Here is a 57671-nt window from a genome sequence, read left to right on the forward strand (position 1 = left end):
GAAATAAGACAAAACTCTTTTTCTCAGGTTTTTTGCTTTACCTACATAAATTACTTTACCTGAGTGATCGTAAAAGATATATACTCCAGTGCTTTCTGGAAAATTTTCTACTTTTTGTTTAAGGTTTAATATGCTATCATTTTTCATACCATAGATAATTTTAAATCAACTAAAAATAAACCTCAACAAAAAAAGTTGCATTGAATTTTAACATAGGGTATATTATTAAAATAGTTTTTAATAAATAATAAAGCGAGGAATAGAGCATGAGGAAACATATTTATGAGCTCATAAAAAAAGCTGTAAATTCTTTAAAAGAAAAAGAAAATTTTATAGTAGACGATATTGAGATTATTGTAGAAACTCCAAAACAAAAAGAATATGGAGATTACGCAACAGCTGTTGCTCTCCAAATTGCTCAAAAAAATAAAAAACCGCCGAGAGTAGTTGCTGAAAAAATTTCAGAGTACATTAAAAAATCACCCTTTGTAAAAAAAATAGAGATCGCTGGACCAGGTTTTATAAACTTCTTCCTTAATGATGAAGCTTTATGGGAAACTCTCAGATTAATTAGAAAGGATATAGATGATTTTGTAAAAATACCTTCAAAAAAGAAAAAGATACAGATTGAGTTTGGAAGCATCAACCCTACAGGCCCCATGCATATCGCCCATGCAAGAGGAGTAACCATTGGTGATTCTTTAGCAAATCTATTTAAGAGAATAGGTTGGAATACAGAAAAGGAGTTTTATATAAATGATGCTGGGAACCAGATTGATCTTCTTGGCGAATCTCTATATGCAAGATATATGCAGCTCTTAGGTTATGACTATCAAGTTCCCGAAGAAGGTTATCATGGATATTACCTTATAGAGTTAGCAAAAGAGTTATTGAACCAAAAATCCCAGATAGAATCAATGGATGAGACAGAAAAAAAGAAGTTTTTCAAAGAATATGCCCTAAGCAAAATGTTAGAAGACATAAAAACAACACTCCTAAATTTCGGAGTAGAGTACGATGTCTGGTTTAGTGAAAGAACCCTACATGAAAACGGCAAAGTAAAAGAGGTATTAGAAATTTTAAGACAAAATGGGTACACCTATGAGAAAGATGGAGCTCTCTGGTTTTCCTCTACAAAATTTGGAGATGAAAAAGACAGAGTTCTCATAAAAAGTGATGGAAAAGCAACTTACTTTTTAGCTGACATTGCTTATCATTTAAATAAAATTCAAAGAGGTTTCGATTGGATAATCGACGTGTGGGGAGCAGATCATCACGGTCACGTAACTAGGTTAAAAGGAGCAATTCAAGCCTTAGGATATCCTAAGGATATCTTAGAAATAATCTTAGTACAAATGGTAAGACTTATGAGAGGGAATGAAGAAATAAAGATGTCAAAAAGAACAGGAGATTTTATAACCTTAAAGGAGATTCAAGAAGAGGTTGGAAAAGATGCAATAAGATTTTTCTTCTTATTAAGAAGCCCTGAAAGTCAGCTTGACTTTGATATAAATCTTGCTAAAAAGCAATCAGTAGAAAATCCTGTCTATTATGTACAATATGCCCATGCAAGATGTTGTAGTATACTTAAAAATGCAGAAACAAAGGGTTATAATTTGGCAGATCTGGATAAAGCAGATTTATCCCTCCTTAAGGAAGAAAAAGAAAAGGATTTAATATTAAACCTCTTAAGATATCCTGAAAGATTAGAAGATATTACCAGGACCTTAGAGATACATCAGCTTCCTTTTTATCTCTTAAATCTTAGCACTCTCTTTCACGGGTATTACGATTCTTACAAAGTAATAAGTGAAGATAAAGAATTAACCTTAGCAAGACTTGTTCTTGTGGATTGTGTTAGGATTATAATAAAAGATGCCTTAAGTATACTGGGGGTCTCAGCCCCTGAAAAAATGTAAGGGGGTGTGATTATGAAAATAAGATGGTATGGACATGCATGCTTCCTCTTCACAAATTCAGAAGGTAAAAAGATTCTTACAGATCCTTTTGACTCTTCTGTTGGATATCCTCTACCTGACGTGGAACCTAACATAGTTACCGTAAGTCATGAGCATTTTGACCATAATGCGGTCCATCTTTTAAAAGGAAATCCTATATTAGTACAGGGAGAAGGTGAAACTCAAATAAATAGCGTAAAGATAAAAGGTCTCAATACCTTTCATGACGAAGAAAGAGGTAAGAAGAGAGGAACAAATACCATTTATTTAATTGAAACTGATGGAATTAAAATATTACATTTAGGAGATTTAGGACATATTTTAACGGATGAATATAAAGAAAAAATCGGAGAAGTAAATATACTTTGCATCCCTGTAGGAGGAACCTTTACCATTGATGCTAATGGGGCAGTGAAGGTGGTAGAGCTCTTAAAACCCAACGTGGTAATACCAATGCACTATAAAACTCCCCATTTAAAATTTGACCTTGCTAAAGTAGAAGACTTTATCAACAAAGTTAATTATCCTGTAAAAAAATTTGAGGAAAAAGAGATAGAAATAAATAAAGATACCCTTCCTCCTTCTACCGAAGTTTGGATCCTATCCTACTAATCTCAAACTCCATAAAATTCATAGGAGGCTAATTATGAATAGAGACGAAGCCTTAGACAAAGTTAAAAAGTACGTAAAAAATAAAAATTTAATAAAGCACATGCTGGCTACAGAAGCCATTATGAGGGCTCTTGCTAAAAGATTTAATGAAGACGAAGAAAAATGGGGACTTACTGGACTTTTACATGATATTGATTACGAAATTACAGAGAAGGAACCTGAAAAACACAGTCTTCTTGCAGAAGAATTACTTAAAGACGAAAATCTGTCTAAAGATGTTATCGATGCTATAAAAGCCCACAATGAAATACATAATCTACCAAGAGAAACCCTTCTTGCAAAGGCACTATATGCGGTAGATCCTCTAACAGGACTCATTGTTGCTGCAGCATTAATACACCCTGAAAAAAAGTTGGCTCCTTTAGACGTGAATTTTATCCTCAACAGATTTAAAGAAAAAAGTTTTGCAAGAGGAGCAAATAGAGATCAAATTAAAACCTGCGAAGATTTAGGACTAAGTTTAGAAGAGTTTATAGCGATAGGTTTGGAGGCTATGAAATCAATCTCTGATGAATTAGGATTATAAGGAGGAACTCTTATGAGATCTAAAAAGGTTGCGAAAATAGCATTGTATGCTGCTTCTTATTCAGTACTTACTGTAATTTTAAGTCCCATAAGCTATGGTCCTATTCAAGTAAGAATATCAGAATTCATGACCTTATTTCCATTTATAGACAAGTTAGCCATACCAGGACTTTTTATAGGCTGTGCAATAGCTAATCTATTTAGTCCAGCTGGTTGGATAGATGTGATTTTTGGGAGTTTATTCACTTTAATTGCAGCCTATTTGACCAGAAAAATGCCCAATGTTTATCTTTCCCCTATTCCTCCAATACTTATAAATGCTTTCGGGGTTAGTTTGTATCTTCACCTCTTTTTTAAGCTACCTTATTTGTTAAATGTGCTCTACATAGGAGTAGGCGAAACTATTGCTACATACATTATTGGGCTTCCTATTCTTCTTTACATATTCAGGAATGAAAATTTAAAGAAATTCTTTACCGAGGAGTAGACAGAGATGAGAAAACTAAGTATTGAGGAAGAATTAGAGATATTAAAATCTAATGTGGTAGAAATAATTCCTGAAGATGGCTTATATGAAAAACTAAAAAAAGCACGAGAAGAAGGAAGGCCTTTAAGAGTAAAATTAGGAGCAGATCCTTCTGCTCCTGATCTACATTTAGGACATGCTGTGGTGTTGAGAAAATTAAAACAATTTCAAGATCTTGGACATCAAGTAGTATTTATTATTGGAGATTTTACTGCAAGAATAGGAGATCCCTCAGGGAGGAGCGAAACCAGAAAACCTCTAACTCCAGATCAGGTTAAAAGAAATGCTTTAACCTACCAAGAACAGGTAGGAAAGATTCTTGATGTCACAAAGGCAGAAATAAGGTATCAAGAAGAATGGTTTGGAAAAATGAAATTAGAAGATGTTTTGGTTTTAACTTCCAAATATACCATTGCAAGAATGTTAGAAAGAGACGATTTTGCTCAAAGATTCAAAGAACAAAAACCAATTTTTATACACGAGATCATGTATCCCCTGCTTCAAGCCTATGATTCTGTAGCTATAAAAGCAGATATAGAACTTGGAGGAACTGATCAAAAATTTAACCTTATCGTGGGAAGAGAAATTCAAAGAGAGTATGGTTTGGAACCTCAAGTAGCAATGCTGATGCCAATTTTAGAAGGACTTGATGGGAAACAAAAAATGAGTAAGAGCCTTGGAAATTACATAGGACTTACCGAGCCCCCTAATGAAATGTATGGAAAAGTAATGTCAATTCCTGACGAATTAATCATTAGATACTATGAGCTTGCAACAGAACTTACCAAAGAAGAGATTAGAAAAATAGAACAGGAAATGAAAGAAGGAAAGCTTAATCCCAGAGATGCAAAGGCAAGATTAGCAAGAGAAATTGTGAAAATATATCATGGAGAAGAAGCAAGTTTAAAAGCAGAGGAAGAATTTAACAGAATATTTAGAAATAAAGAACTTCCTGAAAATGTACCTGAAGTGGAAATATCTGAACCTAAAATATGGGTTGTAAAACTGCTAACTCAGGTGGGTGCAGCAAAAAGTAATAGCGAAGCCAAAAGACTAATCTCTCAAGGTGCTGTAGAAATAGATGGTACAAGAATAGAAGACATAAATTTAGATATTACTATTGATAAGCCCTTCATATTAAGGGTGGGAAAACACTTTTTTAGGAGGATTAAAAAAGGATGAAAAAAACAAAGAAAAGAATTATAAGTGTTACTGTATTTTTTGGAAGTTTAGTCATAATAGCTTCTGCTAAAATTATAGAAACTAATTTATGGAGAAATTTTACCCATTTAAGACCTATAAAAGAGGTCATCATAGTGGATGGAAATAAGAGACCTATAAAAGTTAAAACCAATGCTGGCTTTGTTTGGGAAGTACTCGAAGAAAAGAAGATAAAAGTATCTAAATTTGATATTGTCAGTCCTCCAGCAAGAACTCCACTAACAGAAAGAATAAAAGAGATAAGAATTACAAGAGTGAATGAGACTACTATTAAAAAAATAAACATTATTGAACCTAAGATCATCCTGAAAGTAACCTATGCAAAAACTTATACAGAGAAGATAAAGGACTATGGAAGGTTTGGTAAGATCGAAGAAATTTACAAAAGAAGAACAATCAATGGAAAACCAGAAAAAGAAGTCCTAATCTCTAAGAAAGAGCTTCAAAAGATGTCCCCTAAAATTATAGAAATTACAACCCCCATCCTTAAATACCTCAAATTAGATTCCGCTACTTTTGAAGTGGTAAAACCCATAAAAGTAACTGCAACCGCCTATGAACCCTGGACTGGAGGCGATGGAAACAACATCACTGCTATAGGCTGGAGAGCTATGAAAGGAATAATAGCTGTAGATCCAAGATACATTCCCCTAAAAAGTGCTTTTTATATTCCTAATTATGGCTTTGCTTTAGCGGGAGATACTGGGGGACTCATAAAAGGATGGAAAGTAGATTTGTGTTTTTCTACCTTAAGAGAAGTAAAATATTTTGGTAGACGAAAAATCACTATTTATCTTCTTAAAAGAATAGCTTAAAATGGATTTAACAAGCAAATCAAAGCTTATAGAAATTCTTCGAAGGAATAATATATTTCTAAAAAAAAGCTTAGGACAAAACTTTTTAATTGATAAAAATATTTTAAAAAAAATTATTGATGCTTTAGAGATTTCAAAAGAAGACAATATATTAGAGGTGGGGTGCGGAGTTGGAACTTTAACCCTTGAGCTTGCAAAAAAAGCTAAAAAAGTTATTGGAGTAGAGATTGATAAAAGATTCAAATCCATCCTTGAGGAACTATTAAAAGACTATAACAATGTGGAGATACTCTTTGAGGATGTTCTAAAATTAGATCTTTCAAGAATCATAAATTTACCTTATAAACTGGTAGGGAATTTGCCCTATTATATATCTGGTAGTTTCTTGGGAGAATACTTTCAAAAAGGTCCCTATGCCCATCTTATGGTTATAATGCTTCAAAAGGAGATGGCTGAAAGACTAACTTCCTCACCTGGAAGCAAAAAATACAGCCCTCTTTCTATCTTGCTTCACATCACTTATTCTTATGAAATTATCTCAAAAGTTTCCCCTTCTTGCTTTTTTCCTGCACCTGAAGTAGAATCAGTTGTACTAAAATTAAAATTTAACCCTAAACTTGACAAAATCTATAACAAAGAATTCTTCTTCAAACTCATAAAGGAAAGTTTTAATCAAAGAAGAAAATTTCTCCTAAATAACTTGGAAAGAGCTTTTCCTTCTATAGATTGGAAATACGTATTCACCGAACTTAATATTGATGGTAAAATAAGAGCAGAAGAGCTATCGCCTGAAGGATATATTACCTTATCAAATAAGGCTTTTAATTTATGGAAAAGTTAAACATATATACTTTTGGTAAAATTACCCTTTTTCTTGATGTAATAAACAAAAGAGAAGATGGATATCATAATGTAAAAATACTTCTTCACAATGTAGATTTTTGGGACTTTATGCAGATTTCCCTACTTCCTTATCCTCACTTTATATTGGAATCAAATCTCCCCATCCCCTCAGAAGAAAATCTTGTCTACAAAGCTTATAAAAAATTTATTGAAATCACAGGAGAAAAAGTAGGTGCCAAGGTATTCCTTTTCAAGAAAATACCAACTCAGGCAGGACTTGGTGGAGGAAGCTCAAATGCTGCAGGAACAATTTGGGGATTAAATCTTCTTACCAACTTAAATCTCCCTTTGAGAGATATGGCAAAAATAGGAGAGACCTTAGGTTCAGATATTCCCTTCTTCTTTTATGGTGGCTCTGCTATAGCAGAGGGAAAAGGAGAAATTATCAAAAAAATAACCCATCAAAATTTTAAATTTATTCTTATCTTTCCTCCGTATGGTATAAGTACAAAGGAGATCTATTCCAAAATAAAAAAAGAAGATTTAAATATACATATTGACTTTGAAAATATTCTCTTAAATTTTGAGAGAGGAATTTTATTAGAACCATACAATTTTTTTGAATATATAGTTTTTAAGAGATATCCAGAATTAAAAAAAATAAAAGAGTCAATATCCCCCATCACTTATGTGGCTTTAACAGGAACAGGTTCTACCATGTTTGTGGTAATTAAAAATGATTCTGAAATAAAAGAAATCATCAAAAAGCTTGAAGAATACTTAGAAAAGGGTTATAAAATAAAACTTGTTAAATCAAGTCCTTTTGGAATTAAAATTCTTAAGATAAAAGGAGTGTTTTAAAATGATAAGTCTAAAAGATATAGAATCCTCAAGGGAGAGGATTTCACCTTTTATCCACAAAACTCCTATATCCTTTTCCCAAACTTTTAGTGATATGACAAGAAAAGAAGTATTTTTGAAATTTGAAAACTTACAAAAAACAGGTGCATTTAAAATCCGAGGAGCCATAAATTATATATCTCAACTTAAAAAAATTAAAGGAGTTATAACTGCTTCAGCTGGAAATCATGCTCAAGGAGTAGCATACGCAAGTAAAATCTTTGGCATATCTTCTACCATAGTAATGCCCGAAAACACACCATTGATAAAGATTCTATCTACTAAAAACTATGGGGCAAAAATAATCCTTCATGGAAAAGTATATGACGACGCCTTCTATTATGCAAAAGAATTAGCAAAAGAAGAAAATCTTGAATTTGTACCTGCTTTTGATGATGAAAAGATCATTGCTGGCCAAGGAACAATAGGGCTTGAAATCCTTGAAGATCTAAAAGAAATAGAAGCTCTAATTGTCCCAATTGGTGGAGGGGGTCTTGCTTCAGGTATTTTGATTGCATTAAAGGAAACAAATCCAAAAATAAAAGTTTATGGTGTGCAATCTAACGCCTTCCCATATATGTACGAAAAAATAAAAAAAGTAGAGATACCTCAAAAGCCAGAGCAAACCATAGCCGAAGGTATAGCCGTTAAAAAGCCAGGAGAAATTACATCCTCCATAATTGAGACATATATTGATGATATATTTGTTGTAGAAGAAGAAAAAATTGCAGAAGCGGTACTTTTACTTTTAGAAAGAGCTAAAACTCTGGTGGAGGGAGCAGGTGCTTCAACCCTTGCTGCCCTCCTAAAGTATTATACAGAGATACCCGAAGAGAAAATAGTACTTATCTTGAGTGGCGGTAATATCGACGTAAGTCTATTAACAAAAATCATTGAATTTGGCCTTATGGAAGCAGGGAGGATTGTCCACATGAAAGTAAAACTTCCTGATCTTCCTGGACATTTATCTGAGGTAATTGACGTTATATCCAAAGAAAAGGCAAATATTATTACCATCCATCAAGATCCGTCCTTACCTTTCTTCCCTAAGATAGAAAGTAATGTAGAATTTACCCTTGAAACCAAAAATCCCGACCAAATTAGGAGAATTTTTGATAAAATAAAAGAGAAAGGCTATGAAATTGAAATTTTAGAAAAAGGAGGAATTGTTAAATAATGAGTGATCTATTAAATATGCTCAAAGAAATCACAGAAGCTCCTGGAGTATCAGGATATGAGAAAGGGATAAGAGAAGTCTTAAAAAAATATCTATCTGAAATTGCAGTATTAGAAGAGGATCGTCTTGGAAGCTTGATATTTAAAAAACAAGGCTCTAAAGAAACTCCAAAAGTAATGCTAGCAGCTCATATGGATGAAATTGGATTCATGGTAAAAAGCATAACTTCCAACGGCTTTATAAAATTCCTACCTCTTGGAGGCTGGTGGGATCAGGTTCTTTTATCTCAAAGGGTAATTATACATACCCAAAATGGTCCCATCGTAGGAGTAATAGGTTCTAAACCCCCTCATATATTATCAGAAGAGGAAAGAAAAAAAGTAGTAGAAAAGAAAGATATGTATATTGATATTGGAGCAAATAGCGAGGAAGAAGCCTTAAATTGGGGAGTAAGACCTGGAGACCCTATAACCCCTTATAGTGAATTCCAAGTAATGCATAACCCTGATTTTCTCTTAGCTAAGGCATGGGATGATAGGGTGGGATGTGCCCTTCTTGTGGAAATAATAAAAGAACTGAAAAATATAGATCATCCTAACACCATATATGGAGCTGCTACAGTCCAAGAGGAAATAGGACTAAGAGGAGCAACCACATCCTCTTTTGTAGTTAATCCTGATGTCGCCATTATATTAGAATCTGATATCGCTACAGATGTACCAGGCATAAACGAAGAAAAGAGGATCTATTTAGGAAAAGGTCCTTCTATAATAATTTACGATGCTACCATGATTCCTAACTCCAACTTAAGAAGAATATTTATAGAAACTGCTGAAAAACTAAATATACCAATACAATATTCTGCTCTTGAAAGAGGAGGAACCGATGGGGGAAGAATTCACATTCATGCTAAAGGTGTACCTTCAATAGTAGTTGGCGTGCCTGCAAGATATATCCATTCTCATACCAGTATTATTAATGTGAAAGATTTCTTAAATGCCAAAAAACTGATAGTGGAAGTTATCAAGAGTCTTAATAAGGAAATAGTAGAGAGTCTATGAAAAAAGCAAGAGCTATATCATTAATTTCAGGAGGTCTTGATAGTATCCTTGCTACATGGCTTATCCTACAACAAAACATAGATGTAATAGGAATAACTTTTTCTACTCCCTTTTTTAATTTAGAACGGGCTAAAAGGGCATGTGAATTTCTAAATATACCTTTACATATAGTAGACATAACCGAAGAATATATGGATATCTTAAAAAACCCAAGATTTGGTTACGGCAAAAATATGAACCCTTGCATTGATTGCCATGCTTTTATGGTTAAAAAGGCTAAAGAACTTCTAAAAGAATTTAATGCAGAATTTATCATCACTGGAGAGGTTTTAGGAGAAAGACCCATGTCTCAGAATAAACAATCCCTCAAACTTGTTGAAAAATACTCTGGAACCGAAGATATTCTCCTAAGACCTCTCTCTGCAAAACTTCTCCCCCCTACAAAACCAGAAAGAGAAGGATTAGTAGATAGAGAAAAACTCTTAGATATAAAAGGAAGATCAAGAAAAGTACAGTTAGAGCTTGCTAAAAAAATAGGTCTAAAAGAAATCCCTACCCCAGCTGGAGGATGCCTTTTAACAGAGCCTAATTTTTCCCGTAGATTAAAAGACTTATTAGAACACAACAAAAATATGAATAGAAGAGATTTAGAACTTTTAAAAATAGGTCGACACTTTAGATTAGACAATAATACAAAAGTAATTGTAGGAAGAAATAAAGAAGAAAATGAAGAACTAATGTATCTTGCCACGGAAGAAGACACTATCCTTAAAGCAGAAGAGCCATCTCCTATAGTTATAGTTCCCAATAAAATTGTGGAAAACGAAAAAGAGCTTCAAGAAATTGGAAAAATCACTGCTTATTACAGTGATCATAGAGAAGAGCCAAGAGTTAAGGTGAAAGTCAAATTAGGAAACAGAGAAAAAGAAATAGAAGTAGTTCCCTATAACAAAGAAAATTTTCCTTATAAGCCTATATAACCATGGAAAAAGTGCCTATAATCCTAACCCATACTTATCTTGATTTTGATGCTCTCTCATCTCTCTATGCTGCAAAAAAACTTTATCCTAAAGCTATAGCTTACACAAGCAAGAGCATGGAGAGAAAAGTCTATGAATTTTACCTACTTTATAAAGATATATTAAGATTTGTAGAAAATCCTGAGATAAACGTAGAGATAGAAAAAATAATTCTTGTTGACAATCATTGGTTAAATCGAATAGAAAAAAAATTCCATGACTTTATCAAAGAAAAAAAAGTACCCATAGAAATTTATGATCATCATGAAACAGGAGATATAAAAGGAGATATAGAATTTATTGAAAAAACCGGATCAACTACAACTATTCTTGTGGAAAAACTTATAGAAAAGAGAATTCCTATAGATCCTATTGAAGCTACCATTTTTCTTTTAGGTATATATCAAGATACGGGAAATTTTGTATTTTTAAATACTACTCCTAAGGACCTAAGAATAGCAAGCTATTTACTTGAAAGAGGCGCAGATTTAAATATTATCAATAGATACATTTATGAGAAATTGACCGATGAGCAAAAAGAATTACTAAATGATCTCTTACAAATATCAAAAGAGATATCCATAAGTGGCTACAAAATAGTTATAGCCAAAATAGAAAGAGAAAAATATGTGGAAGGACTATCTATAATTGCGCATAGAGTTCTTGACGAAAAAGAAGCAGATATTCTATTCATTATTCTCCAGGTAAAAGATAAAATTTTTGTCATGGGCAGATCAAAGACTCAAAACATTGATCTCAGAGAAGTATTAAAAGATTTTAATCCAGGTGGACATAAAACTGCCACCACCATCGTTCTTAATTCTCAAGAAACTGACCCTAATTCTGCAGAAAATTTAATAATAGAAAGGCTAAAAAAACATCTTCCGAGGGATTTTTTAGCAAAGGATATCATGTCCTATCCTGTAGTTACGATCTCTCCTGATATATCTGTAAAAGAAGCCTTTAAAATCATGATGAAACACGGATACGGAGGATTATGTGTTGAGGAAAATGGAAAACTTGTGGGAATTATAAGTAGAAGAGATATTGAAAAAGCTATAAACCTTAAACTAACAAAGAAAAAAGTGAAATCCTTTATGTCCAAACCAGTAATAACAGTAACTCCAGAAACACCAATTTGGGAGATAGAGAAAATTCTTGTAGAGAAGAATATTGGTAGAGTTCCAGTAGTGGATAGGGACAAAATTGTAGGTATAATAACAAGACAAGATATTCTAAGATTTAGATTTTTACGTTCTACTATCTACTCACCCCTTGGCAGCATCTTCCAAATAAGTGAGGAAAAAATTAAATCATCTCCATGGAAAGAAATCTTAGAAGAACTTAAAAATCTTACTTCTCAATACAATATATCTATCTATGCTATAGGAGGATTTGTAAGAGATCTATTATTAGGACAGTCTAACTATGATCTTGATATAGTTGTAGAAGGGGATATTCAACTTGTGATCTCAAAAATTATAGATAAATGGCAGAGCAAAGTTATAACTCATCCTCAGTTTGGTACCTCGGAAATACTACTGAATGATAGAAAAAGAATAGACATTGCTACCGCAAGAATAGAATACTATGAGGAACCTGGAAGTCTCCCCAAAGTAGAAAGAAGCTCTCTATGGTTAGATCTTAAAAGAAGAGACTTCACTATAAATGCTTTGGCTATGAGTCTAAACGAAGAAAACTTTGGAGAGATCATTGATCTTTATGGAGGATTAGAAGACCTTACTAGAAAAGAGTTAAGAGTACTTCATAATTTAAGTTTTATAGAAGATCCTACCAGAATATTAAGGGGTGTAAGATTAGAAGTCAGACTTGGATTTAATTTTGAAGAAAAAACCTTCAAACTTCTTAAAGAAGCCATAGAAAACGGCTTTCTAAATAAAATTGCTAAGGAGAGATTAAAAGATGAAATTTTTCTCATACTTCAAGAACCCCAACCTGAAAAGGTGTTAAAACGACTTGAAGAATTAAACGCCCTTTCTTATATACTTCCCGTTAAAAGACTTCCTAAAAATTTTGAAAAGAAAAATCAAATATTAAGAAGAGAATTTCCAGAAAAACTTGAGCTTCATATACTTAATATCATCTCTGAAGCCGATACAGAAGAAGGAAAAAAATGGTTACAAGACTTGAAATTTCCTAAAAAAGTGCTTTATCAATTTATTCTCCTTAAAAAGTATGAAAATACCAATACCCTATCCGAAAAAGATATAAAAAGCCTTTTAGATCTTCCAAATGATTTATTACTTCTTCTTTCTTTAACTGCAAAAAAAATTGGAAAAAACATTCTAAGAATAAAGCTACTCAAAGAGAAAGGAGTACCTTATCTTAAAGGAGAAGATCTTATAAACATGGGTTTTAAAGGGAAAATAATAGGAGATTTATTAAAGAAATTATTTCTAAAGCACTACTATGGAGAAGTAAAATCTAAAGAGGATGAAGAAAAAATAATAAAAGAGTTTATAAATTCAACTCAGTTATAGGATCATTCAATACCTTTCCTTGAAACTTATATATACTTTTAAGCCTTTTTGCAGACCCAAAACCTGTTAGAATCTCGTAAGGAATAGTATTAGATAAAATTGCAAGTTCCTGAGCATCAACCATTTTTTCATTCTCTCTACCCATTACTGTCACTAAGTCTCCTCTTTTTACCTCTTTATCTGTTATATCAATAGTAAATTGATCCATTGATACTCTACCAATGATCTTACAATATTCTCCATTAACAATAACCCTTCCTTTATTAGAAAGATCCCTCCTATATCCATCAGCATAACCTAAGGGAACAATAGCAATCTTAGTACTTTTCTCAGTCATAAATGTATGCCCATATCCCACACCCCATCCTTCAGGAAGCTCCTTTACAAGCGTAATTCTTGCTTTAATCTCCATAACAGGTTTCAGTAATTTATCACCATATCCATATAAAGATATTCCTGGTCTTACTGCATTAAAATGAAACTCTGGAAAATTAAAAATACCCCCTGTATTGGAAAAGTGGAAAACCAAATCTTCATCTTTGAATTGATTATATATGTCATAGAATAGCTTCTTTTGAAAAATATTATAGGGATCTTTTTTGTTTTCAGGATTAGATAGGTGAGAAGAAATCCCTTCAAGGATTAAGTTAGGATATCTCCTTAGGAGTTTTAATATTTCTTCGGATTCGGAGGGAAGAAAACCCTCTCTACCCATTCCTGTATCAAAAATTAGATGAACTTTTAGTTTCTTATCTTTATTATTAGAATATTTCCCTAACTCATCCAGAAATTCTATGTCAGAAATAACTGGAGTAAGTTCATATTCAAAATAATAAGGAATAGAAGATTTCAACTGGGGGGAAAGCACTAATATTTTCTTATTAACACCTATTTTTCTTAAGAAGATACCCTCATCTATATGAGCTACAGCAAAAGTATTAATATTAGCATATTTTTGCAAAAATAAAGATATAACTTTAGCCCCATGACCATAGGCATCAGCCTTAACCACTGCTATTACATCAACCTTTCCCCCAACTTTTTCTTTTATAACTTTTAAATTATCTAAAAGAAAAGAAAGATTAATCTCTCTCCAAGCCAATATCTCTTTCATTAAGATTCCTTCAATCTCAAAAGTCTGAAAAAGTTACTTCTCTCAAGTTCCTCCAATTTAACAGTGATAAGTTTTATGGTCTCCTCTATTTGGGGTATAAGTTTGTACTCAAGGGCATTTACCCTTCTCTTAGTCCTTTCAATCTCCTCAGCAAGAGAAATCAAATATCTTTCTTTATTTGCAAGAGCTATTATATTTTCGAGTAATTTACTCCATCTCTCAACCAATTCGTCCATCATAGAAGGAGTCTCAAGATAACTATAAAAAGGAATATAAAGATTTCCTACAGAGATTTCCTTTACAGGTATGTTCATCTTCTTTGCTAATTTTGAGAAAACTGTAGTTTTACCATCGTTGACTTGAAGCAAAGTCTCCCAAAGAGGACCAGAAAGTCTTATATATACCATGCCTCCCACAGAGAGAAATTCAAGAAATTCTTTTTCTATTAGTTCTCTTAATGTCCTATAGTTTTGAACCTCTTCCATGAACCTTTGAATTAAACCTTCCAACTTATCCTGGAGCAATTTGTGCCCTCTTTTTGCAATAGCAAGCCTTTTTCTTAATCTTAAAAGCTCCATTCTATTGGGATTTACTTTAAGAGGCATCTTCCTTCCCCCAAAATTCATCAAGATATTCAGGTCTAATTCTCTTAAGACTTGCTCTTGGAAGCCTTCTTAATAGTTTCCACCCTAAATTTAATGTCTCAAATATACTTCTATTCTCATATTCTCCCTGCTTAATAAACTCCATTTCAAAAGCTTCAGCAAACTCTAAGAACTGAACATCCTCTTCTGTAAGAGCAGCCTCACCTAAAACCACAGCAAGTTCTTTTGCTTCAAGACCCCGTGAATAAGCAGCATACAACTGATTAGATAAATCTCCATGATCTTTTCTTGTTCTTCCTTCTCCTATGCCACCTCTCATTAATCTTGAGAGTGACTGCAATACATCAATAGGGGGATATATACCACGTCTGTGGAGCTCTCTACTTAAAAATATCTGTCCTTCAGTGATATATCCAGTCAAGTCAGGAATAGGATGAGTTCTATCATCCTCAGGCATAGTCAATATAGGCAAAAGGGTTATTGAACCTTTTTTCCCCTTGATTCTTCCTGCCCTCTCATAAAGAGTAGCAAGGTCTGTATAAAGATATCCAGGATATCCACGTCTTCCTGGAACCTCTTTTCTTGAAGCCGAAACTTCTCTCAAAGCTTCGGCATAATTGGTCATATCACTTAATATTACCAGAACATGCATGTCCAAATCAAAGGCAAGATATTCTGCTGCTGTTAACGCAAATCTTGGGGTTGCTATTCTCTCAATTACAGGATCATTGGCAAGGTTTATAAACAAAACAGTTCTTTCTAAAGCACCTGTACTCCTAAAATTCTCTATAAAGAAGTTTGCCTCTTCAAAAGTTATTCCCATAGCTCCAAAAACTACGGCAAACTTTTCCTCCTCGTTAAGAAGTCTTGCCTGTCTTGCTATCTGAGCAGCAAGAGTAGCATGAGGAAGTCCTGCCCCTGAAAATATAGGAATCTTTTGTCCCCTTACAATGGTGTTCATACCATCTATAGCAGAAATTCCAGTCTGTATGAATTCTTGAGGATATGCTCTTGAATAGGGGTTTATAGGACTTCCATTTATATCCATTCTTTTCTGAGGAATAATTTCAGGACCACCATCTCTTGGTCTACCAAGACCATCAAAGGTCCTTCCAAGAATTTCTGGAGATAAATTTATCTCAAGGACATGTCCCAAAAATTTTATTCGCATTCCTTTCAAAGATAAATCCTGAGTACTAGCAAACATCTGTACTAAAGCAGCCCCTTCTTGAGCCTCAAGAACTTGTCCTTGTCTTATTTCCCCATTTGCAAGCTTTACTTCTACCACTTCTCCATATTTTACATTTTCAATATTCTCCACAAGAACCAAAGGTCCGCTTATCTTCGAAACCGAGGTATATTCCTTAGGCATATTCCCTTGTTCCCTCCTTTATTCCCTCAAGCCTTTTTTTGATCTCCATAAGCAAAGCCTCAAGCTCGTTTATACGATCCTCAGGAACAAATTTCATCCTTGCTATCTTTTCTCTTTCAGGAAGTCTCAAAATATCTTCTAAAGGATATCCCTCTTCTATTAAACTCTGTGCTATGCTATGAAAAGTCATAATATTTTTTAACATCAAATATTGCTTGTAAGGAGAGGTATAAGTATCTACTTCATGAAGAGCATTCTGATGCAAGAAATCCTCTCTTATAGAACGAGCAGTTTCAAGAGTCAGCCTATCTTGAGGGGATAGAGCTTCCATACCCACAAGCCTTACTATATCTTGAAGTTCTGCTTCTCTTTGAAGAATAGCCATTGCTTCTTGTCTCAAATCATAAAAATCTTCTGCCACATTTTCTTTCCAATATCTACTTACAGGTTCCAAATATAGAGAATAACTTACAAGCCAATCAACGGCAGGGAAATGTCTACTAAAAGCTAAACGAGCATCAAGTCCCCAAAATACTTTCGTGACCCTTAAGGTTGCTTGAACCACAGGATCTGATAGGTCTCCTCCGGGAGGTGATACAGCACCTATTATGCTTACAGATCCAATCTTATTCTCTTTCCCAAGACACTTTACTAAACCTGCCCTTTCATAGAAACTGGCAACTCTCGAAGCCAGGTATGCAGGATATCCTTCCTCACCAGGCATTTCTCCAAGTCTTCCTGATATTTCCCTCATAGCCTCTGCCCAACGAGATGTAGAATCAGCCATAAGAGCCACATGGTATCCCATATCTCTAAAGTATTCAGCAATGGTTATCCCCGTAAATACTGAAGCTTCCCTTGCAGCCACAGGCATATTAGATGTATTAGCTATCAAAATAGTTCTTTCCATCAAAGGCTTCCCTGTTCTTGGATCTTTCAATTCTGGAAATTCTATAAGAACTTCTGTCATTTCATTTCCTCTTTCCCCACAACCTATATAAACCACAACTTCCGTATCAGCCCATTTAGCAAGCTGATGTTGAATTATAGTCTTACCACTTCCGAAAGGTCCAGGAACACAAGCAGTACCACCTTTTACAAGAGGAAAGAAAGTATCAAGAACCCTTTGGCCAGTTATAAGAGGAATTTGAGGAGGAAGTTTCTCTTTAACAGGTCTTTGATATCTTACAGGCCATTTATGCATTAACTTTAATTCATGTCTATTACCGTTCTCATCTTCTAAAATTCCTATAACTTCATCCACTGTATAAGATCCACTTTTAATCTCCAAAAGTTTTCCTTTTAGATAAGGAGGAACAAGAATTCTATGTTCCAAAGCCGAAGTTTCCTGCACAACTCCAAGGATATCTCCACCTTCCACATAATCTCCTGACTTGACTCTTGCCTCAAAATTCCATTTTTTTTCTCTATCAAGGGCTGGAAAAGATAGACCTCTACTTAGAAAATCTCCGCTTATCTCAGCAAGTTTATTTAATGGTCTTTGAATACCGTCATAAATTTGACTTACAATTCCAGGACCAAGCTCTACCGAAAGAGGCTCACCTAAAGCATAAACAGGTTCACCAGGTCCTATACCCTGAGTTTCCTCGTACACCTGAATATATACCAATTCATTATCAAGCCCTATGACTTCACCAAAAAGTTCAAGCTCCCCTACCCTAACCATCTCATACATCTTTACATTGGGAAGCCCTTTTGCTACCACAAGAGGACCTGCTACTCTAACTATTTTTCCTTCCATAATATCCCTCTCCTTCAGAAATAATATCAATTCCCAAGGCTTTCTCAGCTATATCTCTCAAAATCTCTTCCCCTAATTTCTTATTAGAAAAGGTATCGGGTAAAATGAGGGGAATCTTCTCTCTTCCTTTCAAATTCTCAACAATTTTTCCAGCCACGCTTTCAAGAACAATAATAAGAGAATATTCTCTCTCAGAGAGACTTTTATAAACCTCGTAAGCCTCGTCAGAATTTTTGACAGGATAAATATCAATACCAAAAACTTTAAAAATCTCAACAAGAATATCCAGTCCTATCACTGCAATTTTACTTTCATTCATTTACTCTCAACAACCCTCTTTCCCAATATTCCTTAGGAATTCTCATCTTTTTATTTTCAAGAAGGAATAAAAGATCCTCCATCTCCCACATCTTAGCATAAAAATAGTAAAAAACCACTTCAGGACCACTTACTACATTTTTAAAGTTCTTACTCATATAGGAATATAGATATTTCTTAATAAGAATATCAGGATCATAAATTTTTGAATCCTCTAGAAATTTTTGCCTTAATTCCTCATCTTCATAGAGTATTTTATAAGAAGTCAGATCCAAATTAATTTTTCTTAAGAATTCTAATGCATAAGGAGTCTTTTCAATTCTTGTCTCTATCTTCATAAAGTTAAGCTTATTCTTTAGAATTACAAAATCTCTTACCTTAGTATTTTCTACATCCTTTAATAAATCCTTTGAAGCCTCCAAAATTCCAAAATCTATTATAATATTCAACCAACCCACATCGCTGACCTGCTGAGAAATTTTCTGGATCTTAGAGGACAACTTGATTTTTAACTCCTTATATGTCTTCCCATAAAGGAAATTAAAAGAAATTTCCATTTTTTCTTTTTCCAATTGCAGAATCTCATTTCTTACATCGTGAGTCAAAAACTCAAAAAGCATTAAATCCCAATAGGGATACTTCACAGTATTTGATATTACTTTTAAATCCTCATACAAAACTTTCAAAAATCCAGAATATCCCTCCAAAAGAGGAGCATAAATAGTCTCTTTAAGAAGACTATAAATATCACCTAAATCAGAACTCAAAATAACTTCCCACTGGCGCTTATCAAGAAGTTTGGGTAGTTTAGCTTTTAAATTTGTAGAAAGAAATAAATATTCTGTATACATATCTACTTTTCTCCACGCAAAATTTGAGCTATCTCAAGTATGTTTTTATTTACCAGTTCTTCTACAATAGTATCAATAGTAAGATCGATTACCAAATTGTCTTTCTGAATTACAAAACCACCCTTACCCTCAACCCTATCTTTTCCTAAGACCAGACCATATTTTTTACAAAAGTGATCCACATCAATCTTATCTTCACCTTTTGCTAAAATTATCTCCCCACCTTTTACTGACTCTTTTTCTACAAAACCATCCCAAATACCATTATAAAGTTCATTAGAGAGAGATTTGATTTTCTCTAATAGCAAAAGCTTAACTCTGTTTACTGTTTCTGCTTCTATGCGTGCCTTTTCAGTATTATATTTAAGTCTCAATTGAGATAAAAGAGTACTCTCTTCCCTATTAAGGCTTTCCTTTAAATTTTTTCGTTGTTGTTCCTTCCACTCTTCTAATTCTTTTTCCTTCTTAGCTACAAAATCCTCATATTCCTTCTCTCTTTTCTTTCTGAGCTCTTCAATCTTTACTTTCTTTTCATTCTCAAGTTTTTCAATTATTTTCTCCAAAGCCATTATAGCTTCACTCCAAAGAATAAGAGAATTATAGAAGTAATAAGAGAAAGAATAGCATAAGTCTCTACAAGAGCCGGAATAATTATAGCTTGACCAGAAGTTTGAGGCTTTTGAGCTACCATTTGAAGGGCAGCAGCACTTGCTCTACCCTGCCATATAGCACTCACATACTCTCCAATCATAAGGGGAATACCCACTGCAAAAACCATTAGTCCTTGTTCTAAAGTGAGATTTGGCACATTACCTCCAAGAAGTCCTAATCTCATAAGTATAAGAAAGGCTCCTATAAATCCGTAAAAACCTTGCGTACCAGGAAGAGCTTGAAGAATTAGTACTGTACCAAAAAGATCTGGCTTTTCGGCAAGAACCCCTGCTGCAGCCTCTCCTGCTATTCCCACTCCCTTACCAGATCCCGCTGCTGCAAAACCCGCACCTAAAGCAGCCCCAATAAGAGCAATTGCCAGACCAAGCATACTAACTACCTCCCATCATAATTTTTCTTTATCCTAAAGAATTTACCTTCTATTTTGTAAGGGAAAAATTTTCTTCCGCCATCTACAAAGAACCTTCCATAAAGCTCTAAAAATTGCAATCTTGTAGAGTGAACAAAAGCAGAAAGTGTGCTAAGGACAAAATTCAAAACTTGTCCGCCTACCCATATTAAAACTAAAAAGATCCAGCCTAAAACAGGTATTCCCTTCACCATATTAGCAAGTTGAGTTATTACAAAACCAAAAATAGAGCCCACAAGATTTAATGCAAAAAGTCTTGAATAGGAAAGTACATCTCCCACAAAAGAAGTCAAACCATACCCTCCCATTATACCGTAAAGACTAATCAGTCCCACTAAAATACGAGCAATTCCTTTTTTATCCCTTCCTTGCGTCAATACGAGTCCTACAAGACTAAAAATCAGAATATATTTAAATATTTCAACACCACTGAATTTTATTCCTAAAACCTTAGAACCAAAATAAACCAGAAGCGAACCCAAGAACAATATCCATAAGCCTGCATCATACAAAGCACCCTCATAATCCTTAATTTTAAGACAAGAGATAAAGCGAAGTATTAAAGCATAGAATTGAGAAGCTACACCTATAAACAAGGATATACCAAGAGCCGTAATTAAATCTTGCGAAGGATTTATAAGAGGAAAAACCTTTAAAAATTTTCCATCAGGTCCCAACAAGGGCTGATTTCCAAAGAAACTCCATGTTAACGTTCCTACTATAATAGATGGAATACTAAGTACTGTCAAAAGATCTAAAAGCTGTTTAGTATCATCTTCAGGTTTATATCTATTTTTTATCCACAAAGAACTTATGAGAAGTAAAAGTCCATAACCTATATCTCCTAAACAGATGCCAAAAAATAGCATATAAAAGGGAGCCATAAATGGAGTTGGATCAATAAATCCGTAAGGAGGAAGTCCATAGAGCCTTGTCAAAAATTCAAAGGGTTTAATTATCTTAGGATTATCAAGGATTACAGGGGGATCATCATCTTTATCCGGATCCTTACTCTCAAAGACAAAATCAGAAATATTTTCCCTTAACATTGATAAAAATTTTTCTTTATCCTTCTTAGGTATCCACCCTGAAAATATAGCAAAGTAATTACTACGATAGGCAAGATTCTTAGCTCCTGTTTCTTTTATCTTAGTTATATAATAATCATACCATGCAAAAATGTTCTTCTTTTTATCTAATAATTCTTTAGCTTTACAATATAAGTTCTTAAGGTCTTCATCTACTTTGTTCAAACTTTTTTGAATTCTTTCCAGACTTTTTTGGGGAGAGTCCTTCAAATAAGGAATACGTTTATGAATAAAATTATGTTTTTGAAGAAGATTTTCAAAAACTTCAGAAAACTGTTTTGGTATAATGAATATGACTTTTACATTTTTATTATTAACGAAGGTCCTATACCAGCTTTCTTCAAGGATGTCTTTACTTTCTTCTAAAAAATTACTCCATTCATCCCTTGAAAAGGTTCCTGAATACAAAATAAATCTTTTAAAAACTCTTGGGAAATTAAGATCTTCATTAATATCTAACCAGTAAGCTGTCTCTTCGTATAACTCAGATAATCTTTTCTTTTTATCTTCTATTACATTTAGCGCTCTTTCTAAGTTCTTTGCTTCTTTATATAAGCTATCAATAGAAACCTCGGTTCTTAATTTCTCAAATTCTTCCTCTGTTATTTCCTCTCTTCCTGAAAAAAACGCTTCTAAAAAACCTTTCCCTTCTGGATAAAAGATCCTTAATATTTTAAAGATCTCATCAAGCTTGGTAACGTAAGAATCATAAGGAGAAGACTTTTCTGTATTTTCCTCTCCTGTCAATTTTTCCCAGTGTACATTCTCAAAATTTTTAAAAGTGTCAACTACTTTTTCTTCTTTTTCCTTAGGAAGAATCAACCAAAACTTTTCAACTTTTAAAATAGCCATATACTTTCATCCTTACCTTTGAATTAATTTACTTAAAAGGAAGTCTACGATATAAGATATTCTGTTTTCCACGTCTTTTCTGTATTTGTTTATTTCATCAATATACTCCTGTTCCATTTTTTCTAACTTTAGTTTTAAAGCCTTACGACAACTTTCTTCTTCGCCCCTTAAATCATTTAAAAATCTTTGTTTTTCTTCTTCCATCTTTATAGAGTATTCTTGAACCTTCCAATAATATTCTTCCTCCAATTCTTTTTTTGCTTTCTCAACTTCAATCTCTACTTCTTTCTCTTTCGCACTTATAAAAGATACTATATCTTTAACCTTCTCTTCCATCATAATCTTACACTACCTTTTGTACTTTTCCAGCCTTCAAACAACGAGTACATACTTTAATAGTTTTAACTTTTCCGTTAACAAGAGCACGAACTTTGTGGAGATTTGGAAGCCATCTGGTCTTTGTCCTACGATGAGAATGGGAAACCTGTAAGCCTGTCCATGGGCCTTTTCCGCAGATTTCACATCTTCTTGACATTTGTTTAACCTCCTTTCTTTATAGATTTTAAGAAATTATCTTTAAACTAATGTTAAAACCTCAACAAATTTTAAGCAAAATCGGTTATAATTATATCATATGAAGAGAAGATTACCATCGGTAGCAGGGTATTTTTATCCTGCAAGAGAAAAAGAATTATTAAATATGCTTTCTCAATTTATAAAAGAGGTACCCCAAAAGACACCTCTTTTAGGCTGTGTAGTTCCTCATGCCGGATATATTTACTCAGGAAAAGTTGCTGGGTTAATATACTCAATTATGGAAGTTCCAGAAGTAGCAATAATAATAGGTCCAAACCATAATGGACTTGGTTATCCTTCTGCTATTTATAGTGAGGGGGTTTGGGCCACACCTCTTGGAGATGTTGAAATAGATTCAATTCTTTCTCGAAAAATTATTAATAATTCTAAATATCTAAAAGAAGATTTTGTAGCCCATCATCCAGAGCATTCTTTAGAAGTTCAAGTACCTTTTCTCCAATACCTCAACTTTAACATAAAAATAGTTCCTATAACAGTAGTAGATTACAGCTATGAAGTGCTTAAAGATCTGGGATATGCTATAGGAAAATCCCTCCTGGATTACGAAAAAAATACTGTAATAATTGCAAGTTCAGATTTTTCTCATTATGAACCCTACGAGATTGCAAAGCAAAAGGATTTTTATGCTATTGAGGCAATTCTTAATTTAGACGAAAAAGAGTTTATAAAAAGAGTAGTAGAGAAAGATATTTCCATATGTGGTGTAGGTCCCATAGTTATTACTATAATAGCAGTAAAATTATTAGGGGGTAGGAAAGCACAACTTGTTGCTTACCAAACCTCAGGAGATATAACAAAAGATATTGATCAAGTAGTAGGATATGCTGGTATAATATTCCCAAAATAAAAAAGTGGAAAGGTTAGGAATAATAGGACTCGGAAATCCAGGATACGAGTATGCTAACACCCGCCATAATGTGGGATTTATGGTAGTTGATTACTTGCAAAATTTTTATAAATTTCCATCCTACCAGAAAACAAATTTTAACTTGCTTACTTTTGGAAAAATATCAAATACTAAAGTCTACTTAGTAAAACCTCAGACTTATATGAATCTAAGTGGTATAGGAGTCAAAGAGTTCATAGAGAAATTTGCTTTTGCTCCAGAAGAGCTCCTTGTGATTCACGATGATCTTGATCTTCCCATAGGAACTATAAGAATTAAATTTAATGGAAAAGATGGAGGACATAACGGAATAAAATCTATTATAAAAGAAATTAATACCTCTAATTTTTACAGATTAAGGATAGGAATTGGAAAACCTCAAGATAAAAATCAAATCGTAGAATATGTATTAGGAAAATTTAATGAAGATGAACTTAAAACAATAGAAAAAATTTTACAAAGCTCACACCAAATAATAGAGACCATAATAAAAGAAGGATGGGATAAGGCACAAAACCTATATAATAGAAAATGTCTATTCTGTTAGAAAAGATCATAAAAAGTAGCGAATTCAATACTCTTGAGAAAGTAATTAACTCTAAAAATCGTCTCAAAATTTTCGGAATATACAAGGGTATTTATCCTCTATTTCTTTTATACCTAAAAAGATATGAAAAACCCGTTTTATGGATAACCAATAACGAAGAAGATCTGAATATATGGGAAGATTTACAGGAAGATTTAGAAATAAGTATATTACCCTCTTATGTGCATCTTCCTTATGAGCGACCTTTAAGATCTCCTCAGATTCAAGGAAAAAGATTGAGAGCTATCTCAAATATAATTTACGATAAAAATTTTTCCATTATTGCTTCTTTAAAATCCTTAATTTATCCAATTATCCCCAAGGATGTCTTAAAAGAGAGAATCATAAAAATAAGAATCGGAGAAGAAATAGCTCGAGAAAAAATAGAAAAATACCTGGCAGAAAATTTTTATCAAAGATTACCTCAAGTAGAAAAAATTGGAGACTATAGCATAAGGGGTGGAATTCTAGATATATTCTCTCCTATATATGAGAATCCTATAAGAATAGAATTTTTTGGAGATGAGATTACTTCTATAAGATTTTTTAATTTGGAAGACAAAAGATCTATAGAAACAACAAAAGAAGTATTTATAACTCCCATTTCAGAGCTTATTGCAAATAAAGATGAAGAGAAATACTTTTTAAAAAATAAAGAGCTTAAAAAGTATATCTTTTCATATCTTCCCCCAAATACCATCTTAATCTTTGAAAATTACGATGAAAGCCTTGCTCTAATCCAAAAATGGACGGAAAAAGGATTAGCAAATCTTGAAAAAAGAAGGACTAAAGAAAATCTTCCAGAAGATTTATATCTTACTAATTCTTTATTAGAAAGTTATACTTCCCATTACCAAGTATTAGATCTGAATAGTAAAGATGCAGACATTGCATTTTCCATATATTCACCTCCCTCTTACCAAGGTACCAATGAGTTTTTTGAAAAAAACATAAAATCCTTCGTTTATGATGGATGGGAAGTATACATTTCATCGGAACATCAAGATATCGTAAGGACAAGGCTTAAGAATTTAAATGTGAAATACTTGGTTGGAGAAAAGATAAGAGAGGGTTTTTTATGGGAAAAGGAAAAAATTCTTGTAATTACTGATTATGAGATCTTTGGGAAAAAAAGGAAAAGAAAAGTTATAAGATATGAAAAAGGACTAAAACCCAAGGACTTATACCTTTTAAAAGATGGCGATTATGTGGTTCATGTAAACTACGGTATAGGAATATTTAGAGGACTAAAAAAACTTAAAGTAGACGAACTAGAAAAAGAATTTATATACATTGAATATGCTAACAATAGCTTTCTATATGTTCCATTAGAAGAAATGCATCTTATCCAAAGATATGTATCCTCCTCTCCCGACCCACCACAGATAAGTAGATTAGAATCTCGCCAATGGGAAGAAACAAAACGAAAAGTAAAAGAATCAGCGAAAGAGATCGCTGAAGAATTACTAAAAATCTATGCTCAAAGGGAAATCACTAAGGGCTTTGCTTTTTCTCCTGATAGCCCACTTCAAGAAGAACTTGAAGCAAGCTTCCCTTATATAGAGACAGAAGACCAAATAAAAGCTCTTAGAGAGATAAAAAAGGATATGGAATCTACAAAACCTATGGAAAGAGTGCTTATTGGAGATGTAGGTTTTGGCAAAACAGAGCTCGCCTTAAGGGCAAGTTTTAAGGCAGTGCTTGATGGAAAACAAGTAGCAATTCTTGTACCAACCACAATTCTTGCTTATCAACATTGGAAGGTATTCAAAGAAAGGTTAGAAGTTTTTCCTGTAAATGTAGAAATCTTGAGCAGGTTAAAACCTAAATCGGAGCAAAAAAGAATAATAGAGAAGATAAGAAAGGGAGAAATAGACATAATAATTGGAACCCACAGAATTCTACAAAAAGATGTGGAATTTAAAGATTTGGGCCTAATAATTGTAGATGAAGAACATAGATTTGGAGTACTACAAAAAGAAGCCTTTAAAAAGAAATATCCCCATGTAGATATTCTTTATCTCTCAGCAACGCCTATTCCAAGAACTTTATCCATGGTTCTTTCTGGAATAAGACAATTTTCAGTACTTGAAACTCCACCTGAAAATCGCTTACCTATTCAAACCTTTGTAGTGGAATATAATCCTGAAATTATTCAAGAAGGAATAAGGAGAGAATTAGAAAGAGGAGGACAGGTATATTATGTGTGTAATGACATAGAAAGATTAGAAAAAATAAGAGAAGAACTATCAAAACTCGTTCCAGAGGCAACTTATGCTATAGCCCATGGCAAAATGGACGATGAAAAATTAACAGAAGTTATGAGTAATTTTTATGATGGAAAAATAGACGTTCTGGTTGCCACTACCATAATAGAATCAGGCATAGATGTCCCTAATGCAAATACACTGTTTGTGGAAAATGCAGAACATATGGGACTTGCTCAGCTATATCAACTTCGTGGAAGAATTGGAAGATCCTATAAACAAGCTTATGCCTATTTTTTGCATGCCCCTCTAAAGAAATTATCCCTTGAAAGTATAAAAAGACTTGAAGCTTTAAAAGAATTCTCAAGCCTTGGATCTGGTTTGAGACTTGCCTTAAGAGATCTTGAAATAAGAGGTGCAGGAAAGATCCTTGGAAAAGAACAACACGGACATATAAACTCTGTTGGGTTTTATTTATATCTTCAACTCTTAGAAGAGGCAATCAATGAATTAAAAAGCAATAAAGAAGGAAGTGAAAAAAATAAAATAAATTGCCATATTATACATCCATTTCCAGCAATTATACCCGAATACTATATAAGTCAAAGCAGTGATCGTATATACTACTATCAAAAGTTGGCTCATCTTGAAGATATTAATGATATAGAAAAAATAAAAAAGGAAATGGAAGATATTTACGGACCTATTCCAGATTCTGTTGAGAATTTATGTCTTCTCTCTCAGATTAAATTTTTTGCTGAAAAAATAGGAATAGAAAAAATTGAAATATCTGAAAACCAGGTAAAACTAACATATTCAAAGGGTATTGAAAGAACCTTAAATTTACCTAAAGGGGATTATAGAAAAAAAGCCCAATTTCTACTCCAATTTCTCAAAGATATCTCCAATATTAAGTAAAATTGTGTTATAATCGCAATCAGGTTTTATTTCAAAAACTGTAAAACATGAGGTGAGATGAGATGAAGAAACACAGTATTTTCAAGATTTTGTTCATTGTCTTTGTTGCAATCTTTATTCTTGGAGGAGCCTTTGTAGCTCTCGTGTATCATCAGATGAAGAATTACCCTGTATTAAAAATCAATGGTATGCCTGTGAGTAGACAAGAGTATAAAGACCGATTAAACTTTATGAAAACCCAATACTCTATTATGTTCAACGTAGACTTTACCACTACCGAAGGACAAAAATTACTCCCCAAGGTAAAAGATGAGACCATCAAAGATCTTGCCCGTTGGAAAATAGTACAAACAGAAGCAAAAAAAAGAGGAATTTCAATTTCAGAAAAAGAAGTTGACACACGATTAAAAGAAATAGAAAAAGAATTTCCAAGCGTCTTACAATTTGAGATGACCCTTGCCCAATACGGTTATGATAGAAATACCTTCAAAGAAGAACTTAGAAAAAATCTTCTTATGAGAAAACTTATAGATGAGATTGGAAAAGATGAAAAAGTAACAGAAGACGAGATTAAAAAATATTATAATGAAAATATTAAGCTCTTTGAGCATCCTAAGGAATATAAGGTTTACTCCATACTTATAAAAGATGAGAAAAGGGCAAAAGAGGTTTATAATGAGCTCACCTCTAATAAAATAACCTTTACCGATGCCGCCAAGAAATATTCTGAAGACACAACTACAAAAGATAAGGGTGGAGAATTAGGATTTATAACCCAAGGGACTCTCCCAGAAGAGGTCGAAAAAATAACCTTCACTTTACCTCTCAACCAAATAAGCAAACCCATAAAAACCAATGAAGGATATTACATAACAAAGGTCACCGAGGTAAAAGAAGCTTATACTACTCCATATTTCCAAGCCAAAGCAGAAATAGAAGATAAGCTACTTTATGACAAAAGGGCAAAGGTTTTCAATAAATGGCTTGAAGATCAGGTAAGCAAAGCAAAAATAGAAAGAGACTTTTCAGACAAGGATATATGGATGAGGATTTGGAGAAAACTTATTGAAATTCAACAGATCTTTTATAGAAAAGAGGCAAAGACACCACTACCAAAAACTGATGAATAAAAAATTTTTGCAATTTCTCAAATAAGGTTTAGTCTTATTTTGTTGAGTTCATTTTTCAAAATATAGCATAGAGGCTTGCTTTTTATAAAGTAAGTGCTATAATTTTAGTGAAATTCATATTTTTAAAGATAAAGAGAAAACCATATGGACGAAAAAGAAAAAATATGTAAAGAGTTTATAGATCTTTACTTAGTAGTAAAGAGAGTCAGGGAGGAATGCCCATGGGATCAAAAACAAACCTCCCAGACTCTTATTCCATATTTTCTTGAAGAATCTTATGAGCTTATAGATGCCTTGGAAAAAGACGATTCAGAGATGATAAAAGAAGAACTTGGGGATATTCTCTTGCATATTCTTATGCAAAGTATAATGGCAGAAGAAAAAAATAGATTTAATTTTGAAGAGGTATGTAAAAATTTAAAAATAAAGTTAATAACAAGACATCCTCATGTATTTGGAGAAATCAGGGTAGAAGGAGTAGAGGATGTTCTAACAAATTGGGAAAATATAAAGAGCAAAGAAAAAGAAGAAAAGGGAATTTTAAGTGGTATTCCTAAGAATATGCCAGCTCTTCTTACTGCTTTTAGAATACAGGAAAAAGCTTCTCATGTGGGGTTTGATTGGAAAAACAGCAAAGAGATATTACCAAAATTGTATGAGGAGATAAAAGAATTAGAAAAAGCAATTCAGGAAGATAACAAAGAAAAAGTAGAGGAAGAAATTGGAGATTTGTTGTTCACTGTAGTGAATATATCAAGGCATTTAGGAATTGATCCAGAATCTTCTCTAAGAAAAACTAATAATAAGTTTACTGAAAGATTTAATTATATAGAAAGAAAAGTAAAAGAATCCGGAAAAGATTGGAAAGATTATAGTTTAGAAGAATTAGACGAACTTTGGGAGGCTTCGAAAACTTTATAAAAGTTTTTATAAAAACCCATATCAGAAAGGGGGTGAATAAGAAATGAAGAAAGCAGAATTTATCGCAAAAGTAGCAGAGAAAGCAAAAATCACTAAGAAAGAAGCAACAAAAGTAGTAAACGCTGTATTAGAAACCATTACCGAAGCTCTCTCTAAGGGGGATACTGTTCAATTTGTAGGCTTTGGAACCTTCTCTGTAAGAAAGAGAGCTGCAAGAGAAGGGAGAAATCCACGTACACAGCAACCAATTAAGATTCCTGCTACAAAAGTTCCAGTATTCCGTCCAGGAAAAGAGCTTCGTGAAGCAGTAAAGAAGTAAAAAACATCTCCGGGCTGGGGAATCCCAGCCCGGAAGCATTTTTTAAAGGAGTGGAAAAATGGCAAAGAGGCTATTTCTCGAAGATGAGCATTTAAAATATGGGGCAAAATTTTTTGAATTTGCGGGTTGGTGGATGCCTCTTGAGTACTCGGGCACCATTAATGAACACCTTACTGTAAGAAAACACGTTGGAATTTTTGATATATCCCACATGGGAAGAATCCTCCTCAAAGGTCAAAAAGTAAAAAACTTTGTTCAATATGTTACTACTAATGATGTGAATAATCTCTATCCTGGGAAAGCTCAATATTCTCTAATATTAAATTACGACGGAACCATTAAGGATGATATTATTGTTTATGAAATAAGTGAAGAGGAATTCTTGTTGGTAGTAAATGCAATAAATACTCAAAAAATTTTAGATTGGCTAAATTTAAATAATAAATTTGAAGTAAATATTTTAGATCTCACAAATACTACAACCCTATTAGCTATTCAGGGACCAGACTCAGAAAAAGTTCTTGAAGAATACTTCAACCTAAATCTTTCAAACATCAAATATTATCACTTTAAAAAGAATCATATGATTATTTCGAGAACAGGCTATACAGGCGAAGATGGATTTGAAATAGTCTCAGATCCTGAAATAGGGAGAAAAATATTCAGGGATTTGGTAGAAAAGAAAAAAGCTACTCCATGTGGTTTAGGCGCAAGGAATACTTTAAGAATAGAAATGGGATATGCCCTCTACGGTCACGAAATAGATGAAAATACGACACCTTGGGAAGCCAATTTAGGTTGGGTTGTAAAACTTAATAAAGGAGATTTTATAGGCAAAGACTCTTTGGTAGAGAGAAAAACAAAAAAAGAAAAGATCCTCAAAGGATTTGTCATGTTAGAAAATGGAATACCAAGAGATGGATACGAGGTGTATTTAGATAAAGAGAGAATCGGATACATTACAAGTGGAACCTTTTCTCCCATGTTGAAAATGGGTATTGGTATGTTATATACTACCAAAGACATAAACCATGAGATACTTATTAAAATAAGAGAAAAATTTTATAAAGCCAAAATTGAAAAACCACCTTTTGTTAAAAATACTTCAATAAAGAAAGGAGAGAGATAAAAATGTATCCAGAAGATAGAAAGTATTCAAAAGATCATGAGTGGGCAAAAATAGAAGGTAATGTAGCAATTATTGGAATCACTTATCATGCTCAAGAGGAACTTGGAGACATTGTACATGTAGATCTTCCAGAAGTGGGGAAAGAGGTAAAACAAAATGAAGTTCTTGCAGTAATTGAATCAGTCAAATCTGCATCCGATGTTTACTCTCCTCTGTCTGGAAAAGTCATTGAAATCAATGAAAGTCTAAAAGGAAAACCAGAACTTATAAACGAGGATCCCTATAATGCAGGATGGCTTGTTAAATTAGAAGTCTCAGATCCAAAAGAATATGAGGGTTTACTTTCTGCAGAGGAGTATAAGAAACTTATTGGAGAATAATTAAATGGCGTATTTTCCTCACACCCCTCAAGAAATTAGGGAGATGCTGAATACCATAGGAGTAGACTCCATAGAGGAGCTATTTTCAGAGATTCCTGAAGAAATAAGGCAAAAAGCAAAAGAAAATTTTAAGCTTTCAGCGTCTCCCTCAGAAATTGATCTTTTAGAAGAAATAAAACAGATATCAAAGAAAAATATAGGGAAAGACTATATTTCTTTTCTTGGTGGTGGAGCATATAGACATTATATTCCATCTTTTGTAAAATTAGTAAGCCTATTTCCTACATTTTACACTTCTTATACCCCATATCAACCTGAAATAAGTCAAGGAGTACTTCAATCTATTTTTGAATATCAAAGTCTTATTTGTGATCTTACAGGTATGGAGGTAGCAAATGCATCTTTATATGAGGCAGGGTCAGGAATAGCAGAAGCAGCCCTTATGTCTGTTAGGATCACAGGCAAAAAAGAGGTTATTGTCTCCTCTGGGTTAAATCCCGAATATATCTCAGTACTTAAAACCTACCTCCAAGTCCAGAACATTGACTTAAAAATTTTACCTTTAGATGAAAATGGCGAAACCGATATTACTGCTCTTGAAAGGACCATATCCCCCAGCACTTCTGGGGTTATATTACAGAATCCTAATTTTTTTGGAGTTATAGAAACAAAACTCAAAGAGATGGAAACTCTAATTCACAAGAACAATGCATTATTCATTCTCTCTATATATCCCATCTCCCTTGGTATCCTCAAACCTCCTTCTGAATATAATGTAGACATTGTGGTAGGAGAAGGACAATCCTTGGGAATTCCATTGGGATTTGGGGGGCCTTATTTAGGAATTCTCGCTACAAAAAAAGAATTCATAAGACAAATTCCAGGAAGAATCGTTGGAGAAACCATAGACCTTGAGGGAGAAAGAGGCTTTGTAAACACTTTACAAACTCGTGAGCAACACATAAGAAGAGCAAAAGCCACATCTAACATATGTACCAATGAGGCATTATCCGCTATATCTGCTGCTGTATACATGGCTCTTCTGGGTAAGAAGGGGATTAAAAAGATTGCAGAAGTATGTTTTTCAAGAGCTCACTACTTAAAGGATAGACTTCAAAAAAAATTAGGAATAGATTTTATATATCCTAATTCCTACTTTTTTAATGAGTTTGTGATTAAAACTCCTGAAAACAGTAAGGTTTTTCTTAAAAAATTAGAAGAAAGGAAGATTCTTGGAGGAATTCCTCTTTCTAAATTCTATAAAGAAAGAGAAAAAGAAATTCTTATAGCTGTGACAGAAAGAAATTCTATAGAAGAGATTGATTATTATGTAAAATCCCTTAAGGAGGTTCTTAAAAAAGATTGAAGAAGAAAATACCTTTGATAAAAGAATTAAGTAATGATGATAGACCTAATATTCATCTTCCAGAGCCATTAGAGGAGTTCTCACCTGAAAAATTATTGCCCAAAGAATTATTAAGAGAAGATCTTCCCTTACCTCAACTAAGTGAAATTGAGGTGGTAAGACATTTTACCAATTTATCTTCTTTAGGATATGGTGTAGATCTTGGCTTCTATCCTCTTGGTTCGTGTACCATGAAATATAATCCAAAAATAAACGAGGAAATTGCAAACAATGAGTATTTTACTGATCTTCATCCCCATACTCCTGAAGATCTCTCTCAAGGAGCTCTTGAAATAATTTACAAACTTGGAGAGGCACTTTCTAAAATAACAGGAATGGATAAGTTCACTTTTCAACCTTCTGCCGGAGCCCATGGAGAGTTAACAGCCCTTCTTATGATAAAAGCATACTTAAAAGATAAGGGTGAAGATAGAAATATTGTTCTTGTACCCGACTCTGCTCATGGTACAAACCCAGCAAGTGCCTCAATGGCTGGATTTGAAACCATAGAAATACCCTCTGACGAAAGGGGACTCATAAATCCTAATATTCTTGCAAAATATTTAAATAAAAACGTGGCTGTACTAATGCTAACAAATCCTAACACCCTTGGACTTTTTGAAAGAGATATTCTTAAAATAGCTAAAATGGTACACGAAGAGGGTGCTCTTTTATATTACGATGGTGCTAATTTAAATGGAATTATGGGATATGCTCGTCCTGGAGATATGGGATTTGATGCAGTACATATAAACCTACATAAAACCTTTTCAACTCCCCATGGAGGTGGAGGACCTGGTGCAGGACCTGTAGGTGTGAAGGACTTCTTAAAAGATTACTTGCCTATTCCAACGGTAGAATTTAATGGAGAAAAATATTATCTAAATTATGATATTCCTAAAACTATAGGACGAGTAAGAACCTTTTATGGAAATTTCTTAGTTATGGTAAAGGCTTACGCTTATATTAGGCTGCTGGGAGACGAGGGACTAAAAAGAACCACCGAGATGGCAGTATTAAATGCAAATTATTTAAAAGAGAAGCTAAAAGAATATTTTAACCTTCCCTATCCATCTATATGCAAGCACGAATTTGTATTATCAGGTAAAAGACTAAAAGAAAAAGGTGTAAAAGTATTTGACATAGCAAAAAGACTATTAGATTATGGTATTCATCCTCCTACCATTTACTTCCCCCTTATAGTCGAAGAGGCATTAATGATAGAACCTACTGAAACAGAGACTAAATATACCTTGGAGGAATTTGTAGATATCATAAAAACAATCCTAAAAGAGATTGATGAAAATCCAGAAATAGTCAAAAATGCCCCCCATAATACTCCTGTAAAAAGACTAAATGAAGCCTATGCAGCAAAAATGTTAAAGGTAAATTGGAGATGACCATAAAAGTAACCCCTATAAGTACTCTGCCCATAAGTATCACAGGAGATTATTGCGCCTTACAATGTGATCACTGCAAAGCACATTTTCTCAAAAACATGACTCCTTTATACCTTTCGGAAAATAAGCTTAAAAAGGATAACAATTATAAAAGTATTCTTATAAGTGGGGGCTATAATAAAGAAGGAGTGCTACCTATAACCGATGTCCATTTAACATACCTTAAAAGATTTAAATCCATGGGATATAAATTAAACTTCCACTTAGGACTTATTAATGAAGAGGATGCTAAAAAACTTAATGGTATTCCTGACATGGTATCCTTTGATCTCATATTTGACAACTTTGTCATAAAAGAAGTATTTCACTTGAAAAGCAAAAATAAAGAAAATTTCAAAGAGTCATTTTTACTTCTCAATGAACACTTCCCAGTAAGCCCTCACATCTTGATAGGAGCAAATTATGGAAAAATAAGTAAGGAGTATGAAGAGATAGAATTTTTAGAAAAAATAAACCCAAAAAAGCTTATATTCATCGTAATCACCCCATTAAAAAATACACCTTTTGAAAAGATAGACCTTCCTCCTATTAAGGAGATAGAAGACCTTTGGAAATTTGCAAAGAAAAAACTTCCCAATACAGATCTATACCTAGGATGCGTAAGACCCAAAGGAGATTATAGATATGAATTAGATTCTCTTGCCTTAGAATTTGAATTTAAAGCAATAGTAAATCCTTATCATGATGTAATGAAGAATTTAGACGATAACAAATTTGATCAATGCTGTGCTCTACTATGAAGATTGGAGTTTCTTCTGGAAGTCTTGAAGTATTAAAAAGAAAAATATTTAAAAAAGACTCTCCCACCACTCTTTATCTTTTAATTGGAAGCAAATGTCTAAATAATTGTGCCTTTTGTATTCAAGCAAGAAACGTAAGAAAAGAAACTATTATGCTGTCAAGAATCTCATGGCCTCCTATAGATTTAGAAGAGCTTGAAACACTCCTATCAGAGTTTAATCCCTTCAAAAGAATATGCCTTCAAGTTACAAACCATTTAGGTTGGAAGGCTAATATTGTAAAGCTTACAAACGCCTTTAAAAAATATAATCTTCCTATCTCTATATCTGCACCCGTGGAGGATTTAGAAGATGTTAACTTCCTTTTTAAGAATGGAGTAGATAGGATAAACATCTCTATAGATGCGGCAGAAAAAGAACTCTATGAAAAAATTAAAGGGAAAAACTGGAAAGAGAAAATAGATCTTATAAGAGAAGCAAGCAAAATATTTCCCAAGAAAATAACAACTCATATCATTGTAGGTTTAGGAGAAAAAGAAAAATCTTTAGTAGAACTTATAAAAGACCTTTCCTGTTGGGAAGTAAAGGTTGCCCTTTTTGCCTTTACCCCATTACCAGGTACACCTCTTGAAAACCTATCCCAACCCTCCTACTTAAAATACAGAAAGATACAAATAGTTACCTATTTATTGCAAAATCATCTTATTGATTCTGAGGATTTAACCTTTGATAAAGACGAGCTTATACTAACTAAAAAGATCTTAGAAAAAGCTTATCTATATTTTCATGAAATATTTAAAACCTCTGGTTGTCCTTACTGCAACAGACCATATTATAACGAAAGTCCAAGAATTATACCCTATAATTACCCCAGAGACCTCACAAAAGAAGAGATAGAAGAGATAAAGTTGACTTTAGAAGATGGATAAAGAGTTATATAAGATACTCTATGTAGTAAGGGAATATGCAAAAGTATATAATATCACTCCCTATATTGTAGGAGGATTTATCAGAGATTACCTATTAGGGAAAAATCCAAGGGATATAGATTTCCTAATTCATCCTTTCAATGTAGATTTCATAGATCATATCGTAAAAATATTAAACGGTAGGCTCGTAATTTTAGATGAAGAGAGAAAATATTTCCGAATAGTAATAAAAAATAAAGAAAAGACTTTTGTCCTTGACTTTACTCCTATATATCAGCAAAATCTTCTCTTTGAGATTATAAGAAGAGATTTTACTATAAATTCCATAGTATTAAATCTTAAGAATTTTAAAATATTTGACCCATTAAGAGGCTTAGAGGATTTAGAAAGAAACGTGATAAAGCTTTCATCTCCCAATTCTCTAAGAGAGGACCCCTTGAGGATATTAAGAGTTTTTAGGTTTGGAGCTTCAGGCTTTAAGATAGATAAAAATGTTCTTGAAAACATAGAAAAGAATAGCCAAAACCTTTCTAAAATAAAACCTGAAAGGATTCATGAAGAGATTTATAAGATATTAAAAAATCCTTTTACCTCTCACTTTTGGAAAGAAATGGAAGAATACGGAGTATTAAAAGAGATATTTCCAGAACTTTCCAAGATAAAGTATATTCCGTGGAGTAAACCCCATCACGAAAATCCCCTTGATCACTCTATAACTACCTTATATGTTCTAGAAGACCTATTCTATAATATGGATTTTCTTTTTCCATCTATCAAAAAAGATCTGGAAAATTATTTTAGCAAAAATTTATTTTCAGAATTTACAAAAAAAGAAACCTTAAAACTTACAAGTTTGCTCCATGACATCGGAAAGAGTAAAACTTATAGTATAGATGAAGAGAATCTTGTTCATTACTATGGACATTCAAAAGTAGGGGCAGAAATGATAAAAGAAATTGCTGAAAGGTTAAAATTAAGCAACAAGGAGTTAACATTTATACAAAAACTTATAAGAAATCACATGTATCTCATTGATCTTATAAAAAACCCAGAGATAAAAACAATCCATAAACTAATCTCAAGGGTAAATGAAGATGTACCATCCCTGGTATTTCTTTTTATATCTGACCAGATAGCCATAAAAGGAAATTTTGAAAATAAAGACTACTTTGAAAAGTTGTTAGAAGAATTCTTTAAACTTAAAAATATCCCCAAACCTTTATTAAGTGGACATGAAATTATGCAATTATTTAATTTAAATCCCTCTCCAATTGTGGGTACATTAAAAGAGAAACTTATAGAAGCCCAAATAGAAGAAAGGGTAAAGACAAAAGAAGAAGCAATAAAATTTTTAAGGGAGATCTTAGAAAATGAAAGATATTCCTCAGGAAATAATTCATAAAGTGATGAGAGACTTATTAGAAAGAATATACTTACCCTTTTCATGGGGTAAGGAAACTCTTTTTTATTTTTATCATTTCCAAAAGGGAGAAGAGGAAAAGCTAATAAAATCCTTTAATTACTTTAAAGATTTTCAAAATTGGATGATCAAAAACAAATCTAAATTTAACAAGCTAATAAGAAGGCTTAATGAGATAAAAGATTTGAGGGGAGAAATTTTAGTTACATTAAGAACTACTGAAAATTTAAATAATATCAGTCTTATAATTGATGACATCAAAAATTTAATATGCCAAGAAAATATAATATTGCCTGAAGATATTTTAATCCCAGATATGAAATACTTATCCTACGAGAATTTCCTTTGGGAAGTCTTATCCTTTTATCTGAAGATGACAAAATTTATAACCTTTGCTATAAATTTTGATAAATTTCCCAAGTTATCAGAAAGATTCAAAGGAAAAAAACTCTACAAATATAATACTCCATATAAAATGGAAGAAGAAAAAAGCTTTTTACAAAACTTAATTCTTGCCATATGTGGAGTTCCAGGATTCGAGGAGATAGAGTTTTCACTATTAAACTCTATCTCCCCCAAGAGAAATTCTTTACCTGAAACCTTAGAAATAAAAGATGATATTTTTATTTTTCATAAATAGAAATTTCTATCTTCTTAAGCCAAAATTCTCCACTAGCATCCTTATCCAATCTTATCTCTACGATATTTGTCTGCCCATTAAGCCAATACTTGGAAATATTAAAAGAAGGTGTAATGTAATAATCGCTTCCAAAATCAAAACCACTAACAAGCTCCTTAGAATTTACTAAAATTACTATTGGTGCCCATGTCTCTTGAGATAAAAGAGATGAAGATATACCAGTAAGCTTAAGTATGACTCTTTTGGGAGATTCTAAGGATGAGACAGGGGTATATATTTTTAAACTACTTCCACCCTTTAAAAATGCCAAATGATACTCTCCATCTTCTTTTTCCAAATCAACTCCTTTACTAATCTCGTAACTTAAATTACCTTTTGGTGGATTTTTAGTAAAATCTAAAACAAAACTTTGTTTTGCAAGACCAATATTTAACATTAATAAGAGCATCACTCCAAGTACAACATATCTTTTCATATAATTATTCCTCCCTTTCTTTTTTGATAGCTCTTGGATGAGATACAGTATAAGTTCTTCTTATTTGGTCAGTAGTTAAATGAGTATAAATTTGAGTAGTAGAAATTCTTACGTGTCCCAAGAGCTCTTGCACGTACCTCAAGTCTGCTCCTCCTTCAAGAAGGTGGGTAGCAAAAGTATGTCTCAAAGTATGAGGAGAAATCTTTTTATTAAATTCTTTGGTATATTTTTTAATGATCATTCTTACTCCTCTATCAGAGATTCTTCCACCTTTTGCATTAAGAAAGAAGGCTTTTTCAGGTTTCTTTAGAAGTTTAGGTCTTACATAATCTTTATAAAGCTGTAATATTTTAAGAGTTTCTTCACCTACTATTACCACCCTCTCTTTAGCCCTTTTCCCAAAAACCCTAATCTCTCCATAATTCCAATTAATATCCTCCTCATTTATGCCCACAAGCTCACTTACCCTAATCCCCGTAGCATAAAGAGTTTCTATTATAGCCCTATCCCGAATGCCAATAAGATTATCTAAAGAAGGAGAATTCAAAAGTTTCCTTACTTCATCTATGGATAAAAATTGAGGAAGTTTCTTCTCAATCTTCGGTGTTGGAATAAACACGGTAAGGTCCTCTTTAATTTTTTCAAAAGTCAATAAATACTCAAAAAAGCTCCTTAAACTTATTACTTTCCTTACAAAGGTACTATTTTTATAACCTTTTTGGGCTATAAATTGAATATAACTTCTAATATTCCTTTTATTAGTAAAATCCAGATCTTTTTCTTTGCAATACTTATAAAAATCCAAAAGATCTCTAAGATAACTCCTTAAGGTATTAGGAGAATAATTTCTTTCAAATCTTAGATAATTTATATAATTCTCTATTTCTCTCTTTAGATCCAAATTCATACGTTGATCGCAAATCTCCTTATTACATCCTCAAGATCTCTAAGTGCTCTTTCAGCAAGGAGTCTGTTCCTAAGCTTTTTATCTTTTATAGGCTTATCAAGAGGTAATAATATACCCCAATTGGCATTCATAGGCTGATAATATCTCACCGGCACCTTTGTAGTAACATAAGAGATAAGAGCTCCAATCATAGTAGTTGGAGGTAAAATAATCAAAGGCTTTCCCTTATACAAACGTGCTGCATTTATTCCTGCCACAATTCCCATAGCAGCTGACTCCATATAACCTTCTACTCCTATTAGTTGCCCTGCAAAAAACACCCTTTCATCTTTTATAAACTGGAGAGTGGCTTTCAAGAACTTCGGAGCATAAAAATAGGTATTTCTATGCATTACTCCATACCTTGCAAATTCTGCATTCTCAAGTCCAGGTATCATTCTAAAGATTCTTCTCTGTTCTTGAAATTTCAATCTTGTTTGAAATCCTACCATGCTATAAAGGGTTTTCTGAATATTTTCAGGTCTGAGCTGAACTACTGCATAAGGTTCCTTTCCTGTTTTAGGATCTATTAGCCCAATAGGTTTCATAGGTCCATATCTTAAGGTATCAATACCTCTTTTAGCAAGGACCTCTATAGGGAGACATCCTTCAAAAAACTTTTCTTCTCCAGGATAATGGGATTCAACAGTCTCGGCATTAATAAGCTCTTCTACAAACCTTTCATATTCCTCCTTAGTCATGGGACAGTTAAGATAAGTTTCTTCTCCTTTTCCATAACGGGAGGCACTAAAGACCTTTTCATAATTAATGCTATCAGCGTAGATTATAGGTGATACCGCATCATAAAAATACAAAGAGTCAGTATCAAGAACCTCCATTAAATGTTCCGCAAAATCTGAAGAGGTTAAAGGGCCTGTGGCAACTATTACTATACCTTCCTTAGGTAGCTTTTTGACTTCTTCTCTTATTACGGTAACATAAGGACTCTCAAGTAATATTTCTTGAACTCTTTTTGAAAAAAGTTCCCTATCTACAGCTAAAGCAACTCCTGCAGGAACCCTTGTTTCCTCTGCTACCCTTAAAAGTAGAGAGTCTAGTTTCCTCATCTCTTCTTTTAAAAGACCTGATGCATTGGTTATCTCTGTAGATTTAAAGGAATTGCTACAAACAAGTTCTGCAAGGTATTCTGTCTTATGCACTGGAGTTGTAACTATAGGTCTCATCTCATATATCTCAACAGGAATCTTCCTTTTAGCAAGCTGCCATGCTGCCTCTGATCCAGCAAGTCCTCCACCTATTATTTTGACTTTTTCCATCTCTTTCTCCTCCCTGTCCATACAATATAATTACAATCTTTATTACTGCATTTCTTAAATCCGTTCCCCTTAAGCATGGTGCTTCCACACTGAGGGCATTTTTCATTTAATGGTTCATAAGGGGATGCAAAGCTACACTCAGGATAATTTATACAACCCCAAAAAGTCTTTTTTGTCTTTTTTGCTTTTTTCTTTACCACAACCCCACCACATAGTGGACATCTACCTTGAGCCTCTTCATATATAGGTTTTGTGTATTTACACTCAGGATATCGTGAACAAGCATAATACTTTCCATTTTTATTCTCTCTTATAACCAACTTACTACCACAAAGAGGACAAATCTCATCAGTTTTTTCTATCACTTGAATTTTTCCAATATTTTTTGATACTTTTTCAAGCTCTTCTTTAAAAGCTGGATAAAACTTTTTCAACACTTCAATTGCCTTTACCTTCCCACTTTCTATCTTATCTAAATCCTCCTCCATCCTTGCAGTAAATTTTACATCAATAAGGTGAGGAAATTGCTTTGTCAAAAAGTCATTTACCACCTTTCCAAGGGTTGTTGGAACAAGAGTTCTATCTTTAACCTCTACGTATTTTCGTTCTTTTAAAGTCTCAATTATTGTAGCATAGGTACTTGGCCGTCCAACACCATATTTTTCAAGAGTCCTAACAAGAGTTGCTTCAGTATATCTTGGAGGAGGTTCTGTAAAAAATTGCCTTGGGATAAGAGTTGTCAGTTTTACGTTCTTTCCCTCCTCAGGTACATAATCTATATTAACTTCATCTTTTTCCTCTCCATTCTCTTCTTTCTCCATGTAAAGAGACATAAATCCTGCAAATTTCAGCTTCTTACCCTTAGAAAGAAATACATAATCTCCACCTTTTATGTAGATCTCCACCACCTCAAATATTGCATGATTCATCTGGCTTGCTATAAATCTTTCCCATATGAGCTTGTATATCTTAAATTGCTCATCAGTTAAATATTTCCTAATTTTTTCAGGATCCCTAAATACAGAAGTAGGTCTTATGGCTTCATGAGCATCCTGTACCCCTAATTTTTTCTTTTCCTTATGCTCCTTACCCACATATTCTTTTCCAAAGCCCGATTCAATATATTGAACAGCTTCCTCTCTTGCCTCAGGAGCAATTCTTGTAGAATCAGTCCTCATATAGGTTATAAGCCCGATTCTCTCATTCCCTATATCAACTCCCTCATAAAGAGATTGGGCTATCTTCATAGTCTTTCCTACAGGAAAACCAAACCTCTTTGAAGCCTCTTGTTGAAGAGTACTGGTTATGAAAGGAGGCGGTGGTGTTCTTTTCTCTTCTTTTATTACAACTTTGTCAATTCTATAATCAAGACAATTTAATATTCTAATGATCTTATTTACTTCCTGTTCATTTTTAACATTTACCTCTTCATCTTTATATAAAATAAGCTTTCCATATAGCACTTTTTCTTCATCTCTAAATTCTCCATATATATACCAATACTCTTCAGGAATAAATTTTTCAATTTCTTCTTCTCTCTCACATATAAACCTAAGAGCCACCGATTGAACTCTGCCAGCAGAAAGTCCTTTTCTTACTTTTTCCCAAAGTAGTGGACTCAACTCGTACCCCACAAGCCTATCAAGAATTCTTCTCGCTTGCTGAGCCTCAACTCTATCTAGATCTATTTCTCTTGGATTCTTTATTGCTTCAAGAATTGCCCTTGGAGTTATTTCATGAAACTCTATTCGTGTAAATTTTTCCTTCGGAAGCTTTAATTCTTCTACTAAATGCCAAGCAATAGCTTCCCCTTCTCTATCAGGATCTGTAGCGAGATACAACTTTTCTGCCTTTTTTGACAAATCCTTAATAGTATCAATAATTTTCTTTCGAGAAGGTAAAAGCACATACTTGGGTTTAAAATTATTCTCTATATCAACTCCAAGTTCCTTTTCTGGTAGATCCCTTATATGTCCATAAGAAGCCAAAACCTTAAACTCTTTTCCAAGAATCTTCTCTATAGTCTTAGCCTTTGCAGGTGATTCTACAATGATTAATTTTTCGTTATCCATCAATAATAACACTCCTTTTTTTAGCATATCTTAGTCCGGGATATTCTTCTACAAAGCCCTTTCCTTGCAAGGATATTATTATAAACATCAATCTGGATAAATCAATATTTAAATTCTTCATTAAATCCTCGATAAAAATAGGCTCTAAACCCAAAAAATTAAGTACTAATTTTTCTTCTTCGGTCAATTCAAAGTCTTTTTCTTTTCTCACCTCATAAGGAATGTTATATTCCTCAAGAATATCTCCTATATCAATCACCATTTTAGCCCCATCCTTTATAAGTTTATTGGTGCCAATACTCTTCTCATCGGTTAACCTACCTGGAATAGCAAAAACATCCCTTCCTTCATTTGCTGCAAAACCTGCAGTAATCAAGGCCCCACTTTTCTCTCCTGCCTCAACCACCAATATGCCTTGACATATACCACTTATTATTCTATTTCTTTGAGGAAAAGTATAACGCGCAGGTCTTGTTCCAAGAGGATATTCGCTAATAATAGCTCCACTTTCCATGATCTTCTCCGCAAGCTTTAAATTCCCTGATGGATATATATGATCTAAAGAGCTTCCAAGAACAGCAAAAGTTTTTCCTCCACCTTCAATAGCTCCCTTATGGGCATAAGTATCAATACCATATGCAAGTCCGCTTACCACCACAAAGCCATACTTTACTAACTCTCTTGCAAAACTTTCTGCCATCTTAACTCCATAAGCTGAAGGTCTTCTTGTTCCAACAATACCTATAAATTTTTCTCCCTCTATACTTCCCTTATATAAGAGGAGGGGTGGTGAATTCTTAATTTCTTTTAGTAAAGGAGGAAAGTCTTCTTCCCATAACGTGACCATCTTTATACAATGCTTTTCAAGCTTTTCCCACTCTTTCTCCCAATTAAACCTACGCTTAAAAACAATAAACTCTTGAATTAGAGAGGATCCTGAAAATAAATTAATTAACTCACTTTCAGAAAGAAAAAACAACTCTTTTGGACTTATAATATCAATCCATTCTCTCCATCTTCTAAATAAAGGGGAGAAGAAGCTTAAAGCATATATAAAAGGTTTATCTTCAACTCTAAATTGATACATTCCGAATTATTTTACCAAAATTTGGTAAAAAATCAAAAAGGGGAGGAAAAGATCTCTCCTCCCCTCTTAATTCTTAGAAAGCGAAGTAAAGAATAAAGAGTATAGAGAGGATTATTAGAACAGGATTGAGATCCTTAAATTTTCCAGTAAGAATTTTCAATAACACATAACTTAGAATGCCAAGAATTAAACCATTGGCAACAGAATAAGTAAAGGGCATTGCAATAATTGTTACAAAAGCAGGAAGAGCCTCAGCAATGTCCTTAAAATTAATTTTTAGTATAGGCTCCATCATAAGAAATCCAACTATCACAAGAGCTGGAGCAGTAGCTGCCGATGGTATTATACCTGCAAGAGGCCAAAGGATGATAGAAAGAAGAAACAAAAGACCTGTAACTAATGATACTGCTCCTGTCTTTCCTCCCTCAGCAATTCCAGCAGCAGATTCAATATAGGTAGTAATAGTAGAGGTACCACAGAGGGCTCCAGCGATAGTTCCAACAGCATCACTTACAAGAGCCCTTTCTGCTCCCTCAAAACTTCCATCCTCTTTTAAAATATTTAACTTAGAAGCAAGTCCTGATATTGTCCCTACTGTATCAAACATATCCACAAAAGTGAAGGTAAAAATTATAGAAAAGAATCCCCACTTTAAAGCACCTAATATATCAAGAGATAAAAAGGTCTTTGAAAATTCACCCCAATTGGGTAGAGCTATAATATTACCAGTAAAATGGGTAATATATTCTCCATTTGATCCTTTAACAAAAGCTCCCACAATTGTGGTGATGATAATACCAAGAAGAATATTTCCTTTAACATTTAAAGCCATAAGAAGGGCTATGACTATTATTCCAAAAATAGAAAGAAGGGTTTCTGGAGTCTTTAAAGATCCAAGGGTAACCAGGGTAGCATCACTTTTCACTACAATTCCTGCAGACCTTAAACCAATAAGCGCTATAAACAATCCAATACCTACTGACGTGGCAAGCTTTATATTAAGGGGAATTGATTGTATGATCCACTTTCTCACAGGTAATATGGATAATATAAGGAAGATTATTCCATCAATAAAAACTGCTCCTAAAGCTACTTGCCATGGAAGTCCAAATCCGTGACATACTGAGTAGGCAAAATAGGCATTCAAGCCCATTCCTGGAGCAAGAGCAAAGGGAAGCTTCGCATAAAGTCCCATAGTAAGAGTAGCTATACCAGCTCCAATAGCTGTTGCCATTAACACTGCGGACTTTGGCATACCCGCATCGCCTAATATATTTGGATTCACAAATAAAATGTATGCCATGGTAACAAAAGTAGTAAGTCCTGCTATGATCTCGTTAGACCAAGATGTACCCTTTTCTCTAAATCCAAAATATTTAGCTAATGCTCCAAACAAATAAAATACCCCCTTTCAACAAAAAAAATTACAAATTTGAAATGAAATCCTCAAGCCCTCTGTAAGATAAAGCCTCAGCTAAATGCTCTATTCTAATATACTCATTTTTCTCTAAGTCTGCAATAGTTCTTGCCACCTTTATTATCCTATCTACCGCACGCATTGATAAATTCTTTCCATCCACTGCATCCAATAGAAACCTTTGAACATCTTTGGAAAGGACACCATATTTCTTAAGAGTCTTTGGAGTTAATTGAGAATTTAATTGAAATTTTTCTTTTTTATATCTCTCTTTTTGTATCTCTCTAGCTTCGATTACTCTCTTCCTTATCTCTTCTGAACTTTCTTCCTCAGTATCGCTAAATATCTTCTCTTTTTCAATCCTTCCTACATATACTCTAATATCTATTCTATCCAAAAGAGGACCAGAAACTTTTGACCAATATTTTTTTACCTCAAAAGGAGAACAAGTACATTCCTTTTCCTTATCTCCAAAATGTCCACACTTACATGGATTCATACCTGCAAGTAGAATAAACTGAGCAGGATAAACCACAGTATATTTAGACCTTGAAATAACAATCCTACCTTCCTCAAGAGGTTGTCTTAATGCCTCTAAAACATCCCTTCTAAATTCAGGAAGTTCATCTAAGAATAAAACTCCTCGATGAGCGAGGGTTATTTCTCCAATCTGAGGATTAGAGCCTCCTCCCAGAAGACCTGCATAAGATATGGTATGATGAGGGTTTCTAAACGGCCTTTCCAATACTAAAGATTCCTTATCTAAAAGACCAGCAGCACTATAAATCTGAGTCACCTCAAAAGCTTCTTCATAAGTAAGAGGAGGCAATATAGAAGGAAAGGTTCTTGCAAGGAGAGTCTTACCTGTTCCAGGAGGTCCCACTAATAGAACATTATGTCCTCCTGCTGCAGATATTTCCAAAGCTCTTTTAGCATAAGCTTGCCCCTTTATAAAGGAAAAATCTTCACTAAACGTAGGTATATAATCTGGAAAACTATATTTCAAAGGCTTAATCTTGATCTCTCCTGTCAAAAATTTAACTAGCTCTGAAATATGAGATATAGGATAAATCTCAACTTCATCCACTAAAGCACACTCAAATTCATTTTCTTTTGGCACAAAAAACCTTTTATAGCCTTTATTTTTTAATCCATAAACTAAAGAAAGTAAGCCTTTGCCTTTTCTTATTTTACCTTCAAAGGAAAGCTCGCCAAAGAAAGCTGATTCTTCGGGATTAAAATCAAAGTTCATATAATTAGAAAGAATACCTATAGCAATAGGCAAATCGAATAAAGGACTGTTCTTTTTTAGATCTGCAGGAGCAAGATTAATAGTTATTCTCTTTAAAGGAAATTCATACCCTGAATTTTTAAGTGCAGACCTTACCCTCTCCTTAGATTCCTGAATCTCTTGTTCTGCAAGTCCTACTATATTAAAGCTTGGTACACCACTAGAAATGTCAATCTCAATCTCTACTTCATGACAATTTAGCCCTAAAAGAGTTGCTGACCTTATTTTAGAAAGCATTAGGTAAATACTCCCAGTTTAAAACTTCCCCCTTGGGAGAAAGGATTATACTCATAATATCAAATCTTATCTCTTTAAATCTAAGTTGTTTATTCTTTACATATATTTCTGCTATCTTTTTAATTCTATTTTGTTTTTCAAAGCTTACCGATTCTACAGGCATACCAAAATCTAAATTTCGCCTCGTTTTTACCTCTACAAAAATTAAAATATCTCCCTTCCTTGCAATAATATCAATTTCTCCAAAAGAGACCTTATAATTCCTCTCAAGCACAATAAAACCTCTACTACTCAAAAACTCTACTGTAAAGTCCTCCCCCAACTTACCTATCTCTTTATTATTCATAAAAGTTTAAAACCCTTTCTATGAATTAAAAGACTACCCAAGCTTTTTATCTTTTCTCTATGCTCCTTCGTAGCATATCCTTTATGCCTACTAAAACCATATCCTGGATACTCCTTATCAAGCTCCTTCATGTACCTATCTCTCAAAACCTTTGCCACAATAGATGCTGAAGCAATACTCAAACACTTCCGATCCCCCTTTACAATGGTTTCTTGGGGTATATCCATGTTAGGAATAGGAATGTTTCCATCTACAAGTAAATACTCAGGTTTAATTTCTAATTTTTCTATGGCTCTTCTCATAGCCAAAAGGGTAGCTTTTAAGATACCTAATTCTTCTATTTCTTCCACTGTGGCATAACCAAAGCTCCAACATAGAGCTTCTTTCTTAATTATCTCAAAAAGTTCTTCTCTCTCCTTAGGAGATAACAATTTGGAGTCATTTACAGGAATAGAAGATAGGGGAGGAAGAATAACTGCTCCTGCATAAACAGGGCCGGCCAGTGCTCCTCTCCCTGCCTCATCTACACCTGCAATATATCTAAAATAATACCAGAGCTCCCTCTCTCTTTCTCCTAATGTACGAGGCCTATTCTTTGGGGAGGCCATAAGAGGAGCACCGCTTTTCCTACAAGGTTTTTCTTTGGAACAAATCCCCAATATCTACTATCTACACTTACAGGTCTATTATCACCAAGGACAAAATAACTATCCTTAGGTACCTTTACCGGTCCATAGTTATCATAGCTTTTATTCTTAACATAAGGTTCGTCTAATGCTTTTCCATTAATATAAACTACTCCATTTTTTAATTCCACTATATCTCCAGGAATTCCTATTAATCTCTTTACGTACTCTTTTGTTGGATCCTCGGGATATTTGAAAACAATAATCTCCCCTCTTTTTGGCTCTCTAAAATAGTAGGGTATTCTCACTACGAGAACCGCTTCCCTTTCATTTAAAGTTGGTATCATAGAACCAGTAGGAATATAGGAAATCTGCAATATAAAGCTTTTTATTATGAAAGCTAATATAAATGCTAATACAATAGTTTCAAGAAGATCATACCATTCATGCTGTTTTAATTCCTGCCTCTTAGAAAGTATTTTGCTTACAATCTCCAAAATTTTATCCTTCATTTTCTTCCCTCTCAGCTATTTTTGCACTCTTGCCTTTTCTCTCCCTTAAATAATAGAGTTTAGCTCTTCTTACCCTACCTCTTCTTACCACTTCAATTTTTTCTACTAAAGGAGAATGTAAGGGAAAGATTCTCTCAACACCAACCCCTTGAACTACCTTCCTTACAGTTATAGTCTCTCTAATACCTCCATGCTTTTTTGCAATCACTACACCCTCATAAACTTGTATTCTCTCTTTATCACCTTCCACTATACGATAGTGTACCCTTACAGTATCTCCTGGCCATATTTCGGGAATATCCTTTTTCATATATTCCTTCTCTAAATTTTGAATTATAAGATCCATTTTTCTATACCTCCTCTCTTAGCTCTTTTTTTATTTCTTCTAAAAGTTCAAGATCTTCTTGGGTCAAGCTAGTTTTCTCAAGAAGATCAGGTCTTTTTAAGAAAGTTTTCTTTAAAGCTTCCTTTCTCCTCCATCTTCTAATTCTTTCATGATTTCCAGAAAGTAAAATATCAGGAACCTTCATACCCTCAAAATCTCTTGGATGGGTATACTGAGGATATTCCAATATACCCCACTGAAAGGATTCCTCCCTCAAGGAATCAGGATCTCCCAAAACCCCGGGCACAAGCCTAACCACGGCATCTACTATTACCATTGCAGGTATTTCTCCTCCAGTTAAAACATAGTCACCTATAGAGATTTCCCTCGTTATTATACTCTTCACCCTCTCGTCTACTCCTTCATATCTACCACATATCAGTATTAGATGATTTTTCTTAGATAATTCTTCCGCAATTTTCTGATTAAATAAATCTCCACTTGGTGAAAGTAAAATTACCTCACTATCCTCTTTTTTCAAACTTCTCACAGCCTTAAATATTGGCTCGGGCTTCATCACCATCCCCGAACCCCCGCCATAGGGATAATCATCAACGGTCCTATGTTTATCTTCTGTAAAATCTCTCAGATTATATACCTTAATTTCTACCAAACCTTTATCTTGAGCCTTCTTTAAAATACTTACATCAAAAGGACCTTTAAACATTTCAGGGAAAATTGTTACTATGTCTATCCTTAACATCTTCAATACTCTTCCATTTTCCTTATAATAATTTTTCCTTCGTCCAAATTTATCTCAACTATTACATCTTTTATAGCAGGAATATATATATCTTCATCTTCTCCCTCAACTATATATACATCATTACTTCCAGTTTCAAGTATCTCTTTAACTTTCCCCAAATATTCACCACTTTCCTCGTATACCGAGAGCCCCATTATCTGATACGTGTAATACTGCCCCTCAGGAAGTTTTGGTAGATCCTCCTCCTCTATTAAAAGCCAATTCCCTCTAATCTTTTCTGCATCTTCTCTTGTCTCTATTTCAGAAAAATAAATAACATAACCTTTATTATGTTCTCTTATATTCTCCAAGGAGAGTTCTCTTCTCACTAAAAGAGTATCTCCCCAAGACAAATAGATCTTCTGTCCCTTCTTTAAAGTATCAATCAAGTCAAAGAAGGGCCAAATCTTAATACCACCTTTTATACCAAAGGGTTCACCCAATTTAGCAATTCTTACCAAACGAGACCTCATTCTCTATTGTAGTACTTCAATTACAACCTTCTTTCCCTTCTTAAGTCCAGCAACCCTCACTATAGTCTGCAATGCCTTAACAGTTTGTCCTTGTTTCCCTATTACCCTGCCCCTATCTTCTGGAGCAACTTTTACCTCAAGAATTACAGACTTAGTCCCTTCTACTTCTCTTACTTCGACCTCCTCGGGCTTTTGTACAATCGCCTTAATAATATACTCCAAAAGCTCTTTCATTAACCAAAGCCCCCTTTACGCAGAACTCTTTGCACTTTTCTTCATAGCTAAAAACTTATCCCACACACCATATCTCTTTAGAATACTAAGAACAGTATCTGTAGGCTGAGCACCTTGACTAAGCCAGTAGAGGATTCTTTCTTCCTTTAGTTGAATCGTAGCTGGATCTGTTTTAGGATCATAAAAACCCAAAATCTCTAAATGTTTTCCGTCCCTTGGCTCTCTACTATCCATAGCAACTATTCTGTAAGCTGGCTTATTTTTTGCCCCAACCCTTGTAAGACGAATTTTTACCAACTAAAATCACCTCCTTTTTTAATTTATTTTATCTAAAAAATGGGAACATAGATTTTTTACCTTTATTAATCTGCTTTATTAACTCAAGGGTCTGAAAATATTGTTTTAATAATCTATTCACATCCTGTACCGAAGTACCACTTCCTCTTGCAATCCTTTGCCTCCTACTACCATTAATTATGGAAGGATTTCTTCTTTCCTCAGGTGTCATTGATTCTATTATAGCAAGAAATTTTTTGATCTCCTTCTCACTTAATTCCACATTTATTTTATTTTTAGGAACATAAGGAAGCATATCAAGGATCTGCTCAAAAGTTCCCACTTTTTTAAGTTCCTTTAATTGAATATAAAAATCTTCAAGATCAAACTTAGATTTCTTTAGCTTTTCTTCCAATTTTGCCATTTTCTCTAATTCTATATTCTTTTCTATCTTCTCCACAAGGGATGCGAGATCGCCCATTCCAAGGATTCTTGAAGCTAGTCTATCAGGATAGAAATACTCTAAATCCTCAATCTTTTCTCCAACCCCTATAAACTTAATAGGTTTACCAGTGATAGCCTTAACTGAAAGTGCTGCTCCACCCCGAGCATCACCATCCATCTTGGTTAAAATCACTCCTGTTAAAGGCAACTTCTCGTTAAACTTCTCAGCAATATTTACCGCATCTTGCCCTGTCATTCCATCTACCACAAGCAATATCTCCGAGGGATGGTATCTTTTGTTTAATTCACTTAACTCGTTCATCATTTCTTCATCAATATGAAGTCTACCAGTAGTATCCACAATCATAACATCAGAAAACTTTTCTCTTGCTACTTTTAATGCTCCATCAATTATCTCAAAAGGATTACTTCCATCAATATACACAGGAACTTTAATCTTCTCCCCGAGAATCTGAAGCTGCTTTCCTGCTGCAGGCCTAAAAGTATCCGCTCCTACTAAAAGAACTCTCCTTTGTTCTTGAGAAAGTCTATATGCAAGTTTTGCACAAGTAGTAGTTTTTCCTGAACCCTGAAGTCCTACTACTAAAATTATTCCTGGTTTTTTATCTCCAAGATTTAGATCTACTTTTTCACCACCAAGAATATTTAAAAGTTCATAGTATAGTATTCTTATTATCTGTTCTGCAGGAGTTACACTCTTTAAAACATCTTCTTGTAAGGCTTTCGTCTTTACATTATTCAAAAGTTCCTTGACCACCTTATAATGAGCATCAGCCTCCAAGAGAGCTTGCCTTACCTCTCTTAGAGCTTCTTCAATGTCCTTTTCGGTAAGTTTTCCCTTTCCTCTTAATTTTCTAAATATCTCTTGGAGCCTACTTGTAAGATTCTCAAACATATCTTTTCCTTTTTAATTTTTTTATAGAATTTTATGACACATAGCATACTATAGAAAATATACGATACGTTGTCAATAATTCTATTTTTTCCAAAAATTAGGTATTTTATTCCACCTTTCTCTTAAAAAATGAGCCACCATTTTGGGTTGTCTATTTCTCGTAAAAACCCCCTTCCTATTTCCCACCACCCTTGTTATATGTTGCTTTGTCATAAAATCAGCAAAATTCCACACATGTTCTCCCACTACAAAATCGAGTTTATCAAGAACTTCTACAAACTTTTTAATCATCTCCTGTTGATACTCTTCTGTAAACATTAAAGGAGGATCAGAATGAAATCCAGAAATAGTATCTGCTCCAAACTCAGAGAGAATCAATGGCTTCTTATATATTTCAAACCATTCTTTAAGCTCTTTTTCAAGCTGATATTCAATTATACTTAGATCTCCACAATCAGTATACCAAGAATAATATCTATTTACACATATCACATCCACATACTTACTAACCTTTGTTTCCTTAGGTGCTACATTTTCTACTATAGTTATAGGCCTTGTAGGATCAAGCTTTCTTGTCTCCTCTATAACTTTCTTAAAATACTCCTCTGCTCCATCCTCATAAGTTGCTGCCTCATTAGCCACACTCCACATAACTACACTAGGATGATTTCTATCTCTATAGATAAGATCTCTCATTACCTCTAAATGATGTTCTAACGTCTTTTCATCAACTCTTCCTTTGGTAAAAACTTTTTCATCACGATTCCACAGATTTAAACCTACAGCTGGAGCCTCTTCAATAACAGCTATCCCGTATTTATCAGCAAGAAAGAGTATTTCTTCGCTATAAGGATAATGAGAGGTTCTAAAAGAATTTGCTCCTATCCATTTCAGTAAATTAAAATCTTTGACATTAATAACATGATCTAAGCCTTTACCTCTTATGTCTGCATCCTCATGCTTGCCAAACCCCTTAAAATAAAATGGCTTCTCATTTATTAAAAACTGCTTTCCTTCAACCTTTACAGTTCTTATTCCTATCTCCATTCTATACACATCAAAGTTATCTTTTTCTAAAAGTCTAACTTCTAAATTATAAAGGTAGGAATTTCCAGGTTCCCACAGCTTTGGACTTCTTACCTCCATAACTCCATCTTTTCCTCTACTTTCTGCTACAATTTCACCTTTATCTCTTAAAATAACATGAAAATTCTTCCCTTCGCTCTCAATACTATATTTCACTATCCCAAAATTGTTGACTATCTCTGTTATAATAGAGATATCTTTAATATATACTTTGGGCGTAGAATATATCATCACAGGTCTATGAATTCCCGAATAATTATAAAAGTCAAAATAGTAATTTAAGATTCTATATCCCTTAGGATGCATATTGTCTTCTATAGTTTTTAATTCCCCAGGAGGAAGAATATCCCAAGTAAGAGTATTATCTAACACAATTTCCAAAATATTTTCCTTTCCGTAATTTACATAATCAGAAATTTCTGCCTCAAAGGGTAAAAATCCACCTTTATGCTTAACCACTAAAACTCCATTCACATAAACCTCAGAAGAATGTGTGGCTGCACCAATTCTTACAAAAATATTTTTATCTCTCCAATATGATGGCACAAAAAAACTTCTTTTATAAAAAACCTTTCCTATATAGTCCCTTAAATTAATATCCTGAGTGACATCATTGAAACTTGCTGGAACAGGCATTAATATGTAGTCTTTATCAATTTCAGTTCTAAACTCCCACACTCCTGATAAATCTTTAACTTCTCTTGTTTCACTCTCCTTAGGATAAAGCATCTTTAACCTCCTTAAATAAGTTCATTTTATAATGAAATTATATCAAAAGCCTAATATCTTTTAATTTTTTATGTTAAAATATGTTTACTTAGTTAAGAAAGGAGGGCTGGGGAAATATGCCTAAAAAGGAAAACTATACAGCCTTATCTGATGAGGCTTTACAAAATATGAGCGATATATTGAAAATTCTCGCACACCCTCTTAGGATAAAATTAATATTCATATTAGCTCAAAATTCTGCCACTGTATCAGATCTGTTAAAAATTCTCAATGTGAGACAGCCAAATCTTTCTCAACATCTAACCTTATTAAAAAGAGTAAAACTTTTGAAGACAAAAAGAGAAGGAAAATCTGTATATTATCAATTGTCTCATCCTGAGATTAGAGATCTCTTAGAGAGTATAAATGAAATAACAAAAGAGATACAGAGGTAAAAAATATGGGGACGATAGTCAACTCCATTACAGTAATTATTGGAGGATTAATGGGTACTATATTTAAGAAAAGAATTCCTGAGGGATTACAAAAATTATTAATGGATGCTCTTGGACTAATATGTATTCCCTTAGGAATGGAAATGGCAATTAAAGGAGAAAAATTTCTTGCTTTAGTCTTCAGCATAGTAGTAGGAGCAATTATAGGAGAACTTTTAGGAATCCACGCATGGCTTGAAAATCTATCCTTAAAAATAGAGAAAAAGTTCGCAAAAGAACAAAACACTTTTGCAAAAGGTTTTCTAACCGCCACTCTTCTTTACTGTATAGGACCTATGACTATAATGGGATCTCTTCAAGATGGACTTGGACAAACACCTCAAATTCTCTACACAAAAGCGCTACTTGACGGAACAGCTTCTATTGCTCTTGCATCAGCCTTGGGGGTGGGGGTTATATTTTCCTCCATTTCCGTTCTTATCGTCCAAGGAAGCATAACTCTTTTTGCCAGATTTATAAGTCCTTTCTTCACAACTTTAGTAGTTCAAGAAATGACAGCGGTAGGCGGAGTACTTATTCTTGGTATTGCCTTAAACCTACTAAATATAAAGCAAATTAAAGTAGCAAATCTTTTACCAGCTTTATTTTTAATACCTTTCTTTATACATATATTTCCTTAAAATCCTAAATCTTCATTAACTAGTATAACAGTAAAAGGGGTTCTTGAAGGTGGAGCCTCAAGAATAGTAGTTATTCTACATATTCTATTAGGATGATTACAATTCATACAATATCCTTCATCTGCACAAGGAAGCTCCAATTTCAATCTTTTTGCATTGAGAGGTGTAACTATGTTTTTAATTCTCCATATCGCAGTCTCTAAATTTACCACAAGCTTATTCCTTCCTACTACTACAATCACTTTTTTAGGACCAAAAATCTGAGCTGCAACCCTATTCCCAATAGCCTCCATATTTACAATTTCTCCTGAAAAAGTCAGCGCATTTACACTAGATAAGAATACATCTGAAAGAAGTTCTTGTCTTCTTATTTCAAGATCTTGCTCTGGGGTTAAGCCCTCTTTCCAGTGATGGATCACTTTGTTTCCTCTTTTCTCAAGTTCTTCTATAACTCCGATTTCCCTTATAGTTATACTTCCTCCAATTCCCACTGTGGCTTCCCGAGGAATTAAACTAAGAACTTTATTTTTTGCTTCTTCTCTGTCTTCTACTAAAAATACTTCATAGCCTCTTTCTTTCAACAATTCTGCTGTTCTTTCTAATTGTTTCTTGGTGAGCCAACTTTCTAGATCTTTCATTCTTTACCCTCCTTTTAAATTCTATTCCCATTCAATAGTAGCAGGCGGTTTATCAGTAAGATCATACACTACCCTGTTTATACCTATTATCTCATTAGTTATTCTTCGTGCTATCTTACCAAGGATATCATAGGGTACCTCAACAAAGTTTGCAGTCATCCCATCTTCACTTTTCACAATCCTAATGGCAATAACATATTCATAAGATCTAAAATCTCCCTTTACACCAACTGTTTTTATAGGGAGCAATACTGCAAAGGACTGCCATATTTCATCATATTTATCCCATTTCTTAATCTCTTCCATCAGAATTCGATCAGCTCTTCTCAAAAGCTCTAACTTATCTTCTGTGACTTCACCAAGAATTCTCACTGCAAGCCCTGGTCCTGGAAAAGGTTGCCTTCTTATGATATCCTTAGGAATTCCTAAAATTTCTGCAATTTTCCTTACTTCATCTTTAAACAGATATCTAAAGGGCTCAATCAACTCAAAACCGAGTTCTTCAGGGAGCCCGCCTACATTATGATGAGTCTTTATCTTAGCAGCCATTCCAGTGTTAGATGCAGCACTTTCTATAACATCAGGATAAAGAGTACCTTGGGCAAGAAATTTAAAAGGTCCCCTTTTTCTTGCCTCTTCTTTAAAAACCCCTACAAATTCGTGTCCAATAACCCTTCTCTTTTCCTCAGGATCAATAACTCCTCTTAATTTTTCAAGAAATCTCTCCCTAGCATCTATCACTACTAAATTCACACCAAGATCCTTTAAAAATCTTGATACTTCTTCCTTTTCTCCTATTCTCAATAACCCATGGTCTACAAAAATAGCAGTTAGCTTATCTCCAATAGCCCTCTGCAATAAAACTGCAAGGGTTGTTGAATCTACTCCGCCGCTCACTGCGAGAAGCACTTTATTCTCCCCAACTTGTTCTCTTATTTCTTCTATCTTTTCCTCCACAAATCTATCAAGATTCCAATTCTTTTCAGCCTTACAAATCTTAAAGGCAAAATTCTCAATAATTAAACGTCCCTTTTCTGTATGAGAAACCTCAGGATGAAACTGAACAGCAAAAAAGGGTTTCTTCAGAGACTGAGCAGCAGCAAGAAAACCATTCTCAGATATAGCTATATCCACAAAATCTTCAGGGAGTTTTGTCACCACATCATAATGACTCATCCAAACCTTCTCTTTCTTTTCAAGTCCTTCAAATAAAAGGGAATCTCTAACTATCTTTATCTCCGTTAAGCCAAATTCTCCCTTTTCTCCTTTTCTAACTTCTCCTCCTAAAAATTTAGCCATAAACTGAAAACCAAAACAAATTCCCAAAATAGGTATATCGCCTTTAAAAATCTCGTAATCTATCTCCAAATCACTATCATAAACACTATTAGGTCCACCAGAAAGTACTATTCCTTTTACCTCTTTTTCCTTTAAAAAAGAGTATTTCACATTAGGAGAATAAATCTCTGAATATACCCCTATCTCTCTAAATCTCCTTGCAATGAGCTGAGTATATTGAGAACCAAAATCAACAACTGCAATCATACTTCCAACTCCCTTTCTATTATCTTTTCAATTTCCCCAATTACATCTTTCAAAGGAATATTTTCTCTTTCTGCAATACTTTTACAATCCTCATATTCAGGGTAAGCTTTTTTAATGCCGTTGATATTTGCTACTTTTATTCTCACTTTACCCCATTTTGTCTCAATCTCTCTTATCTCTCTTTGCATAATTCTTTTATCCACATAAATTCTTCTTACCCCAAGGGTCGTTGTTTCTCCAAATATGACTTCTAAAAGTTTTTCCTCCATAGCTAAAGGAGCTATAACCGTAAGAAGAACCCCAGGTCTTCCTTTTTTCATATAAACAGGAGTTAAGAAAACATCCAAGGCTCCCTCTTTGAAAAGTTTTTCTGTCAAATAGCCAAAAATTTGTGGATTCATATCATCTATGTTAGTCTCAAGTACCACATTCTTTTCTTCAATAACTTTCTCTATCAATTCCCCTTCATATACTCTAAGAAGATTGGGAAAAGGAAAATCTTTTTTTCCACAACCGTAACCAACTTTATCTACTTTTATAGGAGGAAGAATTTTTACAAACTCAGCTATAGTAGATATAATTGCAGCTCCAGTAGGAGTAACAAGTTCTCCCTCTCTTCCATCCCTATACACAGGAACCCCTCTTAGTATTTCCAAAGTTGCAGGCGCTGGAACAGGTATAGTCCCATGGGAAGCATTGACAAATCCTCCGCCAAGGGGGAGAGGAGAAGAATAAATTTTATCAACCTTTAACATATCTAATAAAATTAGTGAACCTAACACGTCAATAACTGTATCCAAAGCCCCTACTTCATGAAAATGCACTTCATTTATAGATGTATTATGAATTTTAGCTTCCGCTTCAGCGATTTT

Annotated in this window: 60 protein-coding genes (2 of these 60 cut by a window edge); 28 read left to right on the top strand and 32 right to left on the bottom strand. The window is 33.7% G+C overall.

All coding sequences use genetic code 11. The features are described from left to right. On the bottom strand, nucleotides 1-147 hold the 5' portion of the coding sequence (gene uvrC, locus DTUR_RS07690; protein ID WP_012583837.1) for an excinuclease ABC subunit UvrC. Its footprint begins 1650 nt before the window's first position; only the first 147 of its 1797 coding nucleotides appear in the window; it begins with the start codon at nucleotides 145-147; its stop codon lies off the left edge, out of view. Nucleotides 148-266: 119 nt separating this feature from the next. Here uvrC and argS point away from each other — a divergent pair, with 119 nt between their 5' ends. From argS to DTUR_RS07750, 12 genes are read left to right on the top strand one after another with little or no spacing between them, the layout of a single operon-like run. Continuing rightward, nucleotides 267-1919, top strand: a complete 1653-nt coding sequence (argS, locus tag DTUR_RS07695; RefSeq protein ID WP_012583838.1) for an arginine--tRNA ligase — start codon at nucleotides 267-269, stop codon at nucleotides 1917-1919. A gap of 12 nt (nucleotides 1920-1931) precedes the next feature. Next, the gene (locus DTUR_RS07700) at nucleotides 1932-2570 is read left to right on the top strand and encodes an MBL fold metallo-hydrolase (RefSeq protein ID WP_012583839.1); all 639 of its coding nucleotides are present in this window, start codon (nucleotides 1932-1934) and stop codon (nucleotides 2568-2570) included. A gap of 34 nt (nucleotides 2571-2604) precedes the next feature. Further along, entirely contained in the window at nucleotides 2605-3156 is a 552-nt protein-coding gene (locus DTUR_RS07705) for an HD domain-containing protein (RefSeq protein WP_012583840.1), read from the top strand. Nucleotides 3157-3168: 12 nt separating this feature from the next. Beyond that, entirely contained in the window at nucleotides 3169-3642 is a 474-nt protein-coding gene (locus DTUR_RS07710) for a QueT transporter family protein (protein WP_012583841.1), read from the top strand. Nucleotides 3643-3648: 6 nt separating this feature from the next. After that, nucleotides 3649-4863, top strand: a complete 1215-nt coding sequence (gene tyrS / locus DTUR_RS07715; protein ID WP_012583842.1) for a tyrosine--tRNA ligase — start codon at nucleotides 3649-3651, stop codon at nucleotides 4861-4863. After that, on the top strand, nucleotides 4860-5717 hold the full coding sequence (locus DTUR_RS07720; RefSeq protein WP_012583843.1) for a 3D domain-containing protein: 858 nt from the start codon (nucleotides 4860-4862) through the stop codon (nucleotides 5715-5717). Before tyrS ends, DTUR_RS07720 begins: the two co-directional genes overlap by 4 nt. 1 nt (nucleotide 5718) lies before the next feature. Next, complete coding sequence (gene rsmA, locus DTUR_RS07725; protein WP_012583844.1) at nucleotides 5719-6558, top strand: 16S rRNA (adenine(1518)-N(6)/adenine(1519)-N(6))-dimethyltransferase RsmA; 840 nt, start codon at nucleotides 5719-5721, stop codon at nucleotides 6556-6558. Beyond that, nucleotides 6546-7421, top strand: coding sequence for a 4-(cytidine 5'-diphospho)-2-C-methyl-D-erythritol kinase (gene ispE / locus DTUR_RS07730; protein ID WP_012583845.1), 876 nt, complete (start codon nucleotides 6546-6548; stop codon nucleotides 7419-7421). The genes rsmA and ispE overlap by 13 nt, the downstream gene beginning before the upstream one ends. Before the next feature lies 1 nt (nucleotide 7422). Continuing rightward, nucleotides 7423-8637, top strand: a complete 1215-nt coding sequence (gene ilvA, locus DTUR_RS07735) for a threonine ammonia-lyase (protein WP_012583846.1) — start codon at nucleotides 7423-7425, stop codon at nucleotides 8635-8637. Beyond that, nucleotides 8637-9698: a M42 family metallopeptidase gene (locus tag DTUR_RS07740; RefSeq protein WP_012583847.1), complete on the top strand. Its 1062-nt coding sequence runs from the start codon at nucleotides 8637-8639 to the stop codon at nucleotides 9696-9698. The genes ilvA and DTUR_RS07740 overlap by 1 nt, the downstream gene beginning before the upstream one ends. Continuing rightward, a complete protein-coding gene (locus DTUR_RS07745; RefSeq protein ID WP_012583848.1) occupies nucleotides 9695-10678 on the top strand; it encodes a DUF814 domain-containing protein in 984 nt (327 codons plus the stop codon). The genes DTUR_RS07740 and DTUR_RS07745 overlap by 4 nt, the downstream gene beginning before the upstream one ends. A gap of 2 nt (nucleotides 10679-10680) precedes the next feature. Further along, on the top strand, nucleotides 10681-13218 hold the full coding sequence (locus tag DTUR_RS07750) for a CBS domain-containing protein (RefSeq protein WP_012583849.1): 2538 nt from the start codon (nucleotides 10681-10683) through the stop codon (nucleotides 13216-13218). On the opposite strand, the gene alr is transcribed toward DTUR_RS07750, so the two are convergent. Genes alr through rpmB form a run of 11 tightly spaced genes read right to left on the bottom strand, consistent with a single transcriptional unit; the run spans nucleotide 13196 to nucleotide 22796 of the window. Then, nucleotides 13196-14332, bottom strand: a complete 1137-nt coding sequence (alr, locus tag DTUR_RS07755) for an alanine racemase (protein WP_012583850.1) — start codon at nucleotides 14330-14332, stop codon at nucleotides 13196-13198. The genes DTUR_RS07750 and alr overlap by 23 nt on opposite strands. Beyond that, nucleotides 14332-14937: a V-type ATP synthase subunit D gene (locus DTUR_RS07760; RefSeq protein ID WP_012583851.1), complete on the bottom strand. Its 606-nt coding sequence runs from the start codon at nucleotides 14935-14937 to the stop codon at nucleotides 14332-14334. Before DTUR_RS07760 ends, alr begins: the two co-directional genes overlap by 1 nt. Then, nucleotides 14927-16309: a V-type ATP synthase subunit B gene (locus DTUR_RS07765; RefSeq protein WP_012583852.1), complete on the bottom strand. Its 1383-nt coding sequence runs from the start codon at nucleotides 16307-16309 to the stop codon at nucleotides 14927-14929. The genes DTUR_RS07760 and DTUR_RS07765 overlap by 11 nt, the downstream gene beginning before the upstream one ends. Further along, nucleotides 16302-18071, bottom strand: a complete 1770-nt coding sequence (locus DTUR_RS07770) for a V-type ATP synthase subunit A (protein ID WP_012583853.1) — start codon at nucleotides 18069-18071, stop codon at nucleotides 16302-16304. The genes DTUR_RS07765 and DTUR_RS07770 overlap by 8 nt, the downstream gene beginning before the upstream one ends. Then, nucleotides 18052-18390 carry a V-type ATP synthase subunit F gene (locus DTUR_RS07775; protein WP_012583854.1) on the bottom strand — a complete coding sequence of 113 codons (339 nt, stop codon included), beginning with the start codon at nucleotides 18388-18390 and terminating at the stop codon, nucleotides 18052-18054. The genes DTUR_RS07770 and DTUR_RS07775 overlap by 20 nt, the downstream gene beginning before the upstream one ends. Continuing rightward, nucleotides 18383-19240 carry a hypothetical protein gene (locus DTUR_RS07780; protein ID WP_012583855.1) on the bottom strand — a complete coding sequence of 286 codons (858 nt, stop codon included), beginning with the start codon at nucleotides 19238-19240 and terminating at the stop codon, nucleotides 18383-18385. The genes DTUR_RS07775 and DTUR_RS07780 overlap by 8 nt, the downstream gene beginning before the upstream one ends. Nucleotides 19241-19242: 2 nt before the next feature. Further along, entirely contained in the window at nucleotides 19243-19809 is a 567-nt protein-coding gene (locus tag DTUR_RS07785; RefSeq protein WP_012583856.1) for a V-type proton ATPase subunit E, read from the bottom strand. Next, on the bottom strand, nucleotides 19809-20282 hold the full coding sequence (locus DTUR_RS07790) for a V-type ATP synthase subunit K (RefSeq protein ID WP_012583857.1): 474 nt from the start codon (nucleotides 20280-20282) through the stop codon (nucleotides 19809-19811). The genes DTUR_RS07785 and DTUR_RS07790 overlap by 1 nt, the downstream gene beginning before the upstream one ends. A 5-nt stretch (nucleotides 20283-20287) precedes the next feature. Continuing rightward, the gene (locus DTUR_RS07795; protein ID WP_012583858.1) at nucleotides 20288-22261 is read right to left on the bottom strand and encodes a V-type ATP synthase subunit I; all 1974 of its coding nucleotides are present in this window, start codon (nucleotides 22259-22261) and stop codon (nucleotides 20288-20290) included. A 12-nt stretch (nucleotides 22262-22273) separates the two neighbouring features. Continuing rightward, a complete protein-coding gene (locus tag DTUR_RS07800; RefSeq protein ID WP_012583859.1) occupies nucleotides 22274-22600 on the bottom strand; it encodes a chromosome partitioning protein in 327 nt (108 codons plus the stop codon). Nucleotides 22601-22604: 4 nt separating this feature from the next. After that, the gene (gene rpmB, locus DTUR_RS07805; protein ID WP_012547624.1) at nucleotides 22605-22796 is read right to left on the bottom strand and encodes a 50S ribosomal protein L28; all 192 of its coding nucleotides are present in this window, start codon (nucleotides 22794-22796) and stop codon (nucleotides 22605-22607) included. Nucleotides 22797-22895: 99 nt separating this feature from the next. On the opposite strand from rpmB, the gene DTUR_RS07810 reads away from it, so the two are divergent. From DTUR_RS07810 to DTUR_RS07875, 14 genes are all read left to right on the top strand, one after another. Continuing rightward, the gene (locus DTUR_RS07810; RefSeq protein ID WP_012583860.1) at nucleotides 22896-23705 is read left to right on the top strand and encodes an MEMO1 family protein; all 810 of its coding nucleotides are present in this window, start codon (nucleotides 22896-22898) and stop codon (nucleotides 23703-23705) included. 4 nt (nucleotides 23706-23709) lie between these two features. Further along, on the top strand, nucleotides 23710-24291 hold the full coding sequence (gene pth, locus DTUR_RS07815; protein ID WP_012583861.1) for an aminoacyl-tRNA hydrolase: 582 nt from the start codon (nucleotides 23710-23712) through the stop codon (nucleotides 24289-24291). Further along, a complete protein-coding gene (mfd, locus tag DTUR_RS07820) occupies nucleotides 24276-27455 on the top strand; it encodes a transcription-repair coupling factor (protein ID WP_012583862.1) in 3180 nt (1059 codons plus the stop codon). The genes pth and mfd overlap by 16 nt, the downstream gene beginning before the upstream one ends. Before the next feature lie 62 nt (nucleotides 27456-27517). Continuing rightward, a complete protein-coding gene (locus DTUR_RS07825) occupies nucleotides 27518-28585 on the top strand; it encodes a peptidyl-prolyl cis-trans isomerase (protein ID WP_012583863.1) in 1068 nt (355 codons plus the stop codon). 144 nt (nucleotides 28586-28729) lie between these two features. Further along, entirely contained in the window at nucleotides 28730-29506 is a 777-nt protein-coding gene (mazG, locus tag DTUR_RS07830) for a nucleoside triphosphate pyrophosphohydrolase (RefSeq protein WP_012583864.1), read from the top strand. A gap of 43 nt (nucleotides 29507-29549) precedes the next feature. After that, complete coding sequence (locus tag DTUR_RS07835) at nucleotides 29550-29825, top strand: HU family DNA-binding protein (protein WP_012547195.1); 276 nt, start codon at nucleotides 29550-29552, stop codon at nucleotides 29823-29825. A 58-nt stretch (nucleotides 29826-29883) separates the two neighbouring features. Beyond that, nucleotides 29884-30954, top strand: a complete 1071-nt coding sequence (gene gcvT, locus DTUR_RS07840) for a glycine cleavage system aminomethyltransferase GcvT (protein WP_012583865.1) — start codon at nucleotides 29884-29886, stop codon at nucleotides 30952-30954. A gap of 2 nt (nucleotides 30955-30956) precedes the next feature. Beyond that, complete coding sequence (gene gcvH / locus DTUR_RS07845) at nucleotides 30957-31334, top strand: glycine cleavage system protein GcvH (protein ID WP_012583866.1); 378 nt, start codon at nucleotides 30957-30959, stop codon at nucleotides 31332-31334. 4 nt (nucleotides 31335-31338) lie between these two features. Then, on the top strand, nucleotides 31339-32700 hold the full coding sequence (gene gcvPA, locus DTUR_RS07850; RefSeq protein ID WP_012583867.1) for an aminomethyl-transferring glycine dehydrogenase subunit GcvPA: 1362 nt from the start codon (nucleotides 31339-31341) through the stop codon (nucleotides 32698-32700). Then, complete coding sequence (gene gcvPB / locus DTUR_RS07855) at nucleotides 32697-34139, top strand: aminomethyl-transferring glycine dehydrogenase subunit GcvPB (protein ID WP_012583868.1); 1443 nt, start codon at nucleotides 32697-32699, stop codon at nucleotides 34137-34139. Before gcvPA ends, gcvPB begins: the two co-directional genes overlap by 4 nt. Further along, on the top strand, nucleotides 34136-34939 hold the full coding sequence (gene lipS1, locus DTUR_RS07860; protein ID WP_012583869.1) for a LipS1 family lipoyl synthase: 804 nt from the start codon (nucleotides 34136-34138) through the stop codon (nucleotides 34937-34939). Before gcvPB ends, lipS1 begins: the two co-directional genes overlap by 4 nt. Further along, entirely contained in the window at nucleotides 34936-35868 is a 933-nt protein-coding gene (gene lipS2, locus DTUR_RS07865; RefSeq protein ID WP_012583870.1) for a LipS2 family lipoyl synthase, read from the top strand. Before lipS1 ends, lipS2 begins: the two co-directional genes overlap by 4 nt. Further along, nucleotides 35861-37270, top strand: a complete 1410-nt coding sequence (locus DTUR_RS07870) for a CCA tRNA nucleotidyltransferase (protein WP_012583871.1) — start codon at nucleotides 35861-35863, stop codon at nucleotides 37268-37270. The genes lipS2 and DTUR_RS07870 overlap by 8 nt, the downstream gene beginning before the upstream one ends. Then, nucleotides 37239-37928, top strand: coding sequence for a DNA repair protein Rad50 (locus DTUR_RS07875; protein ID WP_242603693.1), 690 nt, complete (start codon nucleotides 37239-37241; stop codon nucleotides 37926-37928). The genes DTUR_RS07870 and DTUR_RS07875 overlap by 32 nt, the downstream gene beginning before the upstream one ends. Here DTUR_RS07875 and DTUR_RS07880 read toward each other — a convergent pair. From DTUR_RS07880 to uidA, 17 genes are all read right to left on the bottom strand, one after another. Further along, nucleotides 37912-38403 (bottom strand): hypothetical protein, encoded by a 492-nt coding sequence (locus tag DTUR_RS07880; protein WP_012583873.1) that lies wholly within the window; start codon nucleotides 38401-38403, stop codon nucleotides 37912-37914. The genes DTUR_RS07875 and DTUR_RS07880 overlap by 17 nt on opposite strands. A 4-nt stretch (nucleotides 38404-38407) precedes the next feature. Further along, complete coding sequence (xerA, locus tag DTUR_RS07885) at nucleotides 38408-39310, bottom strand: site-specific tyrosine recombinase/integron integrase (protein ID WP_012583874.1); 903 nt, start codon at nucleotides 39308-39310, stop codon at nucleotides 38408-38410. After that, on the bottom strand, nucleotides 39307-40626 hold the full coding sequence (trmFO, locus tag DTUR_RS07890; RefSeq protein WP_012583875.1) for a methylenetetrahydrofolate--tRNA-(uracil(54)-C(5))-methyltransferase (FADH(2)-oxidizing) TrmFO: 1320 nt from the start codon (nucleotides 40624-40626) through the stop codon (nucleotides 39307-39309). The genes xerA and trmFO overlap by 4 nt, the downstream gene beginning before the upstream one ends. After that, nucleotides 40608-42698 (bottom strand): type I DNA topoisomerase, encoded by a 2091-nt coding sequence (gene topA / locus DTUR_RS07895; protein ID WP_012583876.1) that lies wholly within the window; start codon nucleotides 42696-42698, stop codon nucleotides 40608-40610. The genes trmFO and topA overlap by 19 nt, the downstream gene beginning before the upstream one ends. Beyond that, nucleotides 42691-43785, bottom strand: coding sequence for a DNA-processing protein DprA (dprA, locus tag DTUR_RS07900; RefSeq protein WP_012583877.1), 1095 nt, complete (start codon nucleotides 43783-43785; stop codon nucleotides 42691-42693). Before dprA ends, topA begins: the two co-directional genes overlap by 8 nt. Before the next feature lie 73 nt (nucleotides 43786-43858). Further along, a complete protein-coding gene (locus DTUR_RS07905; protein WP_012583878.1) occupies nucleotides 43859-45181 on the bottom strand; it encodes an NCS2 family permease in 1323 nt (440 codons plus the stop codon). Between the two features lie 28 nt (nucleotides 45182-45209). Continuing rightward, nucleotides 45210-46730: a YifB family Mg chelatase-like AAA ATPase gene (locus DTUR_RS07910; RefSeq protein WP_012583879.1), complete on the bottom strand. Its 1521-nt coding sequence runs from the start codon at nucleotides 46728-46730 to the stop codon at nucleotides 45210-45212. Further along, nucleotides 46720-47076, bottom strand: a complete 357-nt coding sequence (locus DTUR_RS07915; protein ID WP_012583880.1) for a YraN family protein — start codon at nucleotides 47074-47076, stop codon at nucleotides 46720-46722. The genes DTUR_RS07910 and DTUR_RS07915 overlap by 11 nt, the downstream gene beginning before the upstream one ends. Beyond that, nucleotides 47073-47684 carry a ribonuclease HII gene (locus tag DTUR_RS07920; protein ID WP_012583881.1) on the bottom strand — a complete coding sequence of 204 codons (612 nt, stop codon included), beginning with the start codon at nucleotides 47682-47684 and terminating at the stop codon, nucleotides 47073-47075. The genes DTUR_RS07915 and DTUR_RS07920 overlap by 4 nt, the downstream gene beginning before the upstream one ends. Further along, the gene (gene lepB, locus DTUR_RS07925; protein WP_012583882.1) at nucleotides 47651-48214 is read right to left on the bottom strand and encodes a signal peptidase I; all 564 of its coding nucleotides are present in this window, start codon (nucleotides 48212-48214) and stop codon (nucleotides 47651-47653) included. Before lepB ends, DTUR_RS07920 begins: the two co-directional genes overlap by 34 nt. Continuing rightward, on the bottom strand, nucleotides 48204-48560 hold the full coding sequence (gene rplS / locus DTUR_RS07930) for a 50S ribosomal protein L19 (RefSeq protein ID WP_012583883.1): 357 nt from the start codon (nucleotides 48558-48560) through the stop codon (nucleotides 48204-48206). The genes lepB and rplS overlap by 11 nt, the downstream gene beginning before the upstream one ends. A gap of 4 nt (nucleotides 48561-48564) precedes the next feature. After that, on the bottom strand, nucleotides 48565-49302 hold the full coding sequence (gene trmD, locus DTUR_RS07935) for a tRNA (guanosine(37)-N1)-methyltransferase TrmD (protein ID WP_012583884.1): 738 nt from the start codon (nucleotides 49300-49302) through the stop codon (nucleotides 48565-48567). Between the two features lie 2 nt (nucleotides 49303-49304). Beyond that, nucleotides 49305-49805 carry a ribosome maturation factor RimM gene (rimM, locus tag DTUR_RS07940; protein WP_012583885.1) on the bottom strand — a complete coding sequence of 167 codons (501 nt, stop codon included), beginning with the start codon at nucleotides 49803-49805 and terminating at the stop codon, nucleotides 49305-49307. A gap of 15 nt (nucleotides 49806-49820) precedes the next feature. Then, nucleotides 49821-50051, bottom strand: a complete 231-nt coding sequence (locus DTUR_RS07945; protein ID WP_012547534.1) for a KH domain-containing protein — start codon at nucleotides 50049-50051, stop codon at nucleotides 49821-49823. 15 nt (nucleotides 50052-50066) lie between these two features. Next, nucleotides 50067-50348: a 30S ribosomal protein S16 gene (gene rpsP, locus DTUR_RS07950; RefSeq protein ID WP_012583886.1), complete on the bottom strand. Its 282-nt coding sequence runs from the start codon at nucleotides 50346-50348 to the stop codon at nucleotides 50067-50069. A gap of 28 nt (nucleotides 50349-50376) precedes the next feature. Next, nucleotides 50377-51687, bottom strand: coding sequence for a signal recognition particle protein (gene ffh, locus DTUR_RS07955; protein WP_012583887.1), 1311 nt, complete (start codon nucleotides 51685-51687; stop codon nucleotides 50377-50379). 81 nt (nucleotides 51688-51768) lie between these two features. Then, nucleotides 51769-53502, bottom strand: coding sequence for a beta-glucuronidase (gene uidA / locus DTUR_RS07960; RefSeq protein WP_012583888.1), 1734 nt, complete (start codon nucleotides 53500-53502; stop codon nucleotides 51769-51771). A gap of 116 nt (nucleotides 53503-53618) precedes the next feature. Here uidA and DTUR_RS07965 point away from each other — a divergent pair, with 116 nt between their 5' ends. After that, nucleotides 53619-53936: an ArsR/SmtB family transcription factor gene (locus DTUR_RS07965; RefSeq protein ID WP_012583889.1), complete on the top strand. Its 318-nt coding sequence runs from the start codon at nucleotides 53619-53621 to the stop codon at nucleotides 53934-53936. Between the two features lie 5 nt (nucleotides 53937-53941). Continuing rightward, nucleotides 53942-54616, top strand: a complete 675-nt coding sequence (locus tag DTUR_RS07970) for a DUF554 domain-containing protein (RefSeq protein WP_012583890.1) — start codon at nucleotides 53942-53944, stop codon at nucleotides 54614-54616. On the opposite strand, the gene DTUR_RS07975 is transcribed toward DTUR_RS07970, so the two are convergent. The 3 genes in view from DTUR_RS07975 to larC are tightly spaced (at most 21 nt apart) and all read right to left on the bottom strand, a layout consistent with a single transcriptional unit that may run on beyond the window. Beyond that, nucleotides 54613-55254, bottom strand: coding sequence for a lactate utilization protein (locus DTUR_RS07975; RefSeq protein ID WP_012583891.1), 642 nt, complete (start codon nucleotides 55252-55254; stop codon nucleotides 54613-54615). The genes DTUR_RS07970 and DTUR_RS07975 overlap by 4 nt on opposite strands. A 21-nt stretch (nucleotides 55255-55275) precedes the next feature. Next, nucleotides 55276-56799, bottom strand: coding sequence for a glutamine-hydrolyzing GMP synthase (gene guaA, locus DTUR_RS07980; protein ID WP_012583892.1), 1524 nt, complete (start codon nucleotides 56797-56799; stop codon nucleotides 55276-55278). Next, on the bottom strand, nucleotides 56796-57671 hold the 3' portion of the coding sequence (gene larC / locus DTUR_RS07985) for a nickel pincer cofactor biosynthesis protein LarC (RefSeq protein WP_012583893.1). Its footprint extends 294 nt past the window's final position; 876 of the gene's 1170 nt are visible here — the last part of the coding sequence; its start codon lies beyond the right edge, outside the window; the stop codon is at nucleotides 56796-56798. The genes guaA and larC overlap by 4 nt, the downstream gene beginning before the upstream one ends.

The sequence above is a fragment of the Dictyoglomus turgidum DSM 6724 genome, assembly GCF_000021645.1.
In the GTDB taxonomy this organism is placed as follows: Bacteria; Dictyoglomota; Dictyoglomia; order Dictyoglomales; family Dictyoglomaceae; genus Dictyoglomus; species Dictyoglomus turgidum.

Bases quoted from the DNA above. Each gene is read 5' to 3' on its own strand.
- argS (WP_012583838.1), top strand. From the start codon at position 267: ATGAGGAAACATATTTATGAGCTCATAAAAAAAGCTGTAAATTCTTTA.
- DTUR_RS07700 (WP_012583839.1), top strand. From the start codon at position 1,932: ATGAAAATAAGATGGTATGGACATGCATGCTTCCTCTTCACAAATTCA.
- DTUR_RS07705 (WP_012583840.1), top strand. From the start codon at position 2,605: ATGAATAGAGACGAAGCCTTAGACAAAGTTAAAAAGTACGTAAAAAAT.
- DTUR_RS07710 (WP_012583841.1), top strand. From the start codon at position 3,169: ATGAGATCTAAAAAGGTTGCGAAAATAGCATTGTATGCTGCTTCTTAT.
- tyrS (WP_012583842.1), top strand. From the start codon at position 3,649: ATGAGAAAACTAAGTATTGAGGAAGAATTAGAGATATTAAAATCTAAT.
- DTUR_RS07720 (WP_012583843.1), top strand. From the start codon at position 4,860: ATGAAAAAAACAAAGAAAAGAATTATAAGTGTTACTGTATTTTTTGGA.
- rsmA (WP_012583844.1), top strand. From the start codon at position 5,719: ATGGATTTAACAAGCAAATCAAAGCTTATAGAAATTCTTCGAAGGAAT.
- ispE (WP_012583845.1), top strand. From the start codon at position 6,546: ATGGAAAAGTTAAACATATATACTTTTGGTAAAATTACCCTTTTTCTT.
- ilvA (WP_012583846.1), top strand. From the start codon at position 7,423: ATGATAAGTCTAAAAGATATAGAATCCTCAAGGGAGAGGATTTCACCT.
- DTUR_RS07740 (WP_012583847.1), top strand. From the start codon at position 8,637: ATGAGTGATCTATTAAATATGCTCAAAGAAATCACAGAAGCTCCTGGA.
- DTUR_RS07745 (WP_012583848.1), top strand. From the start codon at position 9,695: ATGAAAAAAGCAAGAGCTATATCATTAATTTCAGGAGGTCTTGATAGT.
- DTUR_RS07750 (WP_012583849.1), top strand. From the start codon at position 10,681: ATGGAAAAAGTGCCTATAATCCTAACCCATACTTATCTTGATTTTGAT.
- alr (WP_012583850.1), bottom strand. From the start codon at position 14,332: ATGAAAGAGATATTGGCTTGGAGAGAGATTAATCTTTCTTTTCTTTTA.
- DTUR_RS07760 (WP_012583851.1), bottom strand. From the start codon at position 14,937: ATGCCTCTTAAAGTAAATCCCAATAGAATGGAGCTTTTAAGATTAAGA.
- DTUR_RS07765 (WP_012583852.1), bottom strand. From the start codon at position 16,309: ATGCCTAAGGAATATACCTCGGTTTCGAAGATAAGCGGACCTTTGGTT.
- DTUR_RS07770 (WP_012583853.1), bottom strand. From the start codon at position 18,071: ATGGAAGGAAAAATAGTTAGAGTAGCAGGTCCTCTTGTGGTAGCAAAA.
- DTUR_RS07775 (WP_012583854.1), bottom strand. From the start codon at position 18,390: ATGAATGAAAGTAAAATTGCAGTGATAGGACTGGATATTCTTGTTGAG.
- DTUR_RS07780 (WP_012583855.1), bottom strand. From the start codon at position 19,240: ATGTATACAGAATATTTATTTCTTTCTACAAATTTAAAAGCTAAACTA.
- DTUR_RS07785 (WP_012583856.1), bottom strand. From the start codon at position 19,809: ATGGCTTTGGAGAAAATAATTGAAAAACTTGAGAATGAAAAGAAAGTA.
- DTUR_RS07790 (WP_012583857.1), bottom strand. From the start codon at position 20,282: ATGCTTGGTCTGGCAATTGCTCTTATTGGGGCTGCTTTAGGTGCGGGT.
- DTUR_RS07795 (WP_012583858.1), bottom strand. From the start codon at position 22,261: ATGGCTATTTTAAAAGTTGAAAAGTTTTGGTTGATTCTTCCTAAGGAA.
- DTUR_RS07800 (WP_012583859.1), bottom strand. From the start codon at position 22,600: ATGATGGAAGAGAAGGTTAAAGATATAGTATCTTTTATAAGTGCGAAA.
- rpmB (WP_012547624.1), bottom strand. From the start codon at position 22,796: ATGTCAAGAAGATGTGAAATCTGCGGAAAAGGCCCATGGACAGGCTTA.
- DTUR_RS07810 (WP_012583860.1), top strand. From the start codon at position 22,896: ATGAAGAGAAGATTACCATCGGTAGCAGGGTATTTTTATCCTGCAAGA.
- mfd (WP_012583862.1), top strand. From the start codon at position 24,276: ATGTCTATTCTGTTAGAAAAGATCATAAAAAGTAGCGAATTCAATACT.
- DTUR_RS07825 (WP_012583863.1), top strand. From the start codon at position 27,518: ATGAAGAAACACAGTATTTTCAAGATTTTGTTCATTGTCTTTGTTGCA.
- mazG (WP_012583864.1), top strand. From the start codon at position 28,730: ATGGACGAAAAAGAAAAAATATGTAAAGAGTTTATAGATCTTTACTTA.
- DTUR_RS07835 (WP_012547195.1), top strand. From the start codon at position 29,550: ATGAAGAAAGCAGAATTTATCGCAAAAGTAGCAGAGAAAGCAAAAATC.
- gcvT (WP_012583865.1), top strand. From the start codon at position 29,884: ATGGCAAAGAGGCTATTTCTCGAAGATGAGCATTTAAAATATGGGGCA.
- gcvH (WP_012583866.1), top strand. From the start codon at position 30,957: ATGTATCCAGAAGATAGAAAGTATTCAAAAGATCATGAGTGGGCAAAA.
- gcvPA (WP_012583867.1), top strand. From the start codon at position 31,339: ATGGCGTATTTTCCTCACACCCCTCAAGAAATTAGGGAGATGCTGAAT.
- lipS1 (WP_012583869.1), top strand. From the start codon at position 34,136: ATGACCATAAAAGTAACCCCTATAAGTACTCTGCCCATAAGTATCACA.
- lipS2 (WP_012583870.1), top strand. From the start codon at position 34,936: ATGAAGATTGGAGTTTCTTCTGGAAGTCTTGAAGTATTAAAAAGAAAA.
- DTUR_RS07870 (WP_012583871.1), top strand. From the start codon at position 35,861: ATGGATAAAGAGTTATATAAGATACTCTATGTAGTAAGGGAATATGCA.
- DTUR_RS07875 (WP_242603693.1), top strand. From the start codon at position 37,239: ATGAAAGATATTCCTCAGGAAATAATTCATAAAGTGATGAGAGACTTA.
- DTUR_RS07880 (WP_012583873.1), bottom strand. From the start codon at position 38,403: ATGAAAAGATATGTTGTACTTGGAGTGATGCTCTTATTAATGTTAAAT.
- xerA (WP_012583874.1), bottom strand. From the start codon at position 39,310: ATGAATTTGGATCTAAAGAGAGAAATAGAGAATTATATAAATTATCTA.
- trmFO (WP_012583875.1), bottom strand. From the start codon at position 40,626: ATGGAAAAAGTCAAAATAATAGGTGGAGGACTTGCTGGATCAGAGGCA.
- topA (WP_012583876.1), bottom strand. From the start codon at position 42,698: ATGGATAACGAAAAATTAATCATTGTAGAATCACCTGCAAAGGCTAAG.
- dprA (WP_012583877.1), bottom strand. From the start codon at position 43,785: ATGTATCAATTTAGAGTTGAAGATAAACCTTTTATATATGCTTTAAGC.
- DTUR_RS07910 (WP_012583879.1), bottom strand. From the start codon at position 46,730: ATGCTTTCTAAAATAAGGTCAGCAACTCTTTTAGGGCTAAATTGTCAT.
- DTUR_RS07915 (WP_012583880.1), bottom strand. From the start codon at position 47,076: ATGAATAATAAAGAGATAGGTAAGTTGGGGGAGGACTTTACAGTAGAG.
- DTUR_RS07920 (WP_012583881.1), bottom strand. From the start codon at position 47,684: ATGGCCTCCCCAAAGAATAGGCCTCGTACATTAGGAGAAAGAGAGAGG.
- lepB (WP_012583882.1), bottom strand. From the start codon at position 48,214: ATGAAGGATAAAATTTTGGAGATTGTAAGCAAAATACTTTCTAAGAGG.
- rplS (WP_012583883.1), bottom strand. From the start codon at position 48,560: ATGGATCTTATAATTCAAAATTTAGAGAAGGAATATATGAAAAAGGAT.
- trmD (WP_012583884.1), bottom strand. From the start codon at position 49,302: ATGTTAAGGATAGACATAGTAACAATTTTCCCTGAAATGTTTAAAGGT.
- DTUR_RS07945 (WP_012547534.1), bottom strand. From the start codon at position 50,051: ATGAAAGAGCTTTTGGAGTATATTATTAAGGCGATTGTACAAAAGCCC.
- ffh (WP_012583887.1), bottom strand. From the start codon at position 51,687: ATGTTTGAGAATCTTACAAGTAGGCTCCAAGAGATATTTAGAAAATTA.
- uidA (WP_012583888.1), bottom strand. From the start codon at position 53,502: ATGCTTTATCCTAAGGAGAGTGAAACAAGAGAAGTTAAAGATTTATCA.
- DTUR_RS07965 (WP_012583889.1), top strand. From the start codon at position 53,619: ATGCCTAAAAAGGAAAACTATACAGCCTTATCTGATGAGGCTTTACAA.
- DTUR_RS07970 (WP_012583890.1), top strand. From the start codon at position 53,942: ATGGGGACGATAGTCAACTCCATTACAGTAATTATTGGAGGATTAATG.
- DTUR_RS07975 (WP_012583891.1), bottom strand. From the start codon at position 55,254: ATGAAAGATCTAGAAAGTTGGCTCACCAAGAAACAATTAGAAAGAACA.
- guaA (WP_012583892.1), bottom strand. From the start codon at position 56,799: ATGATTGCAGTTGTTGATTTTGGTTCTCAATATACTCAGCTCATTGCA.